49 protein-coding genes (1 of these 49 running past the window's edge) are annotated in these 57,671 nt (G+C 50.4%); 30 read left to right on the plus strand and 19 right to left on the minus strand.

All coding sequences use genetic code 11. From position 1 onward, the window contains the following. Nucleotides 1–596, minus strand: the 5' portion of a protein-coding gene (locus EYC82_RS14830) for an SDR family oxidoreductase (protein ID WP_279250322.1). 340 nt of this gene lie to the left of the window's left edge; 596 of the gene's 936 nt are visible here — the first part of the coding sequence; its start codon is at nucleotides 594–596; its stop codon lies off the left edge, out of view. A 246-nt stretch (nucleotides 597–842) separates the two neighbouring features. On the opposite strand from EYC82_RS14830, the gene EYC82_RS14835 reads away from it, so the two are divergent. From EYC82_RS14835 to EYC82_RS14845, 3 genes are all read left to right on the plus strand, one after another. Beyond that, a complete protein-coding gene (locus tag EYC82_RS14835) occupies nucleotides 843–1,292 on the plus strand; it encodes a hypothetical protein (RefSeq protein ID WP_279250323.1) in 450 nt (149 codons plus the stop codon). Then, complete coding sequence (locus EYC82_RS14840) at nucleotides 1,289–1,735, plus strand: MaoC family dehydratase (RefSeq protein ID WP_279250324.1); 447 nt, start codon at nucleotides 1,289–1,291, stop codon at nucleotides 1,733–1,735. The genes EYC82_RS14835 and EYC82_RS14840 overlap by 4 nt, the downstream gene beginning before the upstream one ends. Before the next feature lie 508 nt (nucleotides 1,736–2,243). Then, nucleotides 2,244–4,025, plus strand: a complete 1,782-nt coding sequence (locus EYC82_RS14845) for a flavin-containing monooxygenase (RefSeq protein ID WP_279250325.1) — start codon at nucleotides 2,244–2,246, stop codon at nucleotides 4,023–4,025. A gap of 181 nt (nucleotides 4,026–4,206) precedes the next feature. Here EYC82_RS14845 and EYC82_RS14850 read toward each other — a convergent pair whose 3' ends face one another. From EYC82_RS14850 to EYC82_RS14860, 3 genes are all read right to left on the minus strand, one after another. Then, on the minus strand, nucleotides 4,207–4,362 hold the full coding sequence (locus EYC82_RS14850; RefSeq protein WP_279250326.1) for a DUF2256 domain-containing protein: 156 nt from the start codon (nucleotides 4,360–4,362) through the stop codon (nucleotides 4,207–4,209). After that, nucleotides 4,349–5,671, minus strand: coding sequence for a DASH family cryptochrome (locus tag EYC82_RS14855; protein ID WP_279250327.1), 1,323 nt, complete (start codon nucleotides 5,669–5,671; stop codon nucleotides 4,349–4,351). Before EYC82_RS14855 ends, EYC82_RS14850 begins: the two co-directional genes overlap by 14 nt. 106 nt (nucleotides 5,672–5,777) lie before the next feature. Continuing rightward, entirely contained in the window at nucleotides 5,778–6,047 is a 270-nt protein-coding gene (locus EYC82_RS14860; RefSeq protein ID WP_279250328.1) for a hypothetical protein, read from the minus strand. A gap of 561 nt (nucleotides 6,048–6,608) precedes the next feature. Between EYC82_RS14860 and EYC82_RS14865 the strand changes: the two genes are divergently transcribed. Then, nucleotides 6,609–9,086: a TonB-dependent receptor gene (locus EYC82_RS14865; protein ID WP_279250329.1), complete on the plus strand. Its 2,478-nt coding sequence runs from the start codon at nucleotides 6,609–6,611 to the stop codon at nucleotides 9,084–9,086. Nucleotides 9,087–9,310: 224 nt separating this feature from the next. After that, complete coding sequence (locus tag EYC82_RS14870; RefSeq protein WP_279250330.1) at nucleotides 9,311–10,159, plus strand: SDR family NAD(P)-dependent oxidoreductase; 849 nt, start codon at nucleotides 9,311–9,313, stop codon at nucleotides 10,157–10,159. 85 nt (nucleotides 10,160–10,244) lie between these two features. Here the strand turns inward: EYC82_RS14870 and EYC82_RS14875 are convergent, their stop codons facing one another. Next, a complete protein-coding gene (locus tag EYC82_RS14875) occupies nucleotides 10,245–12,050 on the minus strand; it encodes a DEAD/DEAH box helicase (protein ID WP_279250331.1) in 1,806 nt (601 codons plus the stop codon). A 293-nt stretch (nucleotides 12,051–12,343) separates the two neighbouring features. Here EYC82_RS14875 and EYC82_RS18165 point away from each other — a divergent pair, with 293 nt between their 5' ends. Continuing rightward, nucleotides 12,344–12,562 carry a DUF6116 family protein gene (locus tag EYC82_RS18165; protein WP_423243909.1) on the plus strand — a complete coding sequence of 73 codons (219 nt, stop codon included), beginning with the start codon at nucleotides 12,344–12,346 and terminating at the stop codon, nucleotides 12,560–12,562. Between the two features lie 42 nt (nucleotides 12,563–12,604). Here the strand turns inward: EYC82_RS18165 and EYC82_RS14880 are convergent, their stop codons facing one another. Then, on the minus strand, nucleotides 12,605–13,141 hold the full coding sequence (locus tag EYC82_RS14880; protein WP_279250332.1) for a class I SAM-dependent methyltransferase: 537 nt from the start codon (nucleotides 13,139–13,141) through the stop codon (nucleotides 12,605–12,607). 256 nt (nucleotides 13,142–13,397) lie between these two features. Between EYC82_RS14880 and dbpA the strand changes: the two genes are divergently transcribed. The 3 genes from dbpA (at nucleotide 13,398) to EYC82_RS14895 (ending at nucleotide 17,290) form a co-directional block, all read left to right on the plus strand. Beyond that, the gene (gene dbpA / locus EYC82_RS14885) at nucleotides 13,398–14,777 is read left to right on the plus strand and encodes an ATP-dependent RNA helicase DbpA (RefSeq protein WP_279250333.1); all 1,380 of its coding nucleotides are present in this window, start codon (nucleotides 13,398–13,400) and stop codon (nucleotides 14,775–14,777) included. A 119-nt stretch (nucleotides 14,778–14,896) separates the two neighbouring features. Beyond that, nucleotides 14,897–16,510: an ABC-F family ATPase gene (locus EYC82_RS14890; protein WP_279250707.1), complete on the plus strand. Its 1,614-nt coding sequence runs from the start codon at nucleotides 14,897–14,899 to the stop codon at nucleotides 16,508–16,510. A gap of 231 nt (nucleotides 16,511–16,741) precedes the next feature. After that, nucleotides 16,742–17,290 (plus strand): DUF2058 domain-containing protein, encoded by a 549-nt coding sequence (locus tag EYC82_RS14895; RefSeq protein ID WP_279250334.1) that lies wholly within the window; start codon nucleotides 16,742–16,744, stop codon nucleotides 17,288–17,290. A gap of 313 nt (nucleotides 17,291–17,603) precedes the next feature. On the opposite strand, the gene EYC82_RS14900 is transcribed toward EYC82_RS14895, so the two are convergent. Next, nucleotides 17,604–18,062 (minus strand): nitroreductase/quinone reductase family protein, encoded by a 459-nt coding sequence (locus EYC82_RS14900; protein WP_279250335.1) that lies wholly within the window; start codon nucleotides 18,060–18,062, stop codon nucleotides 17,604–17,606. Between the two features lie 225 nt (nucleotides 18,063–18,287). Between EYC82_RS14900 and EYC82_RS14905 the strand changes: the two genes are divergently transcribed. From EYC82_RS14905 to EYC82_RS14990, 18 genes are all read left to right on the plus strand, one after another. Continuing rightward, a complete protein-coding gene (locus EYC82_RS14905; protein WP_279250336.1) occupies nucleotides 18,288–19,685 on the plus strand; it encodes a glycerophosphodiester phosphodiesterase family protein in 1,398 nt (465 codons plus the stop codon). A gap of 346 nt (nucleotides 19,686–20,031) precedes the next feature. Next, nucleotides 20,032–21,387, plus strand: coding sequence for an arylsulfotransferase family protein (locus tag EYC82_RS14910; RefSeq protein WP_279250337.1), 1,356 nt, complete (start codon nucleotides 20,032–20,034; stop codon nucleotides 21,385–21,387). 31 nt (nucleotides 21,388–21,418) lie between these two features. Next, nucleotides 21,419–21,703: a hypothetical protein gene (locus EYC82_RS14915; protein WP_279250338.1), complete on the plus strand. Its 285-nt coding sequence runs from the start codon at nucleotides 21,419–21,421 to the stop codon at nucleotides 21,701–21,703. Continuing rightward, the gene (locus EYC82_RS14920; protein WP_279250339.1) at nucleotides 21,703–22,083 is read left to right on the plus strand and encodes a hypothetical protein; all 381 of its coding nucleotides are present in this window, start codon (nucleotides 21,703–21,705) and stop codon (nucleotides 22,081–22,083) included. The genes EYC82_RS14915 and EYC82_RS14920 overlap by 1 nt, the downstream gene beginning before the upstream one ends. Further along, nucleotides 22,070–23,116, plus strand: a complete 1,047-nt coding sequence (locus EYC82_RS14925) for a sulfotransferase (RefSeq protein ID WP_279250340.1) — start codon at nucleotides 22,070–22,072, stop codon at nucleotides 23,114–23,116. Before EYC82_RS14920 ends, EYC82_RS14925 begins: the two co-directional genes overlap by 14 nt. A gap of 83 nt (nucleotides 23,117–23,199) precedes the next feature. Further along, nucleotides 23,200–24,657, plus strand: coding sequence for a betaine-aldehyde dehydrogenase (betB, locus tag EYC82_RS14930; RefSeq protein WP_279250341.1), 1,458 nt, complete (start codon nucleotides 23,200–23,202; stop codon nucleotides 24,655–24,657). A 55-nt stretch (nucleotides 24,658–24,712) separates the two neighbouring features. After that, a complete protein-coding gene (gene betA, locus EYC82_RS14935; RefSeq protein ID WP_279250342.1) occupies nucleotides 24,713–26,401 on the plus strand; it encodes a choline dehydrogenase in 1,689 nt (562 codons plus the stop codon). A gap of 25 nt (nucleotides 26,402–26,426) precedes the next feature. Then, nucleotides 26,427–27,566, plus strand: coding sequence for a BCCT family transporter (locus EYC82_RS14940; protein ID WP_279250343.1), 1,140 nt, complete (start codon nucleotides 26,427–26,429; stop codon nucleotides 27,564–27,566). Nucleotides 27,567–28,066: 500 nt separating this feature from the next. Continuing rightward, nucleotides 28,067–29,092, plus strand: a complete 1,026-nt coding sequence (locus EYC82_RS14945) for a cytochrome ubiquinol oxidase subunit II (protein WP_279250344.1) — start codon at nucleotides 28,067–28,069, stop codon at nucleotides 29,090–29,092. Beyond that, nucleotides 29,089–31,194, plus strand: coding sequence for a cbb3-type cytochrome c oxidase subunit I (locus tag EYC82_RS14950; protein ID WP_279250345.1), 2,106 nt, complete (start codon nucleotides 29,089–29,091; stop codon nucleotides 31,192–31,194). Before EYC82_RS14945 ends, EYC82_RS14950 begins: the two co-directional genes overlap by 4 nt. After that, the gene (locus tag EYC82_RS14955; RefSeq protein WP_279250346.1) at nucleotides 31,191–31,820 is read left to right on the plus strand and encodes a cytochrome c oxidase subunit 3; all 630 of its coding nucleotides are present in this window, start codon (nucleotides 31,191–31,193) and stop codon (nucleotides 31,818–31,820) included. The genes EYC82_RS14950 and EYC82_RS14955 overlap by 4 nt, the downstream gene beginning before the upstream one ends. Then, nucleotides 31,820–32,131 (plus strand): cytochrome o ubiquinol oxidase subunit IV, encoded by a 312-nt coding sequence (cyoD, locus tag EYC82_RS14960; protein WP_279250347.1) that lies wholly within the window; start codon nucleotides 31,820–31,822, stop codon nucleotides 32,129–32,131. Before EYC82_RS14955 ends, cyoD begins: the two co-directional genes overlap by 1 nt. 207 nt (nucleotides 32,132–32,338) lie before the next feature. After that, nucleotides 32,339–33,637, plus strand: coding sequence for an NAD(P)/FAD-dependent oxidoreductase (locus EYC82_RS14965; RefSeq protein ID WP_279250348.1), 1,299 nt, complete (start codon nucleotides 32,339–32,341; stop codon nucleotides 33,635–33,637). A gap of 552 nt (nucleotides 33,638–34,189) precedes the next feature. Continuing rightward, on the plus strand, nucleotides 34,190–34,651 hold the full coding sequence (locus EYC82_RS14970; RefSeq protein WP_279250349.1) for a DUF4124 domain-containing protein: 462 nt from the start codon (nucleotides 34,190–34,192) through the stop codon (nucleotides 34,649–34,651). Nucleotides 34,652–34,899: 248 nt separating this feature from the next. Beyond that, a complete protein-coding gene (locus EYC82_RS14975) occupies nucleotides 34,900–36,036 on the plus strand; it encodes a phosphatidylinositol-specific phospholipase C1-like protein (RefSeq protein WP_279250350.1) in 1,137 nt (378 codons plus the stop codon). A gap of 36 nt (nucleotides 36,037–36,072) precedes the next feature. Then, complete coding sequence (locus EYC82_RS14980) at nucleotides 36,073–37,386, plus strand: MFS transporter (protein ID WP_279250351.1); 1,314 nt, start codon at nucleotides 36,073–36,075, stop codon at nucleotides 37,384–37,386. A gap of 235 nt (nucleotides 37,387–37,621) precedes the next feature. Next, on the plus strand, nucleotides 37,622–38,866 hold the full coding sequence (locus tag EYC82_RS14985; RefSeq protein ID WP_279250352.1) for a sulfatase-like hydrolase/transferase: 1,245 nt from the start codon (nucleotides 37,622–37,624) through the stop codon (nucleotides 38,864–38,866). An 86-nt stretch (nucleotides 38,867–38,952) separates the two neighbouring features. After that, on the plus strand, nucleotides 38,953–39,492 hold the full coding sequence (locus EYC82_RS14990) for an SRPBCC domain-containing protein (RefSeq protein ID WP_279250353.1): 540 nt from the start codon (nucleotides 38,953–38,955) through the stop codon (nucleotides 39,490–39,492). A 182-nt stretch (nucleotides 39,493–39,674) separates the two neighbouring features. On the opposite strand, the gene EYC82_RS14995 is transcribed toward EYC82_RS14990, so the two are convergent. The 4 genes from EYC82_RS14995 to EYC82_RS15010 all read right to left on the minus strand — a co-directional run bounded on the left by EYC82_RS14995 (nucleotide 39,675) and on the right by EYC82_RS15010 (nucleotide 43,677). Next, on the minus strand, nucleotides 39,675–39,986 hold the full coding sequence (locus EYC82_RS14995) for a TFIIB-type zinc ribbon-containing protein (protein ID WP_279250354.1): 312 nt from the start codon (nucleotides 39,984–39,986) through the stop codon (nucleotides 39,675–39,677). Nucleotides 39,987–40,011: 25 nt separating this feature from the next. Then, a complete protein-coding gene (locus tag EYC82_RS15000; protein ID WP_279250355.1) occupies nucleotides 40,012–41,145 on the minus strand; it encodes a ligand-gated ion channel in 1,134 nt (377 codons plus the stop codon). A gap of 2 nt (nucleotides 41,146–41,147) precedes the next feature. Then, a complete protein-coding gene (locus EYC82_RS15005) occupies nucleotides 41,148–42,455 on the minus strand; it encodes a transporter substrate-binding protein (RefSeq protein ID WP_279250356.1) in 1,308 nt (435 codons plus the stop codon). 331 nt (nucleotides 42,456–42,786) lie between these two features. Continuing rightward, nucleotides 42,787–43,677 (minus strand): TylF/MycF/NovP-related O-methyltransferase, encoded by an 891-nt coding sequence (locus EYC82_RS15010; protein WP_279250357.1) that lies wholly within the window; start codon nucleotides 43,675–43,677, stop codon nucleotides 42,787–42,789. A 604-nt stretch (nucleotides 43,678–44,281) separates the two neighbouring features. On the opposite strand from EYC82_RS15010, the gene EYC82_RS15015 reads away from it, so the two are divergent. The 3 genes from EYC82_RS15015 (at nucleotide 44,282) to EYC82_RS18170 (ending at nucleotide 47,465) form a co-directional block, all read left to right on the plus strand. Next, nucleotides 44,282–45,997 (plus strand): ArnT family glycosyltransferase, encoded by a 1,716-nt coding sequence (locus tag EYC82_RS15015; RefSeq protein ID WP_279250358.1) that lies wholly within the window; start codon nucleotides 44,282–44,284, stop codon nucleotides 45,995–45,997. 145 nt (nucleotides 45,998–46,142) lie between these two features. Further along, on the plus strand, nucleotides 46,143–47,093 hold the full coding sequence (locus tag EYC82_RS15020; protein ID WP_279250359.1) for a glycosyltransferase family 2 protein: 951 nt from the start codon (nucleotides 46,143–46,145) through the stop codon (nucleotides 47,091–47,093). A 3-nt stretch (nucleotides 47,094–47,096) separates the two neighbouring features. Next, on the plus strand, nucleotides 47,097–47,465 hold the full coding sequence (locus EYC82_RS18170; protein ID WP_423243910.1) for a GtrA family protein: 369 nt from the start codon (nucleotides 47,097–47,099) through the stop codon (nucleotides 47,463–47,465). Between the two features lies 1 nt (nucleotide 47,466). Here EYC82_RS18170 and EYC82_RS15025 read toward each other — a convergent pair whose 3' ends face one another. From EYC82_RS15025 to EYC82_RS15060, 8 genes are all read right to left on the minus strand, one after another. Further along, nucleotides 47,467–48,174 carry a class I SAM-dependent methyltransferase gene (locus tag EYC82_RS15025; protein ID WP_279250360.1) on the minus strand — a complete coding sequence of 236 codons (708 nt, stop codon included), beginning with the start codon at nucleotides 48,172–48,174 and terminating at the stop codon, nucleotides 47,467–47,469. Between the two features lie 226 nt (nucleotides 48,175–48,400). Next, complete coding sequence (locus EYC82_RS15030) at nucleotides 48,401–50,059, minus strand: PQQ-dependent sugar dehydrogenase (protein ID WP_279250361.1); 1,659 nt, start codon at nucleotides 50,057–50,059, stop codon at nucleotides 48,401–48,403. 683 nt (nucleotides 50,060–50,742) lie between these two features. Further along, nucleotides 50,743–51,483 carry an FkbM family methyltransferase gene (locus EYC82_RS15035; RefSeq protein ID WP_279250362.1) on the minus strand — a complete coding sequence of 247 codons (741 nt, stop codon included), beginning with the start codon at nucleotides 51,481–51,483 and terminating at the stop codon, nucleotides 50,743–50,745. Between the two features lie 245 nt (nucleotides 51,484–51,728). Beyond that, entirely contained in the window at nucleotides 51,729–52,733 is a 1,005-nt protein-coding gene (locus EYC82_RS15040) for a metallophosphoesterase family protein (protein ID WP_279250363.1), read from the minus strand. 85 nt (nucleotides 52,734–52,818) lie between these two features. Beyond that, nucleotides 52,819–53,286 carry a hypothetical protein gene (locus EYC82_RS15045; RefSeq protein ID WP_279250364.1) on the minus strand — a complete coding sequence of 156 codons (468 nt, stop codon included), beginning with the start codon at nucleotides 53,284–53,286 and terminating at the stop codon, nucleotides 52,819–52,821. Nucleotides 53,287–53,369: 83 nt separating this feature from the next. After that, nucleotides 53,370–54,050 carry a VTC domain-containing protein gene (locus EYC82_RS15050; RefSeq protein WP_279250365.1) on the minus strand — a complete coding sequence of 227 codons (681 nt, stop codon included), beginning with the start codon at nucleotides 54,048–54,050 and terminating at the stop codon, nucleotides 53,370–53,372. Further along, nucleotides 54,037–56,709: a CotH family protein gene (locus tag EYC82_RS15055; protein WP_279250366.1), complete on the minus strand. Its 2,673-nt coding sequence runs from the start codon at nucleotides 56,707–56,709 to the stop codon at nucleotides 54,037–54,039. Before EYC82_RS15055 ends, EYC82_RS15050 begins: the two co-directional genes overlap by 14 nt. 43 nt (nucleotides 56,710–56,752) lie before the next feature. After that, nucleotides 56,753–57,430 (minus strand): DUF4956 domain-containing protein, encoded by a 678-nt coding sequence (locus tag EYC82_RS15060; RefSeq protein ID WP_279250367.1) that lies wholly within the window; start codon nucleotides 57,428–57,430, stop codon nucleotides 56,753–56,755. Between the last annotated feature and the right edge of the window lie 241 nt (nucleotides 57,431–57,671).

Consider the following 57,671-nt stretch of genomic DNA (forward strand, 5'->3'; position numbering starts at 1 on the left):
TCGCCCGCAAGATCATCTCTGTTGAGCGCGGCTATCATGAACTTTGCGACATCGTCCAAACATATCCAGTTTGCGCACATGGTTGCTTTGTGAGGATAGCGATAGAGTCCTTCGTGGATCAGCCCCGGTTTCACCCAGTTGGTCAGCAGGTTATCCATGAACAAGACCGGACGAATAATCGTGAAGGGGGTTCCACTAACTGCAAAGATATCTTCCCTTACCAAATTGCCATCGTAGTTTGGTTCGCCGCAGGGCGTATCGGGTACCCAGGAGCTAGTGTTGTAGACAAGGCGCTCAACGTCAGCTTCTTTGGCGGCTGTCGCTACTCGTGCGATGTGGCTGTTAACGTGCAGTGCGTCCTCAAACATTGGATGCGTAAAAAACACTCCCCGAGACCCTGCGCAGGCTCGCACCAGGCTGCTCGTGTCATTGTAATCGGCGAACACCGCGGTAACGCCCGTCAGGTTTGCACTGCTGTAGGTGTCGGGTGACCGTGTAACTGCCCTGACGCGGTAGCCGCAAGCCACAAGCTGGCGCACCTGAGCCAGCCCTTGTCGCCCGCTGGCTCCAAACACGGTGATGATATCTTCCGGCATCTTTTTTGCTGGACTCTTGTTTGCTCGGTTTAGTGAGCCTTGTGTCTATTGTGGAACTAATTTCTCGATGTGGCCGGCCAATAAGACATTTATTAATCTGCAAGCCAGATGATACTCTCGCCGGAGGTTCAAATACAAACTACTGCGACGGCCGTCAGTGCGGTAATCAAATGCCTATCGACCCTACACGCTGCACCCCATCATCCTCGTTGACCGCCATTAATCTACCGTGAGATAACGCGCTATATGAAAACCATTCCTCCAGAGGAAGAAATCACTGCCCTTGTCGGCCACGAATTCCCCGGTGGCGACTACACCATCGAGCATTGGGAAAACTTTCTGCTTACTGGTTGCACGGGTGCGGATCCACTGCCTGATGGCATCGCCCATCCCGTGGCACTATTTCACGTGCCTCTTTACGGCGCCAACACCAGTATCGGTGACATGTTCAAACTGGGCCAGGCCGAGTCAGACCTTTCAGTTATTCCGGAGTATTACGATTGGGAAATATTCTCTACGTTGCGTGAAGCGGTAAAATACAGGGTGACGGGGAAAATTATTGCGGCGGAACGACGTGAGAACAGCCACGGGCAAACCTATGATTGGTTATTATTCCAGTTCGACATGGTCGAGCCCGGTGGCAAATTGGCCGTACGGACGTCTATGGCGCAGCAATTTACAAGGAATACACTGTGACGGTGCCGGTAGAAAGCTATCAGGTCGGCGATTGCATACCGCCATGGGAGATGAAAAGTGTCTCCGCCGAGAAAATGCGTACGATGGCCGCAATATTACGTGACCCAAACCCACTGCATTGGGACAGGGATGCGGTCGCCGCCCTGCCGGTGGTCGACACCTTGCCCTTCAAACTTGGCAGACGAACGATTAACCAAGGTCCGCTGGGGTTGAGCTATATAATTAACATGCTGCACCATTGGATGGGGCCGGAATGCGTCAAGCGCTTCTACATCACTTTCCCGCAGGTTGTTCTTGATGAAGACTGCGTGGTCGCCAGAGGGACCATTACCGCTTTGCGAAAGGAGGGTAATAGGCAGCTGGCGGATTGTGAGGTATGGCTTGAGCATGCTGAAAGAGGCGTCCTGCTGCAGGGTCGTGCAACAGTTCAGTTGTCGGTTTAGGGGTCGCTGACACCGCATTGGTGACGAAAGTGAAGAATAACGACCGTTGTAAGGCTTGCTGTCGGTGAGGCCAGGAGCCGGTGAGTTGCAGAAAGATTCTGAATATCCTACTTTCGGTGGTACAGACAGACCGCGTCAGCCGGACTTAAATGGACTAAAGACATGGTGAAGCCTAACAGCGGATTCACCAGAGGAAAGGTAAGATCGCAGATGGGAATATCCTGCTGAATGTCCACGGCGGACTGAAATGATAGCCCCATGATTGTCCGGCTGGCTGTCTATTCAGCCGCCGGCCACTTTTCCGGCGACGATTATGCCGTAGGCGTTGCCGGCTCTATTTCGATCGACACTGATGCGCGTCAGATAGAGTATTAGACCTTGGGAGTCCGCTTTGGAACAGGGACAAGGATATTTACATGAAATCGTTCACCAGATTTAGTGCGACAGGGGGGGTGAAGATGTCCGCACCTTCGATAATGACTGAACATGTATATATTTTGGAGCCACTATGGATATAGCAGAAACGAAAGCAAAATATGCAGAGGAGCGTGAGAAGCGGCTGCGCTCTGATGGCAACGATCAGTATTTCCGGATGGCGGAAAACTTTGAAGAGTATCTTGATGACCCCTATGTGGAAATTGAGCAGCGTGAAACGAAAAGCGATCATGTCGATGTCGCCTTTGTAGGCGGCGGGTATGCTGGATTAGTAACGGGTGCGCGTCTGGCTGAACTTGGAGTGACGAGTTATCGAGTGATTGAAAAGGGCGGCGATTTTGGTGGTACCTGGTATTGGAATCGTTACCCAGGCGCGATGTGTGATACCGCCTCCATGATTTATATGCCGCTGTTAGAGGAAACAGGGCATATGCCGCGGGAAAAATACGCAAGAGCACCCGAAATCCTCGAGCACTGCCGGCGGATCGCCACGCAGTACGATTTGTATGATAAAGCGCTATTTCATACGCGCGTGACGGAGTTGCGTTGGCTTGAAGAGAGCCAGGTTTGGCAAGTAAAGACGGACCGTGGCGATGCATTTACCGCGCAGTTTGTGGTGGTGGGAACGGGTCCGTTGCATGTGCCCAAACTGCCTGGCATACCCGGTTTGGATACCTTCAATGGACACTCGTTTCACACCAGTCGTTGGGATTACAGCTACACAGGCGGCGACGCTGAAGGCGCGCTCATGGAAGGTTTGACCGATAAGAGGGTTGCCTTGATAGGTACGGGAGCCACGGCAGTGCAGTGCGTCCCGCATCTTTCGGCAGCGTGTAAAAAAATCTATGTGTGTCAGCGCACGCCTTCCTCCGTGGACGTGCGTAGTAATGAGTCGATGAATGCGGATTGGTACAGTGAGAAGACAAACGAACCGGGTTGGCAGAAAACCTGGATGGAAAACTTCACAAAAAACATGTCTGGTGCGTCCGATGGTGTTGACCTTGTGCAAGATGGCTGGACAGACCTTGCCCGGCGCTTTCTTGGCAAAATCGCTCAATTGCCTGTTGAAGAGCGGGGAGACGTTGTGAAGATGATGGAGGCCTATGAAAGCTCCGATTTTGAGAAGATGGACGAAATCCGTGGCAGGGTCGACGAGGTAGTGAGTGATGTAGAAACAGCGGAAAAGCTAAAAGCATGGTACCGGCAACTCTGCAAACGCCCATGTTTTCACGACGATTATTTACAATCGTTCAATAACGCATCGACAGTGCTGCTGGATACCGACGGCAAAGGTGTTGAGCGTATAACGGAAGGCGGTATTGTTGTGAATGGGATCGAGTATCCTGTGGATTGCATTATCTATGCGACAGGTTTTGAAATTGGTACAGAACTGATCGACCGTGCTGGTTTCGAGATGATCGGCAGAGAAGAGCTTTCCCTCAGCGACTACTGGAAAAATGGTATGCGCACGCTGCACGGAATTAGTGTTCACAACTTCCCCAATGCTTTTCGTGTACAGCCTACGCAGGCTGCAAATTTTATCGCTAACGTTCCGCATAATATTGTTGAGTCGGCCAAGACGATAGCGATGATTATTAACCACGTTAGAGCCTCGGGTTTTCAAACAATTGAAGCTACCAAGGAGGCCGAAGACGATTGGCAAGAGTTGCTATCCGGAAGCATGCAGATGCTGGCGGATCCCAGTTGTACCCCGGGCTATTACAATAATGAAGGACAACCGCTGCCCGATAACGCTGTTGGCTATGTCGGCCATCCCGAGGGCGCTATGGCCTATTTCAAGTTCATCGACGGTTGGCGTGAGGCTGGCGACTTTGAGGGCATGAGTGTGAGTTGAGAGGCTTCTAAATAATGAGGGAAGAGCACTAAATAGCCAGCACTCAACGCGCGGACAAGGGCCCCGTAAAGCTTCATTGCTCTACTGCGCACACTCACCGAAAAGTTTTCGCCACGATTACGGCAGTCAACAGAGAAACGTATCAGGCCTCGGCTCTGCAAGGATTTCAACGTAAGCGGAGTCAGGCGGTCGTCGATTCTTCGATAGTATTGCGGCTTTGCTTGCAACGCTTGGAACAGTAGCGGACCTCATGCCAGTCGCGCTGCCACTTGCGTCGCCAGCTAAACGGCCGCTGACAAACCGGGCAAATCTTGGAGGGCAGGTCACGTTTCTTCACTGTCCTGTCCTTGCAAATCGTTGATAGGCCAGTCAGCAGCGTCTGTTACGAAGCGAGGTTGTCTTGGGCGCTCACCGTGCCATTTGCGAGTGAACGTCCCCCTAGGGTCGTATGTACGACTTTGTTTCTCAATGTCGAAATGGCGACCACCCCTTGGATCTGCGCCGACACCAGCGAGGTACTGCCAGTTGCCATAGTTACAGGCGACGTCATAGTCGATTAGATGCTTTTCAAAGAACGCCGCTCCGTAACGCCAGTCCAAACACAAGTCATTGACGAGACAGCTTGCTGCAATCTGCCGGCTCCTGTTGCTGCACCAGCCTGTTGCGACCAGTTGTTGCATGATTGCGTTCACTAGCGGAAAGTCAGTATCGCCCGCACACCAGCGTGCGAAGCTGCGGGGCTCAAAGGTGCAGAAGTGCAGGTTTTTTTGTGAGGTACTCAGTTTAAACAGGCTGATATCGTCCCGGTAGGCGCGCCAGTGAAAGAACTCGCGCCAAAATAATTCGAAAGACAGCCAGTAGGTGGATTCATTCGCGGTTTCGGTATGCTCAAAGTGGGCTATCGCCGCGGCTACTTCTCTGACTGAGAGACAGCCATTGGCCAGCCAGGGCGATAGAGTGCTTGACCCGGTGAGGGGGTCAAGGCAGTTACGCGTCTGCTTGTACTGCAAAATATCGCGCTGTTCAAACACAAAGCGACGCAATCTTCGGCGCCCTGAGTGGCTGCCACCGCGAATAGGCAGCGCCGTGTGAGGCCTGACGCCGTTGTCACGTACAGGGTGAAAAAGTGCGGCCGGCGGCGGTGGTAATTGCGCGGGCGCGTCGATGGGCCCCGGTATCGGAAGCGATTTAACACGCTTGTGAAAAGGCGTGAAATGCGGTGGCAGCGCCTCAAGCTCAAAGGGCAGCCTGTCTTCATCCAGCAGGGTGCTGGTTTCATACAGCGCCAAAGGCACAGTCAGCCGGCTTTGCAGTCGCTGCACCGTGGTTCGCTCATAGTACCCTGGTGTGCGGCTCGCGCCCACTCGGTCAATGCTGTAATCCTCTACCAACCGGGGAAGAATCAATTCGGGTGAGCCATAAACAAGCAGTAGGTCCTGGCCCAGCTCGGCCAGCTCATCTCTCAAAGACTGCAGGCTTTCCAGCAGAAAGCGCTCACGCTGCTTACCCATTCCGTTGACATTGCACCAGGGTCTGGTGATCGGCCAGATGTAAACAAGCAAGAGTGCTTCGCTTTGGAGGTAATGACACAACCCGGGATTGTCGGAGAGGCGAAGATCGTTTCTAAACCAATAAAGAGAGTTCATGTGAATGCTAACGTCGCGAGAAGTTTCGGTTCATGGCATTGTATCCTGTTGTTTATCCCGACTTGCTGCGTCAATTGCACCGGGCACCACGAATACAGTGATGGCGTTACACCTGTTTGAGATGCTGCTCAAAAAAATCGCCTTTTTGTTGAGGTGGCAATGCGCGCCGCGCAGGCAGATCAACCGTGTCCTGTGTACTGATCTCGACACAATGAAAATGCCGATTCTCGCCGCTTTGACGATCTTCAACTACCACCATATTGAGCGCGTCGCAGGTGTCCGCGAAGCGAGCCACTGCGGCGTACTTTCCGTTCAAGTAGCCAAGTATCGCGCCGCTCATCAAACAAGCGGCGCAGAGAGTAAGGTAAAGCTTCATAGTAGCGGCCTCCTTTAAAGTGCGAATCAGGACCGGGTCAGGCACGTGACTGTGCGTTGTGGAGCATTTATTACTCGTTCAGTGTCATAAACATACGCAGAGAGCGTCCTTGCGGTTCGCCGAAGCATTTTGGTCTGGTAGGTAATAGCCTGTTGCGAAGCCTTGTCCAGCGGCGGGGCAGCGCTATCTTTGGGCTAGCATGGCGGGGCGATTGACACAACTGAGGCATTCATCCACAACAAAGCGCAAAAACGACCGGCTGGAGCACACCACAGCGCAGAGATTATGCGCAGCAATAGCGCAAGGCACCCAGAGCTCCCCACAAGCGGCCTGGACTTGGCGGTGTGCCGTGCTGAGTGCAGAGTGTTTTGTGCCGGACCAGCCGGACCAGCCGGACTGGGCGAATCGGGCGATGCCAGAGTTTGGATTTGACTGTCTCGTTTACAGAGGATGCAGGGCATCGGCAGCAGGCGACACCAGCGGTGATCAGGTAATTTTCCACTACTTGACCACCCGGTCGTTTTATACCCTATACTGATAAAAAATAAAGAGGTGACAGCCATGCTGAAAACAATACCCATCATTGGCTTGCCAGCACTGGCAGCCTGTCTTCTAACCGCGACAGCTGCTGTTGCACAGGGCACCCTGGAAGAGGTGATTGTAACGGCGGAAAAACGTGAGACCACTCTGCAAGATACGGCCATTGCTGTCAGCGCCTTTACTCAGCAAGACCTGGAGCGCGGCCTGATTAACAATAATATGGATATTCAAATGGCCGTGCCTAACATGCTGATGAGCAAGGGCTTCTTCACTACGGCGCAGATATCTATTCGTGGCATCGGCAATCTGGCAGTTGGGCCTGCATCGGATTCGGGCACTGGCGTACATTTCAACGGCGTCTACCTGAACGGCTCGCGCCTGTTTGAGACCGAGTACTTTGACACCGAGCGCGTAGAGGTGCTGCGCGGGCCGCAGGGCACTTTGTATGGCAGGAATACAACGGCGGGTGTGATAAATGTAATAAGTAAGAAGGCAGAAGATGAATTCGGAGGGTTTATCGACGCATCTTACGGCGACTACAACTACGTCCGCACCCGCGGCGCGCTGAATATCCCGATAACTGAAAATATCTGGCAGCGCTTCTCCATTTTTTATACGTCGCGTGATGGCTTTGTCGATAACGTGTTTACAGGCGACGATATCGACGATCGGGATATGTACTCGGTGCGCTCATCAACCGCCTTTATGTTTGGTGAAAGCACCGAGGCACACCTGACCATCCAATATTTTGATGAGAACGATAATCGGATGCGCGGCTCCAATAATTACTGCGCCAATGACCCTGCAGGAGTGCTAGGCTGTCTGCCTAATCGCGGTCAACCCACCACCGAGAGTGCAAATACAAATGGTACGGTAGGCGGCTTTTTGCTGGATAATGTAAGCGCCATCACCGGACTAAACTACCCTAATGAGACCGGCCTGGATTCTTACAAACCGAACGACCTTCGCAAGGTAAACTTCGATTTCACGCCAAAATATGAGACGGATGAAACGATTGTCAGTCTGGAGGTCACTCACGAACTGGACAGCATGACGTTGCATTCTCTGACCGGTTGGTATGACTCATCGCTCGATGCGCGCAATGACTACGATATGACTGTTAATACTGCGCTTTGGCCGACTTTTACGACCTACCAGCGTGGGCCCGATGGTTCGAGTACAGTCAATTATCTGCAGCAAAATGACCGAGCGACTACGGAGCCGAAGCAATTCAGCCAGGAATTCCGTATCGCCTCCGATCTTGATGGAGATATCAACTTCATGGCTGGCGCTTTCTATTTGAAATACGAGAGCGATGTTCACTTCTACGTCTACTCCTCGGCCCTGTCGCTTTTTGGCGAAACTACCGGCGTACCTGAGGATCAGTGGGTATTCGATAACTACACGAACGATTATGAACTCGAGACATGGGCGGTATTCGGGGAAACATACTGGGACATTACGGAGCGATGGGAGGCAATACTCGGGCTGCGTTATACCGATGAAACCAAGCAATCTGAGCAGCGCACTATTTATCTGACGTTCCTAGACGGCCCGGATGACCTGACACCCTTCAAGAGCGACTCTGACGAAGTAACCGGAAAATTCAATCTCAATTTTCACCTCACGCCGGATATTATGCTGTACGGCACGCTGGCGCGCAGTTACAAAGGGGGCGGCTTCAATCCGATAAGTCCGGAATCGCCATTACTGGATCCAGCGCTTGGCGGTGAAGCTTCCTTCGCAGATTTTGATCCGGAATTTATCAACTCCGTTGAGATAGGCGCCAAGACACGGCTGCTAGAAAACACGATGCAGGCAAATTTCACGGCATTCTACTATGACTATGAGGATCTGCAGGTTTCCAAGATCGTCAATCAGACAGCTCTGAACGAAAACATGGATGCCGAGATCTACGGTATGGAGGCTGAGATACTTTGGGCGCCTACGCCGAGTTGGAATTTGATGATGAATCTGTCCTATCTGAATTCTGAGTTGGGCGAATACGAGACTTTTGACCCTGCAGATCCCAACCAGATGGGCACAGTAGAAAATATTGTTTCACTCGGCAACCAAAACAACCTGACCGTGGGTTGCCCCAATGGCGCTAACCCTTGCCCGGGGGTACCGGTTAGCGTACAAGGCAATCAGGTGCCTAATGCGCCAGAGTATTCCATGTACCTCGCTGGCAGCTACAGTTGGTTTCTGGACAACGGTATGCGCCTAGATGTCTCTACAAGCTACTACTGGCAAGACAAGTTTTACACCCGCATCTACAACACGGCCGATGACAAGCTAGACAGCTGGGACGTGTGGAACGCGTCAACGACGCTAACGTCCCCCAACGAGGACTGGTACGTCGAGGCTTGGGTACGCAACATCGCAGATGACGATAACTGGACTGGACAGTATCTGCAGGATGCCGCAGTGGGACTGTATCGGACTCTCCAGTTAATGGAGCCGCGCACTTACGGTGCTACGGTAGGTTATCGCTTCTGAGCGGCTAACGGGCGGCCGTTTCCAAAAGAGCGTGCCGCCTCTCTTCTGTGTTGGTGTTACAAAGCTGTCAGGGTAGTGTGGCCGGCTGTCTTGCTAGCCGCAGTAGTCGGAACATTCTTATTCGTTGCCATATTTTGTTGCTCTTCCGGTTATAATCTTGCCGGAACTTTTCTGGTTTTAAGAAATAGAGATTGGCATTCGGGTCTAGGTGAGCGGGGTTAAGCATGAAAAATTTTGCAAATAAAGCGGCGGTAGTCACTGGCGGTGCAAGCGGTATTGGCCTGTCACTCGCGCGGCGGGCCCTGGCCGAGGGTATGAAGGTCGTAATGGTCGATATCGAACAGGCCGCTTTAGCGGATGCCGTGACCAACCTGAATGGCGGCGAAAATATTCTTGGAAAGTGTGTAGATGTGCGAGACGGTGGTGCGATGCAGACACTCGCAGACGAGGTAGAGCAGCGCTTTGGTCCGACCGCCCTGTTGTTTAACAACGCCGGGGTGGGCGGCGGCGGCCTTGCCTGGGAAGCCAGCGAGGAAGACTGGGACTGGGTGCTGGGGGTTAATCTGCGCGGTGTCGTCAATGGGCTCCGCGCTTTTGTGCCACAAATGATTGCGTCGGGCGAAGGTCATATAGTCAACACGGCATCAATAGCTGGACTGGTATCAGCACCCGGGACCTGCACATACACGGTGTCCAAGCATGCCGTAGTCGCACTGTCGGAAGTGTTGTCTGGTGATCTCAGAAATCAGGGTGCCGATGTTGGCGTATCCGTTCTTTGCCCCTCTTTCGTGGCGACCCGTATCTATGCATCGGATCGCAATCGTGGGAACGAGCTGACAATGGAAGAATCGGCCGAACAAGCCGCAGTGGAAGAAATGGTCGCGGAATTTTTTAAAGGGGCAACGTCGCCGGATACGGTGGCGGATCTTGTATTTCAGTCTGTGATGAACGATCAGTTTTATATTCTCCCTCAGCCCCTGGGGTCTGTCCCTCTTATCGAGCAGCGAATGAACGGTATTGTGGAGAACACGCCGCCTCTCATGAAAGGTCCTGAGGAGTATCCGGCGCAGTAGTATCGGCGCGGAATCAGCAGGTGTGTCGGAAAACCAGCGGTTCCGGGTCGCTAACATCATTGATTGCATGCTCGCAGTAAGGTGGCTATTTTTTTTCTACCAGCTTTTTATTATTTGCGTTGGGTTTACGCTGTTTTTTCCTGCGCGGTGAAGTCGGAGTGGTGTCGAGCTTGGAGATCTGTAGTTTTTGTCCGCTGACCCACACCGATTTCAGGTGTTTGAACAGTGATTTTGGCATGCCCTCTGGGAGATCAACGATACTGTAATCCTCAAGAATTTCGATGCGGCCTATATATTCGCTGTCGATCTCTGCCTCATTGGCGATCGCGCCAACGATGTTCGCCGGTTTCACGCCATGCGTTTCTCCCACCTCAAGACGAAACCGCTCCATTCCAATCTCTGGGGCGTCGCTTTTACCGCGCGATTTTTTTGGTTTCTGCGTGGGAGTATTTCGTTGGGTTTGCTGTTCTCGCTCATTTTTTTTGCTGCCACGATTACGCTCCAGCCTTTCTTTCGTGGGGCCACCTTCGCTTTTTTCTCGCTGCTTTTCGACTTTCTGCGCTGATGGTGTCTTATCCTGCAGCGGCTTTTTGCCTTGTGCCAAAGCCCCCAGTGCCGCTGCGATTTCAATCACGGGTACACCGTACTCATTCTGATACTCGTCGACGAGCTTCCTGAAGAGCTCCAGGTCAGCCGTGTCCAGAGTCTCGGTGATGCGCTGTTTGAATTGCCCCATTCGCTTGTTTGTGACTTGTTCGGCCGTAGGCAGTTCCATTTTCTCTATGGCATTGCCGGTAGATTTTTCAATTGCTCGCAGCAGGCGTCGCTCGCGATTCGCGGCGAATAAGATGGCGTCACCGGTGCGTCCGGCTCTGCCCGTTCGGCCGATCCGGTGAATGTAGGACTCAACGTCGGAGGGAATATCATAATTTATGACATGACTGACCCGTTTAACGTCGAGCCCTCTCGCGGCCACGTCTGTCGCGACTACTATATCGAGCTTGCCCTTCTTGAGCCTATCGACGGTCTGCTCGCGCTGCTTTTGTGGAATATCGCCGTTCAACGCAGCTACGGAATGGCCTCGCGCTGCCAGTTTATCTGTGAGTTCTGTTGTTTGTATCCGTGTGCGAACAAAAATTAGCATTCCGTCAAAATCTTCAACCTCAAGAATACGCGTGAGTGCGTCAAGCTTGTGTACCCCCGCCATCATCCATACGCGTTGCCGAATCAGTGGCGTACTAATAGCCTTGACCTTTATGGCGACTTCGCGTGGTTCACGCAGGTGACGTTTTGCAATTCGACGGATAGCCTCGGGCATAGTGGCAGAAAATAAAGCTATCTGTCGGTCTTCCGGAGTCTGCTCGAGAATCCACTGTACATCGTCAATAAAACCCATGCGCAACATCTCGTCAGCTTCATCGAGCACCAGGGTCTTCAGCCCAGACAAATCCAGTGAACTACGGCGCATGTGATCCATAACGCGTCCGGGAGTTCCAACAACGACCTGCACGCCCCGCTGCAACTGGCGCAACTGCGCACGATAATCAGAGCCACCGTATACGGGCAATACGTGAAAGCCCTTCATGTGCTTTGCATACTTCTGGAACGCTTCTGCTACCTGTATCGCCAACTCCCGCGTTGGTGCAAGAACTAACACCTGAGGGAGTTTCTCTTTGATGTTCAGACTTGCCAGAATAGGTAGGGCAAATGCGGCTGTTTTGCCGGTGCCTGTTTGAGCCTGGCCCAGTACATCTGCGCCTTCAAGCATATGCGGAATGATGCGAGCTTGTATTGGCGACGGGGTCTCATAACCGACATCCACCAATGCTTTTTGCAGAGGAGCAGGTAACGCCAGCTGTGCAAAACTGGTGGTCAAACTTTCAGTAGTCATTAACGTGCCTTGGGGGAGGATAAGGGGTGATCTTGAGCGGGCGAGGAGTATACAGGGATTCACCAACGCTGTCTGGTATTATCGGACACAGGATGACTGCCCATCATTCGGGGCAAAGACGCCATCAATCGTAGCGCTGTGCAATGGCTACTGTCGTTCCGAACCGGAGGCGGACCTGACACGCACCCGGCCGAGACAATTCGTAAATGCTCGTGGGGTAAGAAATCGATTCGCTATTTTCGCTGCCTGAACTACACTCACACGGCGATTAGACGTGATGTCGAGGTCTTCAAGTGTTGGGAAAATTTGCTCGCGGCGGCGCGGCCGGAATATTTTTACGCTGGGCGTCAAGCCTGCGGTTTCCCTATTTGCTGTTGCTAACATCAGCATTATTCGTTTTGAACCTTTTTGTGCCTGATGTAATACCGCTTGTCGATGAAATTATTATGGGGCTGATCGCGGTTGTGCTAGCGAGTCTGCGGAAAAAAGGCCCGAAGAAGCTCACGAGGTGAGCAGCGAATAGCTGGTATTGCTTTGATGATGCTGCGTATCGCCTAGTCTGGTTTTCGCGCGACGAGCTGCGCGATGGCCTGCTGTTGGCCATTCAACTCGCTGACACTTACTCCCTCGAAGCTGTGTAGAATTTCCCATCCCCGAAAGACATCTTCCAGTTCGCCCGGTTGCAGCAGAAAGTCTGCGTTTCCGGGTCGGCCGAAGCGGGTTTGATCAATGGTAAAAGTTTCGTAAATGATCAGCCCTCCGCGCTGTACCCCGTGTTTGATTGCTTGCATCAGCGGCCGATGTAGATAGCGGAATACGACGATCGCGGAAAACGAACCGAGCGAGAGAGGTTCAGTCCGTGGTTCCTCGAAATCTACGCACCAGTAGCTGGTGAGTTCGCTTGGATCGAGAAGCCGCGATATGCCATCAAGCTTATTTTTTTCGCGATCAGAAAAAACGACGCGCTGTCCCTGTTGAACAAGATAAATACCATTGCGGCCGTTGCCGCAGGCGAGGTCCAGTATTGCCCCTTTTTCACCAGCAGCCTTGAGTGTCTGCGAATGGAGTGCGACGAGATTAGATGGCTGCATAGATGTCATCCTATGAATCAGAGTTTTTACCCGTTTTTCGTCAAGTCTGAACTGAAAGCGTTGCTATTATCAAGCCGATTGCCTGCCTTTTCGCTCACCGACAGATCTGTGCGTATAACCGCTTGCTAAAGGTTAAAGCGGTCAACGTTATTGAGTCAGCCCGCCGATGTAAATCGGCGGGCTCCTGCAATCGCCGGTCCGTTGTGCCCCTAGTCTGGTACACTCCCGACCTTTTCACTTGCGAGGGGCAAACCGCGTGGACGATACAGCCTTTTCCAGCCTGCCACTGGCACCCGCTTTAATAGCTAATCTGAAAAGTATGGGTTATGCAGAAATGACGGCAATTCAGGCCGCTGCGCTGCCGCGAGCCTTGGCCGGAGTCGACCTGATTGGTCAGGCCAAGACCGGTAGCGGCAAGACGGCGGCTTTTGCCCTGCCTGCGCTCACCAAACTCAATCCACGGGATTTCGGCGTGCAAACTCTCGTGCTGTGTCCCACGCGAGAGCTGGCAAACCAGGTCTCCAGTGAGATGCGTCGATTGGCTCGCTATCAGCAAAATATAAAGGTGGTGACACTCTGCGGCGGTCAGTCAATCGGTCCTCAAATCGGATCGCTTGAGCACGGCGCTCACGTAATTGTGGGCACGCCGGGGCGAATAAAGGATCATCTTCGTAAAAAAACGCTGTCATTGGCCCGGGTGAATACACTGGTTCTCGATGAGGCTGATCGCATGCTTGAAATGGGCTTTGTCGACGATATGGAAACAATTATTGCCGCGACCCCAAGATCGCGCCAGACCCTGCTTTTTTCAGCGACCTTCCCGGACAACATACAGCTACTAAGCGAACGTTTCCAAAATTCTCCAGAACGTATCAGTGTTGCAGTATTGCATGATAAACAGCAGATCACTCAGCGATTTTATATATGTGAAAGAAGTCAGCGGTTGGTTGCACTGGAAAAGGTACTGATTCATTTGCAGCCCGCAGCGGTCGTAGTATTTTGCAACACGAAGCAGCTTGTTCGTGACGTATGTGATTTCCTGAATCGGGACGGTGTTCGTGCCTTTGCGCTTCATGGTGATATGGAGCAACGCGATCGAGAGCGGGTGCTTATCCAGTTTAAGCAGCTAAGCTGTTTAATACTGGTGGCCACTGACGTAGCCGCACGCGGCCTTGATATTGAAGACCTGCCTGCGGTAATTAATTTCGAGTTGCCGCGCGATTCTGAGGTGTATGTCCATCGTATTGGACGCACAGGTCGTTCGGGGAAATTAGGTACCGCTATCAGTCTTATTACCGATGCAGAAATGTTTAAACTGAAGGGTATAGGAGAGCATCTTGAAAATACGCCGAAAATCGAAGCTATCGAGCATGTTCCCGATGACGATAAAGGACTCCCAGTCCCAGCATATGTCACCCTCCTTATTCAGGGCGGCCGCAGGGACAAGCTTCGGCCGGGCGATATTCTCGGTGCGCTGACCGGTGATGGAGGGATAAAGGGCGATTCGGTTGGAAAAATCACCGTAACAGACAACACAAGCTACGTCGCTATCGAGCGCACGCAGCAAGATAAGGCGTTAAAAAGCCTGCGAGAAGGAAAAATCAAGGGACGCAAATTCAAGGTGCGCAGGTCTTAGCGTCTGAAATCAGGATAAATACCGCTGATCTTGCTCGACCTGCCAGAGCAAAACCACTAATGTTCGCTGCCAATCCGTACCGAACCATTTTTCAGCGCCATTGTGCCGGGGCCAGTCTATTGATTTCTACCGCTAACATCACCATGCAGTTTGCTGCGAAACCGCTGTTCGAAGACATTTCAGTCAAATTTAGTGACGGCAATAGGTACGGGCTGATAGGAGCGAACGGCTGCGGCAAGTCCACTTTTATGAAAATTCTGGAAGGTAGTCTCCAGCCCAGTGCAGGTAACGTCTCTATCACGCCGAATGAGCGAGTAGGCACTTTGAGTCAAGACCAGTTTGCGTATGAGCAATATTCGGTAGTGGATACGGTGATGATGGGGCACAAAGAGCTGTGGTCGGTGAAACAGGAGCGTGATCGTATCTACGCGTTGCCTGACATGTCGGAAGAAGATGGCATGAAGGTCGCTGACCTGGAGATAAAGTTTTCTGAAATGGACGGATACAGCGCCGAGAGTCGCGCGGGCGAGTTGCTCGCTGGTGCAGGAATCGAGCAGACGCTGCACTATGGCCAGATGAGTGGAGTCGCTCCGGGATGGAAGCTACGTGTACTTTTAGCTCAGGCGTTATTTTCTGAACCCGATATCCTGCTGTTGGATGAACCGACAAATAACCTCGATATCGATACCATCCGCTGGCTGGAAGCAACGCTCAACGAACGTAAATGTACGATGATCATAATTTCGCATGATCGGCACTTCCTGAACGCAGTGTGCACACACATGGCCGATATTGACTATGGAGAGTTACGAGTTTATCCAGGTAACTATGACGATTTCATGACGGCATCTACTGCAGTCCGTGAGCGTCAGCAATCACAAAATGCCAAGAAGAGTGCTGAGATTGCGGAGTTACAACAGTTTGTCAGCCGCTTCTCTGCGAACGCATCCAAGGCTAAGCAGGCGACGTCCCGCGCTCGGCGCATTGAGAAAATAAAATTGGATGATATTAAGCCTTCCAGTCGTATGAGCCCCTACATCCGTTTTACGCAAGAAAAGAAACTGCACCGTCAGGCACTGGTGCTTGAAGATCTGGGCCATAGTTTTGAAGAGTGCCCCTTGTTTGCTGAAGGTAAACTCATTCTTGAGGCAGGCGCGAGGCTGGCAGTAATCGGCGAAAATGGCGTGGGGAAAACTACGCTTCTGCGTTGTTTGATGAATGAGCTTGCGCCTGAGGTTGGCAGCATAAAGTGGGCGGAGAGCGCCACTTTGGGTTATTGCCCTCAGGATGCCGGCTCTGAATTTGATAGTGAGCTTACATTGTTTGACTGGATGAGCCAGTGGCGGAAGCCATCTCACGATGATCAGATAGTACGCGCCACCCTTGGTCGCCTGCTGTTCAAGTCTGATGATTTCAATAAGCGGGTAACAGTTTGCTCAGGAGGCGAAAAAAACAGGCTGTTGTTTGGAAAACTTATGATGATGGATACCAATGTTCTGCTGCTAGACGAGCCGACTAATCATCTGGATATGGAGTCGATCGAGGCCCTGAACCTGGCGCTGGATCACTACGAAGGCACTCTGATATTTGTAAGTCACGATCGTGAGTTTGTGTCATCGCTTGCGACGCGGATCATCGACATAAAGAATAATGAGTTGGTGGATTTTCAGGGAAGTTATGACGAGTATCTGGCCAGTCAGGAACAGGGGGAGCGATTGGCACGTACGTCCTGACTCAGTACTGTAGCGGTTTTTAATCTGAAGAATTTGATTGCATGTGAGAACGCCTCAAGGAAATATTTTCGCTAAGTAAACGCGGACTCTGCCGGACGTGGCTGGGCCGATCGCAATTTCTGGCTTTTATTCTGCATGGCTCAGGCGGTATCATATCGTTTAATCTGTAAAACAGTGACTGTCAGAGTTTACTGATAGTCGTTATCTTGTCTGACATTACGAGCGTCCATCATGTCGAACTCTATTCAAGATCAATTGCTCAAAGCCGGTCTGGCAGATGGTAAGAAAGCAAGAAAGATAGCGAAAGAGAAGCGAAGAGAGGTTAATCGCGCTCGGCATGAGGGTGTCGATTATGTCGATGAAAATAAAGAAGCAGCTCAGCTGACGTTGGCAAGAAACGCAGAGCGCGACAGAGAGCTCAATCACAGTCTCAATAGTAAGGTCCAGCGCAAAGCTATCAACGCCCAGATAAAACAGCTAATCGAAGTCAATAAGTTAGCGAAGGGGCGGGGTGATGTGAATTTCAAATTTACCGACAGTAAGAAAGTGAAGAGCCTTTATGTGACACCCGTAGAACATAAGCAACTCTCTGCCGGTGTGCTCTCCATCGTCAAGCAGGGCGATCAGTATGAGATATTACCGCGACCGGTAGCGGATAAGATCGCTGAGCGCGATCAAGACAGAATTATTAGTTGCGAGACCAGTGCGGAGTCGGATCTTACCGAAGAGGAACAGGGTTGGTATAAAGATTATGAAATCCCTGATGATCTGATGTGGTAGCGCTACAAGCAAGTTCTGGTAGTCTTTAACAGGTCATGTCAGCATTGACGTTTGGGCGTGGGTAGAAGTCAGTTGTAATTTTCGTACGAAATAGCTGCCGGATGTAAAATAAAATCGACACAGTGTTACGGGTTTCATCCATATCTTGTGCCAATCAGCGAGGCACGCCACGCTTCGAAATATCTATAAGTGTGAGCCTGCAATTAGGCACCCCGAAAAGCGGGTAATCAAGCGCTACCTTCCCTTGATTTTCGTTTTTTAGAATGAAAACAGGCGAACCTCAATGTGCTCCCGCGCTATTTTGTGTTCATAATCATTCGGCTAATTGTATTTCTACCACTATTAACTGCTCAGCAATTGCTTCCATGCTTGCCTCAACGATGTCGCCGTTCGGACTCAACTCCAGTCCGTAGATTTTAGCGTCTCTTGGAAGCGATCGAATGAATTGACGCACACTCGTCCGTAATTCCTGACTATCTCCTTCCAGTAGCGAGGCGACGCCCGGATAACGTTTTCGGGCAATTTCCATTTCAACGGGCGCTTCACGGCCTCGAAGGTTTCGCCACCATTTTGTATTCTGGTTGGACAGCAGGCGCACAATATTGTTTTCGCGCGTAAAGCTCAGCGGTGTATCGAGTTTATGACCAGTTTTATTCCCTGTGAAGTGAAGAATACCTATGTTGTGGCTGGTTACGCCATGCAGAGGTGACCTGAGCAGAGCGCGCACTAAGGGATTGAGGATGTAGCGATATAATGTGTTAGCAGAACTCATGATTGCTCCGGACACGTTTCGATTAGACCTAGAGTCTAAACGATTACCCCTGCAAGATGTCCGGTGGTCGTCACACTAATGATGCAATTGCGACGGTGTTCAGACGAGTTTCAAACTGGCAATATTTGTGGTTATCCGAGTTCATCATCTAATCAGGCTGACTCGCTCTTCTGGAATGAAATGTTGTATGCTTTTAAGTAGGGTTCACAGCTATGGGAAAAAACAATGATATGTCGCCTCGCCATCGGTCTACTGTCTGCTTTGCTGGTGCAAGCATGTTCTGATAGCTCTGATCAGCGCCCGACGCAGACGGCGCCTGTTTCACTGACGGTCATTCCGATAGCTGCGCCAGAAGGTGCGCCTGGCGAGATGCGCTCCTTGGTCTTCCGGGTAACGATGACGGCGCCGCAGGCAAGTGCTGTCGAGCTGGCGTACTGGACTAGCGCCGGCTCGGCTACTGCAGGCGAGGACTACCTCGACATCACGGGTGAGTTGTCGATAGCGGCCGGTGAAATCGAAAGTGTTGTTGCAGTAGATATGATTGGCGATGCGGAGGAAGAAGCGGCGGAGACGTTTACCCTCAATATCAGCACCAGTGATAACGCCTTGGCTACGGCAACAAAGATCACCGGTACCATCGCTAATGATGATACGGCGTGTGAGACACCGTTTGCTAGAAGTCCTAACCCCTGGCTTGTAAAAGGCGCTGATCCGCTGAATTTTGCCCATCGCGGCGGTGTAATCGACTTCCCTGAAAATACTCTCTACGCCTATGCTGAAGCGGCTCTGGCTGGGGCCGATGTGCTTGAGATGGATGTCTATCAAACCGCGGACAATCAACTGGTGGTTTTGCACGATCTGAGTGTAGACCGGACAACGAACGGCGTGGGCGGTGTGGCTAATCTGACGCTGGTAGAATTGCAAGCGCTTGATGCCGCCTACTGGTTCGTTCCAGGCGTAGGCACCCCCCATGATCGCCCGGCCGAGGACTATGTGTTTCGCGGTATCGCTACTGGAGATAAGGCGCCACCTCCCGGATACAGCGCTGCGGATTTTCGTATCCCCACACTGGAGCAAGCGCTGGCGCGGTTTCCGCACAATTTAATTAATCTGGAGCTGAAGCCGGACCTGGACGGAATGGGGAACTATGAACAGCAGATGGCTGTATTGCTGCAGCGCTACGGGCGATATACTGATGTGATCGTGGGCTCTTTCGTTGACGAGGCCACCGACAACTTCAAGGCTGTTGCTCCCTGTGTCTACAGCTATCTGCCACTGGGACGAGGCCTCGAGATATTTGCCCTGTTCCTGGCGACAGGTGAAATTCCTGATGTGCCTGAACACATCACGGCGCAAGTGCCTCCTGATGCCAGTCAGATCGGGGATGAAATCCCCGGCGACGAGCCTATCCCTATTGTGACCACTGAGCTAGTGGTTGCCGCTCACAATGCTAACCTGGCTGTACAGGTGTGGACGATCAACACCTGTGAGGAAATGCTGCGTATGACAGACATTGGGGTGGACGGTATCATGACCGACAGGCCTTTGGTACTGGAGGCATTGCTGGCACAGCCAGCGGGTGAGCGAACTTGTGAGCAAATTGATAAGGCAGGCCGCCCGTAGAGGTGAATGTCCCGGATGAGAACGTGTGAGCGTGACCGATAGCGACCCGGTCAGCGTTTCGCTCACGGCCCGGTCTTGCGGTCATGTTGGCCTGACTCTTGGACATCTAATCGCCAAAAAGTGCGAGATTATCATCGCTAAAACACTCGACTCTCGTAAGGCGGTCTGAACGCCAAGAAGCGTGCACAGTGGGCAGCGGCGTGATCAGGGTATTGTAGCGAAGGTTCCCTCGCGCCTTGTCTCGATATCCCAACAAGTCAAAACAGCATTTACACTTGGTTTACTTGGCAAGCCGTCCAAAATATACTCCAGTACAAGTTGCTATAAGAAAAGAAAGATCACACCAATGACAGGGATGCAGCGCATATCAGCTCTATACCTACTCGTTCTGCTTGTGGCAGTTTACGGTTTTTTGGTGGGTCGTTTTAACGTTTTCCCATCTGAGTATATTGAGCCATTGATTGAGGACTTATCCAGTTTCACAAAAGGCGATGAAATGGAGCTTGAGTCCTCTCCTTTACAGAAACTGACAAACGATCTCGGTCTCAGTTTTGGACGCTGGTTTTATTCCTATCCCGCTATTGCAGCGGCCAACACCGCGCCGCTGGACTATGCAGTTGAAATCGATAGCGGCATAGAGCCCGTTGTGTATGTCAACGAGGCACATCGGAGTGGATATCGCGTTATCGTGGGTATCGTCGATCTGCCCGATAGCTTTTGGGGTGCTCTATTGCTCAATCCCAACGGTGAAGTGATCCATGCTTGGAAGTTGTCTACGCAGGCTATCACCGGCTCAAAGGTGACCGATCGAATAAAAAATCTTTATGGCCTGCACGTGTTCAAAGATGGCAGTGTTATCTTCAATATGCAGGAGCAGGGGGGTGGTATCGTCAAGGTCGACGCCTGTAGCGATGTTGTCTGGACTTTGCCGGGGAGTTTTCATCATACCGTCACCCCGGATGAGAGGGGAAATTTTTGGAGTTTTACAGGCGGGCAGAGTGATTTCGACCAGAACATGGTTTTAGTTAACCAGGATACCGGTAAGATCGTCAGTACAATTGATATGGCGGAGGTGCGGAGGAAGAACCCTAATTTACGAATCTGGGATTTGTATCCGCTTGCCATGGCACCTCGTGCTGATGTCAGGCACCAGCGCAATCTGACCCACGGTAACGACATAGAGCCGCTGCCCATCGCCCTCGCAGCACAGTTTCCTCAGTTCGAAGCCGGCGATCTGATAGTGAGTTACGCCACGACAAATCTGGTGTTTGTTCTCGACCCGGATACACTGGTGGTGAAGTGGTGGCGAGTAGGCGCAGGAGACTTGCAGCACGATGTCGACTGGGAGCCGAATGGCAAGATTACATTGTTCAATAATAACTCGCGACGACTTTTTGACCTGTCGTCGGATATCGTTGCTATTGACCCGGCCACAATGGAATTAAGCGTTGATTTGGATGGATCTGAATACGATTTTTTTTCGGTCATCAATGGACGACAGCAGCTAACACCGTTTGACACGCGTTTTGTAACCAGCTCGACCCAGGGCTGGGCATTTGAAGTCAATGGTAATGGCGACATTGTCTTTTCTTTTGTGAACAATGTAGATGCGCAAAATAAGAACTCGGTTCATCTGTCCGAGGCACTGCGCTATCAGGAGGGCTACTTCAATGATGACTTCTGGAATACGTGTGGTGCGTAAAATCAATTCTCATTACAGGAAACATTCAGCCATGGGATTCTTCACTGTGCGCCGTATTTCTTTTGTTATGTTTCTTGTTCTGGGTGGAGCGATGCCAGCCGCTGCCTATGTGGGTCCGGGGCTGGGCGCGGGTACTCTAGGTGTTATTGTTGGCTTGGTGGGCTCTATATTGCTCGCGCTATTCGCGTTCTTCTGGTATCCAATAAAGCGAATTTTATTCAGTAGAAAGCGTGCAGAAGAGCATGATTCGAGTATAGAAAAATCTACGGTTGAGGGTGATGTACCTACCGATTCTGGTTCTTCGAGAGATGATTAATGATCTACTTGACCGTCTGCCTGCTCTGTATTCTGGGGGTCGAGCTTTTCATCCGGTTGCCCTTCCGTAGATATATCGTTGCTCTGGGGCATGTGTCTAAAAAGTCCGTCCGTGTAGTTACCTCGTCAGGAATATCTGACCATTGGAAAGAGAAAGCGCTGCAGCGCTACTCACGTGATATGGCGCTAGCGTCACTGAGGATTGGTTTTCTGCTTGTAGTGATGGGCCTATTGATAGGAATAGCGGCATACCTCTGTGATCTATTGCTTCCTTCCGGAGGGTCCATACTGGAATTCATCTCAAGTGGCTCGGGAATCAGTGTCGCCATTATTGTTTCCTGCGTGTATGTGTTTGTGAGGAACAAACTTGGCGCACCCTGATTACGGGCCGTTTGAGAAGCTCTTGCATCGGCTTGCCCTTGGCCCATCGTTTCTACGTCAGGCCACTTTCGATGTGCAGGATATGGCGTTGCGCAAGGAGGCATCGCGAGAGATTGTTGCTCCTGTATTTATCGCCGGGCTGGCTCGTTCAGGTAGTACCATACTGCTAAACACGTTGCATGAGACAGGTGCGTTCCGGTCTCTTACCTACCGCGACATGCCCTTTGTGCTCATGCCGGGAGTTTGGTCTGGGATGTCACGTGCGTCGCGTCGTCAGGGGCAGGCACAGGAGCGCGCGCATGGTGACAGGTTGATGGTTGAGTACGACAGTCCTGAGGCTTTCGAAGAGGTTTTCTGGCGCACTTTCGCAGGCGTTGATTATGTGCAGCCGAATGCCGTAATTGCGCATGCGCCGAGTGCAGAGGCCCGTCGTAACTTTCCCAAGTTCATAAGACATGTTTTGGCGAGTGACCCCGCGCCTGTAGCACGAAGATATCTTTCGAAGAACAACAACAATTTACTCAGGCTGCCAACATTGCGCAGTATTTTTCCGAATGCGCATATTTTGATTCCTTTTCGCAGCCCACTGCAGCATGCGCTGTCTCTGCTTCGTCAGCATAAGAAATTCTGCCAGATTCACAATGAGGATCGCTTTTCCATGCAGTACATGGACTGGTTGGGGCACTGGGAGTTTGGCCTGCAACATAAGCAATATCGGTTTAGTGATGAGCGGGGCGTCTGGCGTCCCGACGACGTTAACTACTGGCTGCACACGTGGCTAGGCGCTCATCAGTATGCGATTGAGCGCGATACTGAGCAGCCGCTTTATTTGTGTTACGAGACCATATGTGAGTCTGAAGGGGCGATCTTGAATGCACTTTTTGCGCGCCTTGGTGTTACGGTGGAGGAAAATGTTAACGGTAAGATATACCAGGCGGCAGAGCAGCGGGAACACAGTGCGGTGGATCCCGAACTCCTCGCGCGATGCGAATCAGTATATGCTGAACTTCAGGCTATTCAGTTCAGGGCCTAATAGGGAATAAATAACTGCATGGTGCAGGTGTAGGGTCGTGACGAGTTTTCGTCACCGATGTAGCTTCTAAACTGGATATAAATATGCAATTGCCCGAGCAAAAGCTCTATATCGGCGGCTATGCCAGTGCAACCTCTGGTGAGACGTTTAACACCCTCAACCCGGCAACGGGAGAGGTTTTGTGTGCAGTGCAGCGAGCCAACTTGCAGGATCTTGACAGGGCGGTGGCCTCCGCGAGGGATGGCTTTGAGATCTGGTCGAGCATGGACGCCATGCAGCGTAGCCGTATCCTTTTGCGTGCAGTGCAATTGCTGCGCGATCGCAATCGTGAGTTGGCTGAGCTGGAAGTCATGGATACGGGTAAGCCTATACAGGAGGCGGAAGTCGTAGACGTGGCGTCTGGCGCGGATTGCATCGAATATTTTGCCCATGTAGCGACTACCATCCGCGGCCATCAGGTGAACTTGCCTGGGGCGCTTGGCTACACACGCAGGGAGCCGCTGGGGGTCTGTGCGGGCATTGGCGCGTGGAACTATCCTATCCAGATTGCCTGTTGGAAAGCAGCAATGGCGCTTGCCTGCGGTAACTCGCTAGTCTACAAACCGTCGAGCCTTACGCCACTGAGCTGCCTGAAGCTGGCGGAGATTCTCAGCGAGGCGGGGGTGCCCGACGGGGTATTTAACGTTGTCTTTGGCGATGCGGATATTGGCCGAGGTATGTCTCAACACCCAGGCATCGATAAAGTATCGCTGACGGGCTCGACGACGACAGGCAAGAAGGTAATGGCTGACGCGGCAGGCACGCTAAAGCATATCTCCATGGAACTAGGCGGTAAATCCCCGCTGATTATTTTTGACGACGCTCACCTCGATAATGCTGTGTCTGCGGCTATGCTGGCGAATTTCTACACTCAGGGTGAAATCTGCACGAATGGGACGCGAGTCTTTGTCGCGGCGAAAATCCATGAGGCGTTTGTGGACGCGCTGTTGGCGCGCACCGCGAAGATGAAGATCGGCGATCCGATGGACCCGGAGACTCAGGTGGGCTCTCTCATCTCACTCTCTCACAGAGACAGGGTTCTCGATTATATTGAACAGGGCAAGGCTGCGGGTGCTAGCCTGAGATGTGGCGGTAAGTGCCCATCAGGCTCAGCCCTTGCCAGGGGCGCATTTGTTGAGCCTACGGTGTTCACGGACTGCACTGACGATATGGTGATCGCGCAGGAAGAAATTTTTGGGCCCGTCATGTCGGTTTTTCGATTCAGCGATGAAGAAGAGGTTATTCGCAGAGCAAACGCTACCGACTACGGTCTGGCGGCAGGGGTATTCACCCAAAATCTCGCCAGGGGGCATCGGGTTATTGCTCAGTTGCAGGCGGGTACCTGCTGGATCAACACCTACAACATCACGCCAGTCGATATGCCTATTGGCGGTTATAAACAGTCTGGGCTGGGGCGTGAAAATGGGCCCACAGCCATCGATCATTATACCCAGTTAAAAAGTGTGTATGTCGAGTTGGGCGATGTAGACTGCCCCTACTAGCGCGGTATTACGCAGGTTGCTGCCGAGACAAATAGCATAAGTTCAGGGAGCATTGATGCCCGTTAGGGAATACGATTACATCATTGTTGGAGCGGGCTCCGCAGGCTGCGTGCTCGCAAACCGTCTCAGCAGCGACGGTAATTATTCGGTCCTGCTACTCGAGGCAGGCGGTAGTGACGCTAACCTGTTCATTCGCATGCCCAGCGCCCTGTCGTATCCGATGAATAATAAGCGATTCAACTGGTTTTTCGAATCTGGCCCGGAGCCGGGCCTTGACGGGCGGCGCCTTCACTGTCCGAGGGGAAAGGTACTGGGTGGCTCCTCCTCTATCAATGGCATGGTCTACGTGCGCGGGCATGCTTGCGATTTCGATGAGTGGGCGGCACAGGGAGCGAAGGGCTGGGGCTATCGGCATTGTCTACCCTATTTCAGGCGAAGCGAGGCATGGGTAGGCGGCGCTGATACCTATCGCGGCGGTGACGGCCCGCTTGTCACAGGTGCGGGCAATGCTGGCAGACTCAATCCACTTTACCAGGCCTTCATTGATGCCGGTGTCGAGGCAGGTTATCCCCGCACGCAGAATAGCAACGGGGCTCGTCAGGAAGGTTTCGGCCCAATGGATATGACCGTGAAAAATGGCATGCGGTGCTCGGCATCAACCGCTTATCTGCACCCTGTCCGTAAACGCCCCAACCTGACTCTTATCAGTGGAGCGTTTACATATCGGGTACTGATTGAGGATAGTTGTGCGATTGGAGTGGAATTCGAAAGTGACGGCCGGCGTCAGCGAGCAAGAGCCCGCCGGGAGGTCATCTCCTGTGCTGGCGCCATTGGCTCACCTATGCTACTGCAACAGTCCGGTATCGGGCCTGCAGCTGTTCTGGACGATGCCGATATTTCTGTAGTGCATGAATTGCCCGGCGTCGGTGAAAACCTGCAGGACCATCTTGAAGTGTATTTCCAGTTCCACTGCAGGCAACCGATCACGCTTAATAGCAAACTTGGGCTCGTGGGTAAGGGATTGATCGGCGCGCGATGGTTGCTGTCGAGGGATGGCCTGGGTGCGACCAATCACTTTGAATCCTGTGCCTTTATCCGCTCCAATGCCGGCGTACGATGGCCCGACATCCAGTATCACTTTTTGCCGGCGGCGATGCGTTATGACGGCACGGCCAGCTTTGCCGGGCACGGCTTTCAGGTGCATGTTGGGCCAAATAAGCCCCGCAGTCGCGGGCATGTGCGTGTTATTACCAATGACCCGAGGGATAAACCGAGCATACAGTTTAACTATCTGCAGCATGACCGTGATCGCGCCGATTGGCGCCAATGTATCAGGCTAACCCGCGAAATCATGAATCAGCCGGCCATGGACCCCTACCGCGGAGAGGAGATTCAGCCGGGTGTTGCGATACATGATGACGCCGCCATAGACCAATGGGTCAGGGAGAACGTGGAGAGCGCCTACCACCCGTCCTGCAGTTGCAGAATGGGAGCAGAGGATGATCCTATGGCGGTCGTCGACAGTGATTGCAGGGTACGAGGAATAAATAATCTGCGCGTGATCGATGCCTCCATCATGCCTACCATCACCAACGGAAATTTGAACGCACCAACAATTATGATCGCCGAAAAAGCCAGCGACATCATTCTCGGCAAAAAAATTCTGCCAGACAGCGAAGCAGACCCATGGATAGACCCGCAATGGCAGAGACGACAGCGAACTGATTCTCCCAAGCGATCCTAACCTTGACTAACGCGCAGGACCACCGATGAACGCCATATTGGTAATTGCTATCGCCGCTACGCTGCTAACGTCCCTGCTTATCGCAGTGCGCTGGGGGTCGACCGTTTGCCAGGGGTCGATGCCTAGTTCCCTGTTTGCCTTCAGTGCTATCTTGTTCACCTCCGGTTTGGACGTGGGACTAATCATGTTTCCGCTGACCGAATTTCCAGTTTATGCAGAGGAGGCGGCCTACCAGTTTGCGAACCCTCTGGCGATAGAATTTGGTATGTGGGGCTTTCTGGTGTGGGCCTTTTATTTTCTCACTACGTTTTATTTTTGTCGTATCGAGCCGCGCCTGCAGCTGTTTGAAATCCCGATCATCAAATTCGTTAACAACTTTGTGGTGATAGCGACCTGTGCTTTTACCGGCTTTCTGTTCCTGAGCTACTTGCCCAGCTACGTTGAGGGTATATCTCCGATAGCGCAATATAGCCTCGTATTTCTAGTTGTTATATGCGCCGTTTTTTCTAGTACAGATATCCGATATGTGAAAGTACTCAGCATCGCATCGACCTGGCTTTTCTTCGCGCTGATCGCTTTTTTATGGATCAACAGTAAGATGGGGCTTATCGGTTTTCTCAACAGCTCAAGTAATCTAAGCGAGTACTTCGGTAATCTTCATCGGTTTTTGAGTCCGTTGAGCGATTACCACGCCTTCTACCTGTTCTGGTGGTTTTCCTGGAGTATTATGATCGGGCAATTTGTCTCTCGTTTCCTGAGCCCCATGAAAACCCGCAGCTTGCTTGCTGCGTTACTCATTATACCTTCGATACCTATTGCGGTCTGGTTCTCTGTGCTCTACTACTACCATACACACGACGTGGAGCTGACCAAGTCCGTCAATCTGTGTTTGGTCACGGTGGGTGTCATTTTTGTCATTAACTCACTGGACTCACTGATCCGCCTCTATACAACTAATCTTGGTATCACTGTCGAAAGGTTAGGACGCCGCAATTACGTACTGTTCAATGCCGTGGCGTTGTTGGCACTTATCCTGTTGTATCGGTTTACCCCATTCGAAATCGAATGGGTGGGTCTTGTGGTGATCGGTCTGTATGGATGTATCTATTTCCTGCTGTTCCGTCGGCGAGAAAAATTAAGTTCGGTGATGGTTGCTGATGCGTAAAAGCATTCGTAGCGAGTCGGCTGAGTAGCTGGCGCGACTGCGTCCCGTAGATTGCTTGACCTGGGGCAAATCGTTAGGCAAAGGGCATGTCTACGACCGCCAGTTCCTGCGATTTGAAGGTATTCAAGGTGGCCAATGGCATCAAAAGGGGCCGCTGTGAGCGGCAATGGCGCCAGCGTCCGTATCGAGAGTCGGGCCCCGGGGATCGATAAGTGTTCGGTGTGAGGTTCAATTATTTTTGATCTGGGAGAACACCTGATGCTCGGTCGAGAATATTGTAATCTGATGCTGGCGGTGTTCAAACAGCGAAACAGGGCGGCGGCAGGTCGATCGCTATGTTACCCAATGGTGTGAATGTGGCGCGCCTCCCTGTGTCTGGAGGCGGTCTTTGATTATAGCCGGCATTGAATGATAATGAGTCATGCGCACACCTTGTGCTCAATTTAGTAAGAAGGGTATGCTCGTACCTGTTATAAATGAACATATACGAGAAATGGTGTATGCGTTCGATAATTATGAAGAAATACTCACGCGGTACGCTCTGCTTGCTGTTAGCAGTATCCGCGGCTTCACTTTTGCTCCTCACGGGTTGCTCTGAGGTAAATAATTCATTCCTGGATCCGAAGGGGCCAATAGCAGCAGCCCAGAAAACGCATTTTATTAGTGTAACCCTCTATTCAATGATCGCTGCCGGACCAGTTTTTATACTGGTGCCGTTTATTTTGTGGCGTTATCGCTATAAAAATAAGAAAGCACGGTATACACCCAATTGGGAGTTTTCCGGTTTGCTCGACAGTATTATGTGGGGCGTACCAATCGCAATTATCATTGTCCTTTCCAGTCAGCTTTGGCACAGCACGAAAACGCTTGATCCTTATTTGCCAATCGAGTCAGATGTTCCCGCGCTGCAGATTCAAGTCGTTGGTTTGGATTGGAAATGGTTGTTCATTTATCCCGAATACGGTGTTGCCACAGTGGGAGAGCTGGCTTTCCCTGTAGACAGGCCAGTATCGATGGTGCTGACCAGTGACACCGTAATGCAATCGTTTTTGATCAGTGCGCTGGCGGGTCAGATCTATGTGATGCCGGGTATGCAGACCAAATTGCATGTGAAGGCCGATGCGCCCGGCATATTTGAGGGTGAAAATACGCAGTTCAACGGCGTTGGTTTCCCGAAACAAAAATTCAAGGCCGTTGCAGTGACGAGCAAAGAATTTGATCAGTGGGTGATGAAAGTGAGATCGGAGGGCGTAGCGTTGAGCGAGACGACGTATAAATTCATTGCGAATCGGTCGACGGCTGAAGAGGTTTACGATGCACTGGGTTCCAGTGTCATGCCGGAGAATATCACCTATTTCAATAAGGTTTCATCAAGTCTTTATGCCAACATCATTGCACGGTACCACACGGGTAGGGCAATACCCCTGAGCGAGCAGCCCGGAGGCGCACTTTACAGTGCCAAAGACCAGTCCGGGACGACTGATCCTGCTGCGGTCAAAATGCCTGACGAAGGAGTAGCACCATGAATCCAGACGGCTCTGTTGCCGGGTTGTTCGGGAGGTTATCCTGGGAATCCATACCTATCTTTCTGGCAATCCAGAATCCGACGACCAATGAAATCATTGCGGCTAGCGCCGGGATGATTGTTCTTGTGGGCATTACTGTCGTTGTTGGACTAATAACCTACTTTAAGTGGTGGGGTGTGCTTTGGAGTGAATGGCTGACTAGCGCAGACCACAAGAAGATTGGCATTATGTATGTTGTGCTTGCCTTGGTGATGATGGCGCGCGGTGTGCTTGAAGGCGCAATTATGATGGCCCAACATGCATTCGGCCTGGATGGCGGATTTTTAGCCGCTGATCATTTTGCACAGCTGTTTAGCACGCATGGCACGATCATGATTTTCTTCGTAGCAATGCCTTTAATTGCCGGCATTATCAACTACATCTTGCCACTACAGATTGGCGCCCGCGACGTGTCTTTCCCCGTCATGAACCAAATCAGCCTGGGGTTGACGGCCGCCGGCGCCGCGCTTGTCATGATCTCTTTGGTAGTAGGTGAGTTTTCCACGGGCGGTTGGCAGGGTACTCCGCCCTACACCGGCATGGCTTTCAATCCAGGTACGGGGCCTGACTACTGGATTTGGTCTGTCGGTATCGCTGGGCTGGGCTCTACCATGACGGGCATTAATTTCGCCGTTACCATCTACAAAGAGCGTGCTCCGGGCATGGATCTTTTTCGTATGCCGTTGTTCTCGTGGACAGTCCTGTGTACGGCAATCATTATGATTTTCGCCATGCCTCCACTCACGGTGGCCACAGCGACTCTGGCACTTGACCGATATCTGGATTTCCATTTTTTCACCAATGATCTCGGCGGTAATATGATGAACTACGTCAACCTCTTCTGGTTGTTCGGTCATCCGGAAGTATATCTTTTGATTCTACCTGCCTATGGCATCTTCTCTGAGCTGGTGTCTACCTTCTCTGCGAAACGGCTCTATGGGTATTCATCGTTGGTCTACGCCACGATGGTAATCGCAGTACTCAGCTTTACGGTGTGGCTGCACCATTTCTTCACCATGGGTCAGGGAGCAAACGTAAATATTGCATTCGGCATCGCCTCAATGTGTATCGCTGTGCCTACCGGCGTCAAAATATATGACTGGATGGCGACTATGTATCGAGGGCGCATCCGCATGTCTGTTCCCATGATTTATGTGACCGGGTTTTTCATGCTGTTTACGGTGGGCGGTATTACCGGTGTAATGTTAGCGAATCCAACCATCTCATTTCAGGTGCATAACACCCTGTTTCTTGTTGCACATTTTCACAACGTAATTATTCCGGGTGTCCTTTTTGGCCTTTTGGCGGGCGTAAATTACTGGTTTCCGAAAGTATTTGGCTATCGACTCAATGAAAATTGGGGCCGGGTCGCCGCGCTATTCTGGGTATTTGGATTCGCATTTACGTTCTTGCCTTTGTATGCAGTGGGACTCATGGGTATGCCGCGACGGTCAGTGACCTATGCCGATCCTACATTTGAGCCGATCCTCATGGTGTCTTTGTTCGGCGCGACATTGGTTGTTTGTGGATTGGGCTGCGTATTGGCGCAATTTTGGATCAGCTATCGTGATCGCGAGTCGACGAGAGTGCCCGTGGGTGACCCTTGGGATGGTCGTACGCTGGAGTGGTCGATGTCAGCCCCTCCGCCAGAATATAATTTTGCGATTCTGCCGCAGGTTACTGACCGGGATCATTTTGCAATGGCGAAGGAACGCGGTGAGGCGTATCCAGAGCCAGAGCCGGAGTCCTATGAAGATATTGTACTGCCGAAGAATACGTCGATAGGCATAATATTTTGCATTGCCGCTACCACGCTTAGTCTGGGTATGGTCTGGTATATATGGTGGCTGGCGCTTATTTCTGTTGCTGTCATTCCGTTAGCTTTAATTGTGCGGAGCTTTTATCTCGATACCGAGCAGGTGATACCTGCCTCCGAGATTGAGAAGGAGCATCGGCAGTGGTTGGCGGAGGTAAAGTCGGCGCAAGCAGTAACCCGTGATCTTGAGCATAGCCCAATGAATAAGGGGCTTGCCAAGCTTGAGTCGGTGGAGGCCGCGTCATGAAAGGAGAGGCGGTAAGACACCCCGGCATTAACTTGGGTGATGATCATGGAGAGGCCCACAGCGCAGCGGAGACCCTCGTTTTTGGCTTCTGGGTGTTTCTGATGAGCGACCTGATTTTATTTGGGCTCATGTTTGCAACCTACGTGACCATGCTCACTCCAAACTCATTTGCCGGTGGACCGGAACCGAAGGATGTTTTCAACCTGGGTAGCGCGTTCGCCCAAACAATTTTGCTACTGCTAAGCAGTCTTGCTATGGGGTTCGCCGGGCTTGCCTTGCGGTACAAACACTCGGTAGTGAGGATGAACGTGTGGCTGCTGATTTCGCTTTTTCTCGGAATAGGTTTTCTTGCTCTCGAGATAAATGATTTCCGTGACATGATTGAGATGGGTGCGGTGCCTAGTCGTTCAGGTTTCCTGTCTGCGTTCTTCGGACTCGTTCCTCTTCACGGGTTACATGTGACGGCCGGGTGTATCTGGATTGTGATCATGCTGGTGCAATTACGTGTATTTGGTCCCAACACGGTCGTAAAGACAAGGCTCTTGCGGCTGGGGCTTTTCTGGCATTTTCTCGATATTGTATGGATTGGGATATTTTCGATCGTCTTTTTGGGAGGTCTTGCCTGATGGACCAAGATCATCGCTTCGAACAAGCACTCAGACAATATATCATTGGTTTTGTGCTGGCCCTTGCACTGACGGGTGTCCCCTTCGCGCTGGTTGCCTGGGGTAAACTGCCCGGTTCCGTCACTCTGCTTTTTGTATTACTTTGTGGCCTGACCCAGATGGTAGTGCAATTCAGGTATTTCCTGCATATAGATTTTACGCAGCAAAAGCGTGAAGACCTCTTGCTTATACTTTTTTCGACATTGCTTCTGGCGATAATGGCAGGGGGAACTATCTGGATAATGACCAACCTTGCCCACCGCATGCATTAAGTGGATCCTCGGCGGCAACCTAGTTTAAAAAACGGGTAAATGCCGTCGATTATTGCCGCAGTTGTTTTCGAGTGTAAAAAGCTATCCAGCCCGGAAAGCACGGTGAGTGAGCTGCTACGAGTGCGATTCGCGCCTGCGTGAAGGAAGCCTTATAGTGGAAAGACTCAGAAGCGCGATAACGAAAATTTGGCCGAGGGCTTCCGTATTATGAAGATAGTGATAGTTGGTGGTGGAGCGGGTGGACTTGAGTTGGCGACCTATCTGGGCAACAAGCTGGGCCGGAAAGGGCAGGCCGACGTTATATTGATCGATCAGAATCAGACGCATCTTTGGAAACCGCTGCTGCATGAGGTCGCTGCGGGCAGTCTCGACGCGGAAGTTGACTCATTAAGCTACCGCGCACATGCCGCGGCGCACGGCTTCGTCTTTAAGCTTGGACGTTTTGAAAACGTAGACAAGGTTAACCGCCGCATCGCGCTTGCACAGGTAATGGATGAAGACGGGGTTGAGGTGCTGCCTCCGCGGAGTGAGTCCTACGATCAACTGGTCATTGCTATCGGCAGTAGTTGTAATGATTTCGACACGCCCGGTGTGGCTCAGTACTCGCAGTTTTTAGAGCAATCCCAGCAGGCTCAGAAATTTCATCGGCAGCTGGTCAATTATTTCGTCAAGCTTAACCGAAGCCTGATTGATGATCCGGATAAAATCCTGAGTATTGTCATTGTAGGTGGAGGGGCTACTGGTGTTGAGTTGTCAGCCGAGCTGTTCAATGCCCGGCAGTTGTTCGCCCTCTACGGTCTGGAGCGAGTGACGCCGGAACATATGCGGGTGACCTTGTTAGAGGCAGGCCCAAGGTTGGTGCCTGCTCTGGCGGAGGAGGTATCTGAGAGCGTAAGAGCCGAATTGATAAAGCTGGGCGCTGATATCCGTCTGGATACCAGGGTAGCAAAAGCGGAGAAAAACGCCTTCGTTACTGCCAGTGGAGAGATTATAGAAGCCGATTTGATGCTTTGGGCGGCGGGTGTAAAAGTGCCGGACTTTGTTGCCGAAATTGAAGGGCTTGAGACGAATCGAATCAATCAGATACTGGTGGGACCAACGATGCAGGCCACCACGGACGACTCAATTTTTGTCATTGGCGACTGTGCCGGTTTCGAGCTCGATGATGGCCACTGGGTGCCGCCCCGAGCGCAATCGGCTCATCAAATGGCTGACGTGGTGGGCAAGAATATTATCAGGGGCATGAAAGGCAAGCCGCTGAAGAACTTTACGTATCGTGATCACGGGTCTCTGGTCTCGCTGAGTCAGTATACGGCTATAGGCGTATTAATGGGCAACTTCGGTAGCGGGCAAAGCCTGAATGTGCGTGGCTGGGTTGCGAGGATGGCCTATATATCGCTCTATCGACTGCATCAGATTGCGTTGCATGGGTGGTTTAAAGCGTCTCTGTTGGTCGTTGCCGATAAGATCAACCACATAGTGAAGCCGCGTTTAAAACTGCATTAGGTTTAGCTGTTATACAGGCGCTTGCGCTGTGTCGTTGCTGACTGCAGCGGACGGGCAATAGCGGCAATGAGCGCATCGCCTGCTGTTATGCCCTGGATCAGCCGCAATAGGGCAACAAACCTGCCGCAGTGGTCTTATAAGTGGGCAGCCGGCCTTGGCACCGCCATTAGGGCAATCGGCCACTGGAGCCGACAGATACGCCCTGATCGATAGGCAATATGGCAAAAAATACCCCCCCCGTGAGGTCGCATCAGCGATCCCGCCGCTAAGATCCCGTGGATTTGTATAAGTGCCACCATTGGCGCTTCTTTGCTGGAAAAAGCGGGCTCACAATCGGTGCGAGGAAACCGAAAACGGCGAAATCGTGGCACTCAACGACGCTTCCAACCGTGCCATAGACTCACGATGGATTGGGCAGGCTGCGTCGCTGCCGCAGTCTCTATGCTGGCGCCATCGCGAAAATCGAGCTTTCCTGCGGCGAATGGAGTAATTCGCACGACATGACAAAATAGCGCTATGATCAGGGTTGGATATAATACCGGAGACAAGACAATGAAGATTTTGATAACACTCCCTGCGTGCTGTGTAGCGCTGGCATTGAGCTGGGCTGTGCAGGCAGAGATATATGAAAGCACTAACGCTCAGGGCAACCCGGTCTTTACCGATACGCCGACTGCAGGAGCTGAAAAAGTTGATCTACCACAGGAAAATATCGCTGACGCCGTAAGAATGGCTCCACAGCCTGAGCCCGTCGACGCATCAGCGACCCCTGTTGCTGCGCTCCCAGAGCCTACTGTAAGACCTGAGGAATCAGAGAATGTGGCTGTTATTCCAAATACGCGCAATGAAGAATTAGAAAGAGGTGTTGCGGCTGACATGCCTCGCGAAGTGGGTGACATTCCCAGCGAAGAAGAAATGCAACGGCGTGAGGACGCTATGAGCGGCCAATATATAGATGAAAATGGTAATAGAGTGCGTGTAGAACATCGCGGTCATGCAGGTGGGCGTCGCTAGAAGCGCAAATGAGCATAAAGTAGGCAAGCGACAGTCAGTTCATTCGCGACAAAAATCGACTGACACGTGAGCTGGCTATTAGTCACTGCCACGTAACAACTTCGCGTGAGTGTAATGAAATGAACGTAAACAAGTGCCAAAACGATAGTCTCGAGATCGTCGCTGGTACGGTGTGGGTTTGTTGTCCGGTAAATTTGGGCCAGGGAATATCACACATACCACCATCTTTAAAGAAGAGGGGCTAGCAGATGAAGCGTTTGAGGGTTTGGGCAGGAATTACAGGCTTCTGCGTACTGTGTGCTGTGCTAAGCGGTTGCAGTGATAGCAGTGATAACGGTAATAGTGGCATCGAATCCTCCGTAGCAATGAATCAGGTTCAATACCTGGGCACACACAATAGTTATAAGCAGTTACTGCGGCGAGACCTGTTTGAGATTCTTACCAGCGTCGTTCCAGATGTTGCGAGGACTTTGGACTACGGGCATCCGCCACTTGCAGAACAGTTTACGTCGCAAGGTATACGCCAAATTGAACTAGACGTTTTTTACGATCCGAAGGGAGGCCTCTATTCGAATCGGCAGGCGCTGGTTTTGGTGGGCGAAGAGCCGGCATCAGGTATTCCTGCACTGAATGAGCCTGGATTGAAGGTTCTGCATGTACAGGAAATCGACTACGAGACATCGTGCTATACCTTTGTAGCCTGTCTCAAGGAGATCAGGAACTGGTCAAACGATAACCCGGGTCATCTGCCCATACTGGTCTTGGTCGAGGCGAAAGATGCTGTGATTGACGACCCCCTTGGTCTTGGTTTCGCCATTCCTCTGGCATTCGATGCTGCCGCGCTTGACGCCATTGATGATGAGGTTTTGTCGGTTTTCAGTGCGGAGAGCCTTATTACCCCTGACTGGGTCAGGGGGCAGCGAGCGACCCTGGAAGAGGCGATTCTAGCCGATGGCTGGCCAAGCCTTGGTCAGGCCAGAGGTCGCGTCATGTTTGCACTAGACAACGGGGGTGCCACCAGAGATAACTATATTGAAGGTCACGCATCGCTGGCCGGACGAGTGTTGTTCACTGACTCCGAACCAGGTACGCCTGAGGCGGCTTTTATCAAGAAAAACGACCCTGCAGATTATACGGCGATTCAGGAACTGGTAAGGCTCAACTATATGGTGCGCGCGCGAGCGGACGCTGACACCGACCAAGCGCGCACCGGAGATACCACACGCAGGGACACGGCGCTGTTGTCAGGTGCGCAATGGATCAGCACCGATTACCCCGTGGCCGACACGCGCTTCACTGATTACAAGGTCAGTATTCCGGGAGGCAATATCGCTCGCTGCAATCCCGTGAATTTGCCCTCAGACTGTCAAGACTCGGACCTGTAATAAACAGCGAACCCCGGCGTTACTCGTATTCAGGGTATGACAAATAAAGCCGACGCTATCGTCTCCTCCAAATGGCCCTTTGATGTACGCCGCATGCCTTTTTACTACGGCTGGGCCATTTGGCTATGCAGCACTGTAGGTATCCTTGTCTCGATACCCGGTCAAACTATGGGCATGGCTGTTTTCACGGACCACTTCATTGACGCATTTGGACTGAGCCGTACGCAGCTGTCACTGGCCTACCTCGTCGGTACGGTGGGGTCATCCCTTTTCCTGACGCGCGCTGGGCGTTGGTACGACCGGCTAGGGGGCCGTTTGATGGTGGCGCTGTCCAGCACTCTGCTGGGCTTAATGGTCGTCTATATCGCAGTCGCAGACTCTATCGCCGCCCGTTTCGGCGGTGGCGTACTGGTTAGTTTTTCGGCGATCACCGTGGGCTATTTCGGTGTGCGCTTTCTCGGACAGGGCGTACTGACCTCTGCCTCGCGCAATGTACTATTGGTCTGGTTTGAGAAGCGGCGGGGACTTGTGACTAGTGCCAGGGGCACGTTTGTGAGCTTCGGCTTTGCGATCGCGCCGCTAGTGCTTGCGTGGATGATTGCCAATGGCGGCTGGCGAGAGGCTCTCTGGGAATTGGCGCTGATTTGCCTTTTCTTCGCCGCGATTGCGTTACTGCTGCTGCGGGACAACCCTGCATCCTGCGGTGTGCTGATAGACGGCCACAGCGATGATAATCCGCCGCCAAAAACCGTATTTAAGGCTAGTGCGACATTGGCTGAGGCACGGCGGACCCCGGTATTCTGGCTGGCGACGCTCGGCCTGAGTATGCACTCCTTGTTCGCAACCGCCGTTACTTTTCACATAGTCTCAATTTTCGCTGAAGCCGGTCGAAGTCAGACAGAGGCCTTCGCCTACTTCCTCCCCGTGGCGGTGGTGTCCACCATGAGCAACCTTCTTTGCGGTTGGCTCGCCGACACCCGCTCGCTAAAACCTTTTATGGTCACCATGCTGGCCAGTTTTCTCATCGGGGCTGTGGGCCTGCTTAACCTTGCGCAGGACTGGGGCTACGTGCTGTTGGCGGCCGGGTTTGGCTTTGGAGGAGGCCTGTGGTCTGTGACCTCCAATCTTGCCTTTATTCGCAATTTTGGACCATTGCACCTCGGCGAGATCACCGGCCTGTGTACCTCTATCATGGTTTTTGCCAGTGCTATTGGCCCTGCGCTATTCAGCGTCGGCCTGGACTTGTACGGCAGCTATGCCGCTGCACAATGGCTGTGCATTGCGCTTCTAGTGGGATTACTCGCGTTTTCCTTCTTGGTCGATCAAGAAAAACCTGAACACCGCCGCTAGAGGGGCGGGAAATCAGCTCAACAGCCTTCAAATCGTATGTAAGTGATCAATAGTGAGGTTCACACGCAAAAAAACTTCACCTTACATATAATCGCCGAAAAAAAGCACACAAGCACAATCCTGCTGCTTGGCGACAACGGTGCTTCATGCGGAGTCTGTTTTTTTCAGGTGCGCCCCATGGCAGAAAGGTTTTCGTTCTATAATACGCTAAACGCGATTTTCGAGGATGTCGCTAATGATTTTGCGTGTAGTGAAAATCTTATGGGAAATATCTCTCCTGATGGTGCTGTTCGGGCTTGGTGCATGTGACGTCAATCCTGGTACCGAGAGTAGATTTGCTGTCCCGGCCGACATGGCTCAGACAACGGAGGAGCAAGATGATCAGCAGCCGCGATACAATATCCTGCTAATTTTGGCTGACGATCTGGGCTATGACCATTACGGTTTTGCGGGCCACCCGGTCGTGAAAACTCCTTCAATCGATGCGCTGTCGAACAGGTCGATTCGCTTTCCCGCCGCTTATGTATCCAGCGTCTGCCGTCCGACGTTTGCGACCCTGCTTACGGGCTTGCCAGAGCACCGACATGGAACTACCTATATCGGTGGGCCACAGTTGGGTGATTTTCTCACTATCGCTGATCGTCTCACCACAGTGGGTTATCGAAGCTTTCAGGCGGGTAAGTTTTGGGAGGGGCCGCAGGCCCGTCATGGATTTACGGACAGCGCGCCGCTAGGGGGGGCCACCGGAAACAAAAAAATTGGGCGGGTCACGATCGAACCCGTGGTTAGGTTTATGCATGATACCAGTGCGCCTTGGTTTGTCTGGTTTAGCCCACATATGCCGCACTCCCCGCACAACGCGCCAGACAGGCATAAAGCCTCTTATCGCGATGCTGAGTTGGATGACGCTACTTTAGATTACTTTGCGATGATCTCATGGTTTGACGAGGTGGTCGGGGAGCTGCTTCGAGAAGTCGACGAAGATACAGTGATTTTATATATGGCGGATAATGGTTTTGTACAGTCGGATTGGCCGGAGGTGCCAGAGGAAAAGAGTAAGGGGTCGTCTTATGAGCGCGGTATCAGAACCCAGCTTCTCATATATCATCCAGAATACGAGGCTGTTGTGAGAACAGAGCTATCGCAGGCGGTGGACGTCACCGCTACAATTTTGGCAATAGCCGGTGCAGATTATTCAGGTTTACCTGGAAGGGATCTCCTTGTGCCATACTCGGCAGAGGAGCCTGCCTTCGGCAGTCGTTCGTCAATATTTGCAACAGATGGAAGAGAGAGCGTTCTGGAGGAAAGGTGGATACGCGTCGGCGACTGGAAGCTGGTTGATATCGAAAATAGTGACAGCGATCGACTACATAATCTCAGTCTCGATCCCGATGAAAAATCGAATTATATCGTCAGGCCAGAACATGCATCTATATTGGCTCAACTACGATTAGAGCTCGAAAAAAAATGGAGGGAGTAGTGTGCTAGAGACAATGACAGCACTTGCGCGCTTATTGAAACACTCGATTTGAAGTATCAGCCACCACGATCAAGGTAGCCAATGTCGTGAAACTCAAGCTCTTACTGCCCATTATTCTCGTTGCCGCGCTCCTGTTTGAGATATTGCATTTTTTGGGGTCGGCTCGTGTTGCGCCGTTGTATACCATCCATACGAGCATAGCTTTGCCAGCTAATCTACCAGACAGCTGGAACGTGCTGACAGATTTCGCGGAGTATCCAAATTGGAACCCCTACCTGACTCGAGTCGAAGGACGTTTTTTAGTTGGCGAAAAAGTGTTCTTTACGCTGGTCGATAAAAATTTCGCTGATCCGTTGAATCTCAGTGCTACGCTTGGCGAGGTTTCACCCAATAAGCGTTTTTTTTGGACAGGCCGGGCGGGTATACAGGGCCTCTTTGATACCAAACATGTTTTCGAATTGGTTTCTTCAAATGAGGGTGCCAGCGTGCTCCATCATTATGAGGAGTTTAGAGGTCTCATCCCGGCGATATTGCCCGACAGGGAAAGGCGCTCTGCAAATACGCGAGCAGCGTTCGAGCGCATGAATCATGCGCTGTATCTGCAATTAAAGGATCCTGACAGCTAGAGTTACGGTCTCGAAACAAATAGTCCTGACCCGGCATGGTGTTGTATTTTCTCGACTGATTTTTTCCAAGGTACGGCACGTAGAGACAGGGTTTAGGAGAATCGATTATCGACTTTCCCAAGGCGGAGTGATGATTAAGTTTAGCTGCTTCAGAAATGAAACAGCTACTGTCTCAAGAAGCGCTAGGACATACCCATGGTAAAGCTTCGAGTCATCGCCAGCATTGCGTCGGCCTGAAGGTCATCTCGCAACTTGTCCAGTTCACCTCCGTCAAGCCATACGCCATGACAACTCGGACAACGGTCTATCAGCACCATATGCGCAATTTCTTTTTGCATCACTGAATTGTCTACCGGGCAATGGCGAGCATTTTCCTCAGTGGCATCGAGAATAAGCGCCATTTCAGTAACGCAGGCGTCACAGACAGGCTTACCCTGTTCTTCGTTCCTTGTTTTTTGACCGCAGCGGTCACATTTAGGTGCGAATAAAGACATGATTTTTCTCCATTTTAAGGTGTATCTAGTAGGTTGACGTCCATGTAAGTACAGCCACGGCAGCAAATGCAGCTACAGAGACGCACTGGAAGATAAAGTCCACCTTGTCGATTCGCTCCATGGCGGCCGCTTTTTCATCGTCTTTCGCTTTAGTATAGACGTTAGTGCCCCACGTAAACAAAGCGAAAAGCCCCATCGCGATCATATAACTGCAGGCAAAAAGTTGATCGAGAAACGTAAGATAGGGCAATGACGGTAAATCGTCATGGTATGCCTGCTGCAGGAAGATCAGGGTAAGTAGTGCTGTAGATGGAATGGCTAGCCGCACATCTCCCAAGGAACCGGCCACTGCTGGCGAAAGTAAAACAACCGACATCACAATAATCAGAGGTAGAACCCAATTTACAAATGCACTCCAATAATCAGAGCGATAAATAATTTCCAGTCGCGCCTGGCTTTGCTCGGGCTGATACCACGAGCCAAACTTTGACGGATAACGGTGAATATAGCTTTTCAGCACCGCTCCTTTTAGTTGATAGCCACTGAGATCTCCAGACATGCCAAGAAAGCCATTTTGATGATGATGCGGATACAGCAATGTTTGCTCATATTTATTTGACATCTCATCGGGCGCGATCTCTGTGACAATAGGAAGTATCAGGGCATCAAAAGGGTCGCGATGAAAATTCACTTCATCGTCGTAAAAACGACTCGAGAATCGATAGCGCTGATAGTAGCGTCCAGCAGATAGAGTCACCGGTTCATCGGTAACGGGTTCAAACGTAGAGTCCCAGCTCTCAATGCGATTGACAAGGCGTATTAAACGACCCGGAGGTATACCCTTTTCCACCATCAGTCGCTGGGTTTGTGACGACCATTCGAGCCAGACATAACCGTCGGCAGAAAAGGTACGGGATTGTAGTGATAGCTCATACACTTTATCGACGTGTATCCCGTAGTACATAATCTGCTGATCGTCCCGTACCAGGGCGATATCAGCTTGAGGCTCAACAGACTCTTCGAGTTCGTCAAGGACAACGGTCCTCGGCTTTATATCTAACCCCTCCCGGGAGGTACTCAACCAGAGGCTGAACAGTGCGGTGATAATTAAGAGAATAGGCAAAAGCCGCCAAAGGACGCGTCCACTTGAGCCAGACATGTTCAAGGGCCTACATCCTGTTCATCGCTATAGAAACGCGCAGCATCAGGTCTGGATTGCGTCCAATCACAGCGGTAGCCCTCGTTTGCAGGCAGGAGTTGCGACCAGGTCCTCGGTTCGATCACTCCAGCATCGAACACAACGCTGAATTGACCGTCCGACTGCACTTCACCAATGTAAGCGCGCTTACGTAAATGATGATTCTTTGCTACCTCAACGCGACCATGGGGAGCATCGAAGGTCGTACCGATAAGTTTTTCTCGGACACGATCGGGAGACGTGCTCCCCGCCCTTGCCGCCGCCTGAGCCCATAAGTGAACCATCGTATAGGCAGCCTCGGCGGGGTCATTTGTAACTCTATGCACTCCATGCATCGCTTTGAAATTACTCGTAAACGACTTGGAAGCCGGAGTCTCTATCGCTTGGAAAAAATTCCAGGTGGCAAGAGACCCCTCGAGGTAGTGAGCTCCAATCGCGTTCACTTCTTCTTCAGATACGGAGAAGCTCATTACCGTATAATTGTGCTCCGGTGTCACTCCCAGTGCAGATGCTTCTTGGAAAAATGCTACGTTGGAGTCGCCATTTATCGTATTAATGATGACGCCTCCCTCGGGAAGAGCTGTTTTTATTGCCTGGACTGTTTCCGTCAGGTTTTGATCGCCCAATGGCACATAGCGCTCCGCCACAATGGTTCCCCCTGCCCGCAACACCTGTCGAGAGATAATTCTATTAACAGTATGCGGATAAACATAATCGGAGCCGACCAGAAAAAAACGATCACCTCTATTTTGCAGCAGCCAGTCTATGGCGGGGCCGGCCTGCTGATTGGGCGTTGCTCCCGCGTAAAATACATAATCGGAGCACTCTTCTCCCTCGTATTGCAGGGGGTAAAATAGCAAGTGTTCACGGGATTCGATAACAGGTAGCATTGCTTTGCGGCTACTTGAGCTCCAGCCGCCGAAGATCACCTCAACCTTGCTCACATCGATAAGTTTTTCAGCTTTTTGAGCGAACGTGGGCCAATCGGACTCACCATCCTCTTCTACGGCAACAATGCGCAGGCGTTTGTTGTCTATCATCAGACCGCCAGCCATATTGATTTCACTGATCGCCAGCAACTCAGCTTCTGCTACCGTATTCTCAGAAATAGAAAGCGTGCCAGTGCGAGAGTGCAACAGGCCAACAAGAACCTCGCCATCGAAGCTGCGCGCAGGAGGCACAGCTTCTTGGCAGGCCAAGCAAAATATCAAGCACGTAACGAGAAACAGATAACGCATAAGGCTGTAAATAATGTGGATAGCATTGAACATTAGCACAAACCCCGATACAGACAATGGGACTGGCTAATATTCGTCTAATCTACATGATTTAGTGCATCGCTATTGCCGCTTTTACGATTGGATATCAGAAGCAAAATATGCAGCCAATACGCTGTCAGTAGATCTTCACCAGTGACGATAACGCTAAGCGGCTTTGTCCCCAGTTCTTTCAAGTAATATGGACGCAGACGTTAGATCACAACACACCATCATCGCACCGTCACAAACAAATGAAGGTAATCTGGAACGCCCTATCACTGAGCGCAGATGATCGATTCGCGCCTTATTGACAGTCAGGTTTCCGGCTTAATCAGTCTAGAAATTACTCATTCTTCTCTTCGTTTTCGCGTCGGTATCCCCAGTAACCCGTATAGTCCTTGCGTGTATATGCTGTACTCGCGGGTGACTGCAGTGGGTAAGCTCGATTTCCGCCCATTGACATCAGAGGCCCCACGAAGAACTGGCCCATCGCAATACCTGTTCCCGTACCAATTAAACCCGGAGGGTTTGTACCAAACTCGCGTTGCCAGAACTCTTCGGAAAAATATACGGCACAAAGATCTGTATAGGTGTAGTCATCCGTGAAAACGTATCCTTTGTCAATGAGGTGGGGCCAAAGGTTCACTAGACAATCGTGAATGCTGGCCTGGTAATCGACGTCGAGAAACGCGAGCACGATCGGCTCCACATGTTCAGGCAGTGTATCGATGAACCAGCCTTTTCGGAAGCTGCAACGCTCTAGCACACCGAACTTCTCGACATTATGTGACACTGTATCGAGCGCACCGAAAAAGTGCCCCTGTGCATCACGAGTATAACGATCGTTCGGCCCGCCGCTTGGCAATCCTTCAAAAGAGTCATAGATGATAAGGTCTCGACCTACAAAATCGCAGATGATAGAAAGATTAGCAGTGGAGCCGCCCTTGAAGCACCCGCACTCGACTACGACACCCTCAGTACTGGGTGAAATCTCAAGAAGTTTAGCCGCCATGGCGAGATGGGCGCGGTATGAACTGCCGGACTTTATTGACTTGCCGTTGCGTCGCAAACGTCGAGCAAGTTTATACAGTTTCCACCAGGAAACATTATACCCCGGATGAATGTTGCGGTTATGAAACAGAAATAACACAACCAGTGGAAGAATAATCGAGGGCCAAGCTCTCTTGATCCACTTATTGAGTTGGAGATTATTGCGCGTCACAGAGTCATTCACGTAAGCACCACAATTTAATTTTATAAGAGATCGAGCTATATTCTATCGCAAACAGACAGCGACTGTACTAACAAGATAGTCTGCCACCGACTTGTCTGCTCAGTATTCGTATCACGAAATTAAAGGAAACGCGCCGTAGTAGGCGTCAGTCGAAGCGTCATGTTACGCGCGCCTGCGTTGCTCTCGAGGGATACTCGCGAGCGGTGTAGTCGCGTTGCTTATATGGAGAATCTCGCGCAAGAGACTTCCGCTCCCCATCCGGTTGCTGTAAGAGGTGATGAAGAAAGGGATCGGCTACTCATTTTAGTGGCCGCTCAGCTCAATTTCCGTCTACTAATACAGCAGACAGCAGACAGCAGCGCTCCAACTGAGTGCGCTAATGAAAAACCGCATTATTCACTCTTCAAATATAATTCCTATCCCGCGCTACCAACATATTACGCTCGTTTGAAGTCGCTGCAGGTGTTTTCTAGTACCGTCAGCAGGTATCAGCGTTACCGTCAATTAAATGTATAGGCAGTGAATTCTTCTTTGTTTGTCTGAACTATCGCATCGCTTTATACTCACGAGTGTCTAAAGAGGCAGAAGAATAAGCTAGAAGCCCATGGCAACTGATCGATCGGTCCATTTCAGAAATACTTTTATCGCGGTATCCCTGTCTCTATTGATGGCTGCATTTCTGTCGATGAACATTTCTAGCCTTCAATGGCCTTTCGGGATAGTAGATTCTCCTATAGTGCTTGCCCATGCAATTAAATACTCGCCGCTGGAGTACTTTACAACGCCAGTTAAGTATCAGTTTTTGACTCTTAACAATCTAACTCCCTGGGTGACTCTGTCTTGGGATTTCGATTATCACTTTTTCGGCGTGGACGCTATCGGCTATCGCTTTCACCACCTTGTCTCAGGTGCGGTGCTTCTAATTTTAATATATATAACGCTCTACCGGGTCAGCGGATCAAAGCTTAATGCCGCTATATTTTCTTTCGCTTTTGCGACTTTGCCATCTACTCTGGCTATTTCTGATGATTTAATTAACCGCCACTATTTAGAGGGGATGAGTTTTTGCCTCCTAAGCTTTTTGTTTGCTCATCAGTACGGTCGTTCACCACGAGCGAGCTGGCTCGCACTCTCAGTATTTTTTTATGGTATTAGTGTAACGACCAAAGAAGTCTATATCCCACTACCCGGGATCTTATTTTTTGTTTTTGTTGGCACAGTCGGTAGGCGTATAGTTCTAATTCTTCCTTATGCGTTAGTACTGTCACTCTATATTCTGTGGCGCATCTATATGCTTGAGGGCCCCGGAGGATACAGCTCTCCGACGTCACTGAGTGAAATGATACCGTCATCCAGCCTGTTTATTTTTTTTGCGCAGCGTGTGACCACATCTTTCTCTTCGAATCCGCAAATCTCTCTGGTCATCTTTATTGTTTTTCTTGTACTTCTGCTAAAGAGTGCCGGAAAGATGAGCCTATCGACCAAGTTGGGTTCATTGGTTGGGTTGATCAGCTTACTAGTTCCCTTTTTAGGTGTAGTAAATCTACTGGCTATCGGCTATTTTGCTAACCGATGGATGTTTACCCCGTCTGTCGCTTTTTTAATCTTCTTCTCTTATTTAACAAAACTGAATAACTCGAAGTATCTGAATGGTTTTGTTTTAATCTTATTGTTGTTTTCCAGTCTTGCTGCGTGGGACACTCGACTAAAGCAGGATGATCTGCCTTACCATGCGGGTAAGGGTAAGGTTTACGAATATATATTAGCGCCCAACTCAGAAACGTATATGTATCGCTCTTACTCTCATCTCGTGGCACGTGGCGTGTCAACGTGGAGATATATTTCTTTCATGCGTAATGGGGTCTGGGGTCCGCTTGTTATTTCTGCTCCCGGGCAACTCGAGTACCACGACACTGTGGGAAAAACGCCACTTTATCCACGTGGAAAAAAGTCAGCGGATGAGTTTACGTCACATGAAGAGATTGAAAAGATTGATCTTCTGGATGACGTCAGTTTCCAGCCATCCGATGGGATGATGACCTTCCATTTTGACAATATGCTGAGAAACTCGAGTTGTTTTATATACATTTTTGGTGAAAACAACGGATTTTTGTTTGATACTGATAAGTGTGATCAATGGCGTATTTCCGCTCGTGAGCTTGCCTACTTACTGCAAATGGCGGGGTACCAACTTAGCGACGTGTCGATTGCGCTTTGGGAGAAAGATACGGACACGAATCGCTTCTCGAAAGAATATCGAATCAGTGACGTGTTTGATCTAGATCTATTGCAGGGTATAAGTGGAACGCCAGCTCCGTGATCGCTGCCGATACCCTACTCCGCCGGTCACTCGAACTGTATTTGCTTAGGGACAACGATAGTGTTTAGCGCAACGCTATTAGCCACTTGGCTTTTTTTTGAGCGGGTACAGCGAAAAAGATATGCAGAATCAGCGGAGAGATCTTATGAATGAGCTGGCAATCGTAATTCCTGTTTTCAATGAACAGTCAATTATCGTTCGGAGTATCGAGACGATAATGGCAGAACTTGAGCTAATAGATGCCTTAAATGACTTTGAGCTAATCATTATTGATGATGGCTCCAGCGACTCAACATGGGGCGTTTTGAGAGATAAATTGTGCCCTGCACATACTGAAATTAGGGCTGTACGACTGTCACGTAACTTCGGTAAAGAAGCAGCTCTGTGCGCGGGACTCGAGATCGCTGACGCTCGAGCTGTTATTGTTATGGACGCAGATCTTCAGCATCCCCCCTCACTAATCGATAAAATGTACCGTATTTGGCGCGAGGGTGGAGTAGACATTGTCGAAGCTGTAAAGCGCTCAAGGGGGAACGAATCGAAGTTTTCCAGTTTTACAGCGAGAGCGTTTTACGCAATCTTTTCCCGGCTCTCAGGCGTTGATCTGAAAAATGCCTCCGATTTTAAGCTTATGGATAGGCGAGTAGTTGATGCATGGAAAACATTGCCTGAACGAAACGTGTTTTTCAGAGGGATGAGCGCCTGGATGGGCTTCGAGCGTAAGCAGGTCGAATTTACCGTGGCCGAAAGGTCGGGAAGTGTTTCGAAATGGAATACACTTAGCTTGATAAAGCTAGCACTCACCAGCATAGCCGCGTTCTCTTCTGCTCCTTTGCACCTCGTTACAATGGCAGGTGTGTCGTTCATTATTTTTTCGTTCGTTCTGGGCATGCTAACAACTATTCAGCACTTCTCGGGCGTTGCGGTGAGTGGTTTCGCAACAGTGATCTTGCTTTTGCTGATTATAGGTGGAAGCATAATGATATCGCTGGGCATCATAGGAGAGTATCTCGCGAGGATTTACGACGAGGTCAAATTACGCCCACGATTTGTTGTCTCCGATGACACGAAGGCCGATGCAACAATTCTGGATTGATCAGTGGTAGTTTCTGCTGCTAAATACTTCATTGTCGGCGCCGTAGGCACAGTCACTCATCTCGCGGTTTTATATTTCTGCGTTGAATTCATGCTTCTAACTGCGTTGGTAGGATCTTCCGTTGGCTTTACGTGGGTAGTAATCCAGTCTTATTTTCTAAATCGGAACTGGACTTTCGAGAGCGACAAGCAGCATCGGCGTGCACTTCCGCGTTATATCGTTGTTTCGTGTGTTGGCTTTGTTACAAATCTTTTCATTATGTTTATTGCGGTAGACGTTTTTCAGGTCTTTTATCTAGTCGCCCAACTACTTACCATCACCGTAGTTCCCGGCATGAACTTTTTGCTAAATAAGTTCTGGGCATTTTCATAGTTTACTCGATCTCTTCCTGATAGTACCAGTCGCCTTCGATTAGCCGCAAAGAACGTGAGCCTGTCCTTTCTGACTGCTGCATGCAGGCCAGCAGAGACCATCTGTAAGGGAAAAAATGAATGTGTAAATCAAAGGTATATTTATAGGGTCGCTGCTTCGGAACGACAATAATGAGCCTCTTCTTCGCAACGCGACGTAGTTCTGATATCGCCCGTTCTATGTCCAGCACATGTTCTAACGTATGCGTGCAAACTACAGTATCGAATTCTGAATCGATAAATGGAAGATCTTCGATATTTACCGCCCGAAAATCAATCTCGGGATTGCTTATCCGCATTTCATGAGAAATGACCATATCACAAGCAACTACCTGTGCCCGCGCATTTATTTTTTTTGCTAGGTGAGCGCGGCCGCAACCGACCTCAAGTACGTTGTTGCCCTCGATATTGTCTAATATCGCAGATATGCATGCCCTGTTTAGGTCTGTTTCGCGTTGAATGTGCACGGATTCCAGAGATTCATATGTCTTTTTAAATTGATCGAACGACATGTCGAAGGCGTGTTCTTTGAACCGGAAAAACTCTGTCGTTTTCTTTCCAAACAACAGCTTAAATGGAATCCACATGAACCATTTGGAGTCACGTAATACTGGAGGAATCAATTCGTCCAGTATAAAGGCGATCTTGGTCGTTATTTCTCGACTTAGCATGAATTTGGTCACCCTTATTTTTATCAGCATATCGAATTGGCATGCGCAGACGACTATTATCCCGGCAGCCGAAACTCACTTAGGCGGAATCTGAACCGGTCGCCATTTGTTACAAGAGGTCTTCTTATTAATCATTTATAGCTCGAACGCCTGGTTATTCTCTGTCGAGGGGTCGTATGATGATGCGATCTACACCTGTAGCGTAAGTAGCTCGGATAGGAACAGTTTACTTGGAATTCTGCCCATTCGATCTCTTTTTATCAGTTAACAGAAACTTGGCGAGGATTTCGGCTTCCCTTTTTGACACGCCCAGTAAAGGCATCACCGATTCCGGGTTATCAAACGTCGGATTGAGTATTTTTTCCTCCGTCCAGACTGACAGCCTCTTATCGCCATCCGCATTCAGCACACGTTGCCTTGCTCGATTATCAGTCGAGTCTCTGTCTCCTGCGACCATTCGTCTTAGCTGAGATGCGTATTCTTCAGAGGCCAATCGCTCGCTGTTTCGGCGTCGTAGGTGTGTTGCGTTCAGGGTTGGCGCCACGTTGCCTCCATCGCCGAAGACATTATGGCATCCACGGCAGCCATAGTTTCGCATGATTGCTCTCGCGTTTTGGTATTGCCCTAAAGAAGTTGGATACGATTTTTCTGGGGCCCAGCTTAGTCGATAGACATTGCTGATGCCCGGGACAGCATTTTCTCCATAAACCGGTGCAAAATAAATACCGTCTCTGCCGATAGCGATAGAAGATAAAACTTGCATCTCGTTACCAACATACTTAACGAGTGTACGTGGGCGGGACATGACCAGGGCACTGTCGACTTCGACTTCGAAGGCAGAAATTTCAGCGGGTTCGTCCTCAATATATGTTTCGGGGACACCCGATAATACTACCAGAAGATTATTTTCCAGTTGGGTGATGCCGCTAGCGGCACCCTCAGGGTAAAAAGCGATATTAGCGGTACCCTTAGCAGGCGAGTAGAGAACCATAGCGTTCGTTGCGATACTTGCGTCGCTACCGTCATATAAATAATCTTGATTCTTTCGAACGGTGAGCACTCGATCTACTCCAGGCCCATTATCGGCCACCACAATATTATCGCCTACCCGGGTCTGTCCGAACGGATTTCTTAGCCCGCTGGCGAAAAGGTAATTGGCCAATGAGTTGGCATCCGGTGCCTGTGTGATTCCACCGTGATCGAGTGTATTACCTTCCGCAACGGGACTGCCGTCAAATTGCATCCAAACTATCTTACCGAACGAGGACTGTGCTGAACGCGAGCGGTGTGTAAGCTCGCCATCGCCAATTCCCGCATACAATGTATTGTCAATAACTTGGCATTGACCAATTTGGTGTCCAAAGGGAAGTCGCGTAAATTCAGAATCTCCCAACATAAAGGGCTTATGAATATCGAATGTTTCTGTCGGTCGCAGTGAAAACGTACCCGGATTTGTTGCAAACCGGGTGATTCCATTATAGCGGCCATCCCCGATATCATGTACATAGGTGGCAAACAAGTATCCTGTGTCCTCGTCAAGACAAAGGCCGGTGAGGCCGATGACCCCGCCCAAGTCAGGCATCTCTGCTGAGCGGTTCAACGTATAAAAACCGTCTGCAAAGGTCTCTACTTGGCGATCATTTCTAACTACTGCGATGCGTCCACCAAGTTCTGCTACGTAGTAGAGAGGCGAATCTGGCGCGCTTCCGGGGTTGGGTACCATGGCGATCGCAACGGGCACGCTATAACCTGTGCTGTCCACCTCGAGAAAATATCCCGGTGGAATTGCCCAGTGGGCTTGCCAGTTTTCTGAGTCAGCGTGCGCTGTGCTGGCGCACACATTGAGTACAAAAAAAAGGAAAGGAAAATACCCCATTGTCTTCATTGAGCGCATTGTAGTCCTAGGTTTTATCTTTAGCGGCTTGGGTGAAAAGACGAAAGCGTGTTTAGATACTGTAAACTGAAATCTCAGTAAAAAAAAGTCCGCTGGGGAAACTCTCGATGCGCGTGTGTAGAGCGTTGTAAAGATTGAGAAATGGAGGCGGAAGCAAGGAGTTGACGCAAAGTAAATTGCCTGGAGATCTCAATGTACAATGGATCTGCCTGCGATAGTATTTATCAGCGCACAGGCGCACAGGCGCACAGGCGCACAGGGGCACAGGGGCACAGAGGCACAGAGGCACAGAAGCACAGAAGCTAGGGTAGATCCCCAGAAGATTGGGGGATAGGCCGTCAGCAAGACAACGGTTTTCAGATATTGCGATAGGGATTACGGTATCGATCTAAGGCATTGAATTCCAAAACGATCGCGTATGTAAAGGCTGGCTCGGATAGAAAATCCAGTAGATAGTCCTTGAAAGTATGTGTGTGCTAATTAATCACCATTCTAACCGTTTCTCCTGCAGCGTATTTTTCGATCATGGCGCAATGGAGTCTCCCGGATAAAAAAGACTATCAGGTCCGGGTGGAAAAGCTCAGACTGGTCTCGACAAAACGCCTCGTTCGACCCTCATGTCAGCGACTTGCTGAGAGAGCCATGAGAACGGTCCCAGGTGGCGCGAAAGCGCTCTATAGCCGCACCCATTTTTCCCATACGAAATAGTAATCCCATTCGAGGCGGTGCGTCTTGGCGAGTTCCTTGCGAATCTGCCTCCGCTTCCTGTAGGCTCCCGGATGCCATTCATGAAATTGTATTAAGAAGCAATCTACGCATTTGAGAAGGTCAGATTCCATCATTTTCTCAAGCAAGGGGAATTCGGCGCCTTCGATATTGATCTTCATAAGATCAATATTGTCCAATTTAAGTTCACTCCATACTCTATCGATAGCGGCGATTTCGACGTTTGTCCTTGGGGCATCGGAGCTACTGTCTCTTTCGTCACACATTGACGATCCGAGGCCTTTCAGTGTGAAGGCTACGGTCATGTCCTTATCTCCCAAACCGTAGGGGATCGGTTTAAGCTTGGGGTTTCCCTTTGCCTTTTCCTGAATCTTTGCATAGGAGCGTGGATTGGGCTCAAACGCGTAGATCACGGGATCGTAGCGATCGACGATGTGTTGTGCCCAGCTACCATTGAACGCGCCGACATCGAGCACCACGCTGTCAGGGCCTATCGCAGCTTCATGCAGGATATGACTGTTATAAATTGTTGCACCCATGAACTCCATAAAGGGGCGTCGATAATAATGGAGCTCCATCATTACTTTTGCCTGGCCGGCGTTTCTCCGGTACTTCCAGCGCATAAAAAGAGTGCGCGGCCACAAAAACGCCTTTTTGAGCTGATAGAGGGTGGGAACAACGTTTGTCATATTATGCTTATATGAAATGATGGGGTGCGAATCGATCACGGTCGAGCATTATGTTAGTAGATTGAGGCCAAACTGTCGACTGAATGCAACCGGTGCCGACGAATGGCCGAGCGATAAGCAGTGTTTATTACCGCTTAATGTCCGTAAACTCTGCATATCCTAAATTCTATATTCGGCATCTGTGCGAATTCGCACTAATTGGACTAATGAGTACCTACGCTTAGCGGGACGTTATCAGCGTGGCGTCAGCGAGTGTTGTTGATTCGATCTATCTCAGTCGCGAACTCAGGGTTATCACGATAAAACGTGCGCCAGTAGTCGAGTCCAAATTCCTCAAGGGGGATTGTTTCTCCCGACCTGAAATTCGTCGCTTTCAGTGATACCTCTCCGCCGATAATAGTCACGGTGAGAAAAGAGTCGCGGCTTGCATTACCCATGCCGGTGGCGATATAAGTGATCGGTCCTTCTCGATGGTAAAAAGTCTGAAGAAACCTGCGCCCTCCGCCAATATCTCCGGCTAGAAAGAATACGCGTTTACCTACGGGTAGGCTTTCAACCAACGGTTTGATCGTATCTAGGAAATACCGATAATTACTGGGCGGTGTAACAGGGTGGCGATAGCGAAATACGGGCTCCAGCGCGGGATTGTAGTAACTCCAGAACAACTGGTGTGAAAAGAGAAAAATATTACGTATTGCTGTATCGTCGCCCGCCTGTAATAGTAAATTTTCAAGACGAGTTTTTTGTTGCTCACTCAATACGGGGCTACTTCCATTTTCAAGAAAAATATATAACTCGCTGCCCAGTACAAAGTCGAAGCTTGGCGTTCCGAACGCATCCGCATAACGCGCTGGCGCGTGTCCTGCCGATGTTTGAGTGTCGTGATTTCCCACGGCATTAAAAAACGGTACGGGAATATTCGCGCTCACCCAGCGCGTAATATTATCGATGCTCTCATCCGAAATATTGTGATAAAGATCACCCAGCGAAATCACAAACGCTGGGTCATGCGCATAAACGCGATATAAATTTCGTTGTAGATTGCGGTTTGGCCCCGGTTTATTGCGTCCCGTTCGAATATGCCCCAGCGCAACGAAACTGTAGTGACTCCAGTCTTGTTCCGGGTCGATTGCACGTTGGTTGAAGCATGACAGAAGCAGATCGCTCTGGCATGTTGTCGGCTCAAACCAAAATAAGCCCAGTAGCAATGATAACGCCGTTACGGTGAGGAGCCATGCCAGCTTGTTCACGTCACATCTCCGTTGTTTTTTGTCCGCTTAAGCAATTTTTTCCGTTAATGTCACTGGGGCGATCACTATTTTTTTAAGAAAAAAATTAATAAACCGATAGCCGCACGAGGAAAAATTCGTATGTACGGGTGCCTTCCCCTTCACCGGGAGTACTATCATTCCGCACTGTAATGGGCGCGATATGTTGGAATTCAATCTCGAGCTGACCGTTTTTGACGATCCCCGGGGGAAGGTCTATATTGTGATGAATCAAGGGAATCTCACTGAGTAGGTTTCCGTTTACAATTACCCGTGTTGCCTCTTCTTCGCCATGATATCTGCCGTGAATATACAATATAGATGGATGTTTTCCCGGAGGAATCTTTACGTAAATCTTCGAGGACTTACCATCGCTCCAGCGGCCTTCTAGCTCTTTTCTGTGCCAACCTTGGGCGAACAGAACATAACCTGTCATCTCGTCACCCATCAACACTCGGGCAGGAAATGGCGCTAAGTAGGGCGTATATTGTTCAAAGCCCGTCATTTCGTTTGCTAAAGTCTGAGCAGTCTCCATCAGGCTTTGCCTTCGTTCCTCCAGTGATATGTCATCGTCCGCATAAGTGCTCGACGTGAACAGAGTGATAGCGAAAGCTAACGCTAAAGATCGCATACAGTATCAACACCGACGACATATTTTGAATGGCGAAACACGCGTCCTGGCATGCCAGACAGTAGTTGCGCGGCTCTTTTCGCGTCCTCGGTGGCATACTTGAACTCCGCCACGACATCCACATTGGAGCGCCTCATAGAGTGTGTCTGAATCGGAAACAGTTTTTGATAGTGGATGTCGGTGTCCAGTGTCATACGAATGTTCGGTGCGATTTCATAGTACGCCCGCTCGTACTGCACATGCAGACAAGGAAATAAACAGTGCTCGCGGGTTAAAGCTCGACTGCGCCTGTGACATCCTAGTAAACCGTTGCTTACAGTGCGGTCGAAAGGATAAGCCTCTGTCGGGTTATCTAACGGTATAACTAGCTTATTAGCCAGTCGGCCACGCTTGTTCTTCAGCTCGAGCACTATTTTAGAGCGCTCATCGTTATACCAGCGGAATCTAATTTTGCCGCGTTTGCTCATCCCGGATACGTTATCCTGATAATCGTCGAGAAATGGTGTATCAAGATATACGGAATGAATGCGTCTGTCTGCGAATGTCTTTTGTAGGACCAGGCCTGACTGCATCAACCATTCGCTGAAGTCGACATACTGTAATCGCTGCAGCGGCACTTTTATCTCATGGCGAAAATCATTTATTTGAAGGCCGCTATTCTGTGACAAAACCAGCCTCCCGAAGATGTGCCAATTGATAATTTGTAACCGCTTGTGCCACGCCGTCGATTCTAATTTTGCTTCCCAGTTGATTGGTTGCTTTGTATGTGGTGTTTGTGAACGTGCAATTATCACAGTCGATTGATGCACTACCGTATTCACGTTTTTTGATGTAGGTAATCAAACCGCTGCCGGAAATATTCGCAAAATGACTGTCAATAATATGTGCGGTGGATTTATCTTTGCTCGCCACGCCGGTCGCGGCGAAATCGATATTCAGCCGACTCGCATGGAGAATTGATTTCTCGCCCACCGAAATCGACTTGTCACCAATATTTCGAAAATAAATATTTTTGAGCGTGAGCCGTGTGCCTGAAATATCAACTGCATCGTTTCCGGTATCGAGGAATCGGGAATCTCGAAGCTCTCCATGAGAAAAATCACTATCGAACCCGTCTGCGCGTGGTCTTTCAATCGTTGTATGTGAAATGGTAAAGTTTGATCGCACAATATTTAACGCATCCTCGCAGTGCATATCAGAAAAAGTACTATCGACAATATCTACATCGCTTTCATAAAATGTGAGGCAACCGGTTATTCCGTAATAATCCTGTCGGTTGGCGAGGGTAGCACTCCCTGCCCCTCGCAACACGGCATGCTGAATTCGTGACCTACGGGGGGATTGTGAAACAAGAATACCGCCCCACGCGCCGGCGTCGTTGTACTCTGGGGAAGGCGTCACTTCGATAGTCACTGGATCCTCTTCAGTACCCTGTATATAGAGAGGCCCTCTGATCTTTAGCGTCGCCCCATCTATTAATGCCAGGCTAGAGCCCTCGGCCAAGACTACTGACCAGCCCTTATCTACCTCCAGACTCTCACTAATCTCATGGGAGCCAGTGAACCTGATACTCTTTTTAGCAGAGTCCTGACTCACACCTGATCGTTCGAAGAGAGAACTCCCGGACATACTTTTGAAGCCCGTTACATGATTACGATGCTGTGGTACAGCCAACATGCTCATAGCAACATCGCGATACGTATAATCGACGGTGATTTTGGTCGTGTCGGTGAAGGGCTCATCAATGTTCATCGTAATGATATGTTGTTCCTGTGCTCCGTCCGTATTGTATGCAGGAAGTAGCTGTGGTCCTTGGACGACACGTGGCGCGTCTTGGTTGTCGTCGATGGTGATCCGAATATCTTCGATCGGATCGTAGCTAAGATTCTTTATCTCCAGCGACAGACCCGAATCCAAAGGGAAGAAAAAAGTACGAAGGTGAGAATACAAAGGCGCATCGGAATATGATGCCATCGAACTTGATGTACTATCTGAGACTATGGTCTCAGCGTTTGTAAACGTCAGTGCCTTGAGAAAATAGCTGAGATTCTGCACGACTTCCTTAGGCAGTAACGGTCTGGTATCGAACCCATCCAGCAGCAGTATGTTTTGTGCTTTAGCTTGCCTTGCCTTGAAGTTGCTTTGCCATGCAGCAGACTGGTATGTCTCAAGCAGAAGTTGACTGAAATCGAGAACATGGGTTTGAAAATTGACATCACCCTGCAGTCTATTCGCTACGAAAATATCGCAGTTTTCAACGTACTCGCCTCTGCCATGTGGTCTCGGGGCGTTATCAAAGGCGATGGGCTCCAAAAGATTTGTCGTCGGATTAAAATAAAATCGCCGATTGTGGTAAGCCACACCGTGGCAGCTATACCATGCATTCACAAGCACCCACCACCGGGCCATTTTCTCCAGGTCGAAAACGGTCTCCGCAGAGCGTTTCCCATCGATGAAATCGCGGTACAGGGAGATCGCCCGAATCGCGTTAGTAGTTTTCGTTGATCCGATACTAAAAGAAGGTGCCCCGAACTGTTTTATCGGTAGGTCGATGATGCGCAAATTGGAGCTGTTTAGGGGAGGGTTGTTCGCTCCAGCTGCCGCGGCGGTCTGGGCATTCAAGTCTTTCTGGCGCCATATGGGATCTTCATCCACCACCAGTATCGGTCCCTCCCGCCGACGCTGTGACTCAAGCATTTCTTTAGAAACATGCTCTTCTAGTGCCATGATACCAATGGGGTAATCATTGATCCGCACATCAATAAAGCGGTATTTCGGTGCGAGAATACCCCAGTTGCGCATTTCATCGAGCATTAGCGGTTCAGCCTGAAAGCTGCGGGTATTCGGATGCTGAATCGAGAATCGTTTCATGCCAAGAGCATAAGACTCTCCAAGCACTTTTATGCGAAACGAGAGCTTGGTTGGGTGCTCGTAATGATCTGGCCAATCCCCCTTCAAGCGCAGACGGGTGTTGAGCTCCTTTATCTCATTACCACTGTTTAGGATGATTGATGCTTTTACCCAGTCATTATCATCTTTTATCAGGATCTGTCCCGGCTTGTTTAACGTTTGTCTGCGCTTTTGGTACAGCTTATCGAGAGCGCCATTGGTAAGATAAATTTTCATGACCGGCAAAGTTTTTTTATCAAACATCTGCCTCTGTAGATCATAGTGTACATTGGAGGCATCGCGTGCCATATCCTCCACTACAATACACAAAGGATTTTCTCTAGGACATTCAAGGACGTCCCGGAGATTCGACGGATGTTGCTGAATATATTGAATGCCGGCCAATAGTGCTAATGCCAGTAACAGCGGCGCCAACACAGGGAGTACAGCAACATTTTTTAGAAATCGGGTTATCAACGGTTCACGTGATGACGCGGGAATTTGATGTCATAGAAATTTCAAATCCGAGGCCGCTATCAGCAAATGCGTTTTTGAGTAAATCGATGCTTGCCACATCAATTTTCAGCGTGTCGATTAACAGCTCTACCCGATTATCTTTTTGATACAAGCGCTTGATCTTGTATGTGAAATTCTGTTGCTGTAAAAGCTTTTCAACGTCTGCCAGTTGCAGATTATTTCCTTCCGGTATGTGAAGAATGATGTCAATAAGATTACTGTTGCTACTCAAATTGAGCGTTTTAGTCAGACCAAAAGGAATTAAAACGGCCACTACGACGGCGAAACCGATTGTCGTCACCATCACTTGATTAGCCCCAAGACCGAGTCCGATCGCGATGGCGACAAAAATATAGAGAAGTTCCTCTGGCTCTTTGATAGGCGTACGAAAGCGTACGATCGAAAGTGCGCCCACCAGGCCGAGCGACAGTGCAATGGAAGATTTTATAATCGTGATAATCAGTATCATAGACGGTATAAGCAGTAAAAACATGGGTAGGTATTGCCTGTGATCGACCACCAGCCGAGTGGTTCTCGAAATGACCAAGGCCCAGATAACGGCCATGATCAACCCAACACTCAGATTTCGGAAGAGCTCCAATAGTGGGATATCTATCACAGCATAGGGATTAGCAAAATCCACCCGTAACTCCTTTCATCAATGATTATTAAAAGATTAAGTCGTCTATATTACCGTAGAGCAAAGGCTCAATGCATGCCTATTTAGCGGTAGAATGAAAAATACGGTTCGTATAGCGCTTCCGCAGCCGCTTTTGGCTATCGCAGTAGAGATAAAGACGGCGGCCAGCCGCTGACCGATAGGAGTCGAGGGGTGTCAAATACTCAGCGGCACTGCATCTGATTTATAGACGATCTTTTAATGT

The sequence above is a fragment of the Candidatus Marimicrobium litorale genome, from assembly GCF_026262645.1.
Lineage (GTDB): Bacteria > Pseudomonadota > Gammaproteobacteria > Pseudomonadales > Halieaceae > Marimicrobium > Marimicrobium litorale.

What these genes read in the sequence shown, in the direction of transcription:
- EYC82_RS15000 (WP_279250355.1), bottom strand. Translation starts at nt 41,145, where the DNA reads ATGTCTGGCTCAAGTGGACGCGTCCTTTGGCGGCTTTTGCCTATTCTC.
- EYC82_RS14835 (WP_279250323.1), top strand. Translation starts at nt 843, where the DNA reads ATGAAAACCATTCCTCCAGAGGAAGAAATCACTGCCCTTGTCGGCCAC.
- cyoD (WP_279250347.1), top strand. Translation starts at nt 31,820, where the DNA reads ATGGACCAAGATCATCGCTTCGAACAAGCACTCAGACAATATATCATT.
- EYC82_RS14940 (WP_279250343.1), top strand. Translation starts at nt 26,427, where the DNA reads ATGAACGCCATATTGGTAATTGCTATCGCCGCTACGCTGCTAACGTCC.
- EYC82_RS14880 (WP_279250332.1), bottom strand. Translation starts at nt 13,141, where the DNA reads ATGCAGCCATCTAATCTCGTCGCACTCCATTCGCAGACACTCAAGGCT.
- EYC82_RS14965 (WP_279250348.1), top strand. Translation starts at nt 32,339, where the DNA reads ATGAAGATAGTGATAGTTGGTGGTGGAGCGGGTGGACTTGAGTTGGCG.
- EYC82_RS14870 (WP_279250330.1), top strand. Translation starts at nt 9,311, where the DNA reads ATGAAAAATTTTGCAAATAAAGCGGCGGTAGTCACTGGCGGTGCAAGC.
- EYC82_RS14865 (WP_279250329.1), top strand. Translation starts at nt 6,609, where the DNA reads ATGCTGAAAACAATACCCATCATTGGCTTGCCAGCACTGGCAGCCTGT.
- EYC82_RS14975 (WP_279250350.1), top strand. Translation starts at nt 34,900, where the DNA reads ATGAAGCGTTTGAGGGTTTGGGCAGGAATTACAGGCTTCTGCGTACTG.
- EYC82_RS15015 (WP_279250358.1), top strand. Translation starts at nt 44,282, where the DNA reads ATGGCAACTGATCGATCGGTCCATTTCAGAAATACTTTTATCGCGGTA.
- EYC82_RS14910 (WP_279250337.1), top strand. Translation starts at nt 20,032, where the DNA reads ATGACAGGGATGCAGCGCATATCAGCTCTATACCTACTCGTTCTGCTT.
- EYC82_RS14905 (WP_279250336.1), top strand. Translation starts at nt 18,288, where the DNA reads ATGATATGTCGCCTCGCCATCGGTCTACTGTCTGCTTTGCTGGTGCAA.
- betA (WP_279250342.1), top strand. Translation starts at nt 24,713, where the DNA reads ATGCCCGTTAGGGAATACGATTACATCATTGTTGGAGCGGGCTCCGCA.
- EYC82_RS14955 (WP_279250346.1), top strand. Translation starts at nt 31,191, where the DNA reads ATGAAAGGAGAGGCGGTAAGACACCCCGGCATTAACTTGGGTGATGAT.
- EYC82_RS14995 (WP_279250354.1), bottom strand. Translation starts at nt 39,986, where the DNA reads ATGTCTTTATTCGCACCTAAATGTGACCGCTGCGGTCAAAAAACAAGG.
- EYC82_RS14970 (WP_279250349.1), top strand. Translation starts at nt 34,190, where the DNA reads ATGAAGATTTTGATAACACTCCCTGCGTGCTGTGTAGCGCTGGCATTG.
- EYC82_RS15005 (WP_279250356.1), bottom strand. Translation starts at nt 42,455, where the DNA reads ATGTTCAATGCTATCCACATTATTTACAGCCTTATGCGTTATCTGTTT.
- EYC82_RS14860 (WP_279250328.1), bottom strand. Translation starts at nt 6,047, where the DNA reads ATGAAGCTTTACCTTACTCTCTGCGCCGCTTGTTTGATGAGCGGCGCG.
- EYC82_RS15030 (WP_279250361.1), bottom strand. Translation starts at nt 50,059, where the DNA reads ATGAAGACAATGGGGTATTTTCCTTTCCTTTTTTTTGTACTCAATGTG.
- EYC82_RS14845 (WP_279250325.1), top strand. Translation starts at nt 2,244, where the DNA reads ATGGATATAGCAGAAACGAAAGCAAAATATGCAGAGGAGCGTGAGAAG.
- betB (WP_279250341.1), top strand. Translation starts at nt 23,200, where the DNA reads ATGCAATTGCCCGAGCAAAAGCTCTATATCGGCGGCTATGCCAGTGCA.
- EYC82_RS14875 (WP_279250331.1), bottom strand. Translation starts at nt 12,050, where the DNA reads ATGACTACTGAAAGTTTGACCACCAGTTTTGCACAGCTGGCGTTACCT.
- EYC82_RS15020 (WP_279250359.1), top strand. Translation starts at nt 46,143, where the DNA reads ATGAATGAGCTGGCAATCGTAATTCCTGTTTTCAATGAACAGTCAATT.
- EYC82_RS15045 (WP_279250364.1), bottom strand. Translation starts at nt 53,286, where the DNA reads ATGGAGACTGCTCAGACTTTAGCAAACGAAATGACGGGCTTTGAACAA.
- EYC82_RS14950 (WP_279250345.1), top strand. Translation starts at nt 29,089, where the DNA reads ATGAATCCAGACGGCTCTGTTGCCGGGTTGTTCGGGAGGTTATCCTGG.
- EYC82_RS15035 (WP_279250362.1), bottom strand. Translation starts at nt 51,483, where the DNA reads ATGACAAACGTTGTTCCCACCCTCTATCAGCTCAAAAAGGCGTTTTTG.
- EYC82_RS14985 (WP_279250352.1), top strand. Translation starts at nt 37,622, where the DNA reads ATGATTTTGCGTGTAGTGAAAATCTTATGGGAAATATCTCTCCTGATG.
- EYC82_RS14945 (WP_279250344.1), top strand. Translation starts at nt 28,067, where the DNA reads ATGCGTTCGATAATTATGAAGAAATACTCACGCGGTACGCTCTGCTTG.
- EYC82_RS15025 (WP_279250360.1), bottom strand. Translation starts at nt 48,174, where the DNA reads ATGCTAAGTCGAGAAATAACGACCAAGATCGCCTTTATACTGGACGAA.
- EYC82_RS14920 (WP_279250339.1), top strand. Translation starts at nt 21,703, where the DNA reads ATGATCTACTTGACCGTCTGCCTGCTCTGTATTCTGGGGGTCGAGCTT.
- EYC82_RS14980 (WP_279250351.1), top strand. Translation starts at nt 36,073, where the DNA reads ATGACAAATAAAGCCGACGCTATCGTCTCCTCCAAATGGCCCTTTGAT.
- EYC82_RS14895 (WP_279250334.1), top strand. Translation starts at nt 16,742, where the DNA reads ATGTCGAACTCTATTCAAGATCAATTGCTCAAAGCCGGTCTGGCAGAT.
- EYC82_RS14900 (WP_279250335.1), bottom strand. Translation starts at nt 18,062, where the DNA reads ATGAGTTCTGCTAACACATTATATCGCTACATCCTCAATCCCTTAGTG.
- EYC82_RS14915 (WP_279250338.1), top strand. Translation starts at nt 21,419, where the DNA reads ATGGGATTCTTCACTGTGCGCCGTATTTCTTTTGTTATGTTTCTTGTT.
- EYC82_RS14855 (WP_279250327.1), bottom strand. Translation starts at nt 5,671, where the DNA reads ATGAACTCTCTTTATTGGTTTAGAAACGATCTTCGCCTCTCCGACAAT.